The organism is Serratia sp. HMSC15F11 (assembly GCF_001808215.1).
In the GTDB taxonomy this organism is placed as follows: Bacteria; Pseudomonadota; Gammaproteobacteria; order Enterobacterales; family Enterobacteriaceae; genus Serratia; species Serratia nevei.
Genome location: NZ_KV792444.1, coordinates 387 through 48,137 on the forward strand (window position 1 = coordinate 387; position 47,751 = coordinate 48,137).

The following is a 47,751-nucleotide window of genomic DNA, read 5'->3' on the forward strand; positions in this document are numbered from 1 at the left end:
TTTGAATGAGTAACTGGCAATGGCTCCCAGCAAGGTCATGCCGAACGCAATCAGCATTGAGAGAATGTTGGGTTCGTTCTTCCAGGGCATTTTCATAACCTCCCCCTTCCGGGGCTCTTTCCCGGCTTCGGGTTATGGGTAGGGTTCTGCCACCAGCCGTAAACGATTTGGCGATACGGAGTGTGCCAGGTGTGTGTCGGATGTTGGCTGGGGCTGAAATGCAAAAAGCCCCAGCGGTTTACTGGGGCTTACAGTCGTGGCCTTACTTAAACATGCATCTAAAAAACATTAATTAAATTAATGTCTCAATTGCCCTTGTCAGTACACGCCTACGCGTGAAATTCGGTTCATTGATGCGCTCCTCTGCTAGCTTAGCTAGTATGCCATTCAAGCAAACAACGTAGCCTTTACTGGAAAGACTGCGAACCGCTCGTCCGATTTCGGAATTAATGCTGTCTATATTTTCAATCCTACCCATAGTCACCTCCATTTTACTAACAGGAAGAAACAAATTAGATCGATTAAACAATAAGCGATATAGCAAAAATCTCAAACAATAGGTCATCGGATGAGACTGCAAGGGTTCCGATGCTGCCGACTCGACCGGACTGCCATCTTGTTCTTCATCACAACGGAAAGAACACTCCGCTCAACCGCAACGTTACCGCCCGTCTCGCCGCAAATGCTCTTACCTGTTGTGATCAAAAAGGCCACCCGAAGGCAGCCTTTGAAATTTTTGAATCCACCTTAACAATCAGACGGATTTCTAGTGTTAGAGTGAGAATATTGTTCCGGATAAATAAAGCGCCGCCCTCACGCTTTCGCGTCATCCGGCGCAAAAACGGTTTTCATGTAGCTCAGGGTGGCCAGCAGGCACAGGCCGTAGCCCAGCAGTTCACAGCCCTCTTCCACCATGTTTTTCACTACCCGGTTATAACCGTCCAACATCAGCGTTTGCCACAGCACGCTCATGCCGAACAGGCGTGAAAACACCAGAATGCACAGCAGGCCCGCGCACATCATGCCGTAGCCGGGATGCGTTACGAAATCGGCCAGGCCGCGCAGCGTCGCCGCGATGTGCCTGGCGGCATACCACAGGCAAACCAAGGCGACCGCCAGCGCGAACCACACCCACGCACCGTGCCACAGCGCATCGAAGGCGAAGTCCATCTCGCGGATCAACATGCAGAGAAAGAAGCCGCCGACCAGCATCCAGGCGGAGCGGCGTTCAGCCTGTCGCCAGGCCGCGGCGAAAAAACCACCGGCGATGGCGAGCAGCAACAGTTCCTGCGCCACTTCGGTCAGCGAGGTTTCATGCACGAAGTTGTGCAGCCAGTGTACGTCGATAAACACCAGGCCGACCAAGGCCGCCAAAAAAGCGCCGGAAAGCGCGAATGCGCCGATTTTCCCCAGTAAAAGTTTCAACTCGTCTTGCATAATCAGTCTCATTATCGTTTTAAAGCGCGCCTATGGTAGGCAGCTGAGCCTGCAGGGTGTAGCAATTGATGCGAAACGCCGGCCTTTACCGGCCAACTGCGGCGAAAAAGGCCATAAAAAAACAAAAATTGCGCACCTTTTCCGAACGCAGCGCATTTTGTCATCGCCGCTCGGCGATATATCTGCTCCACGTGGCGGTCTTCGCCGCCAGCCACTATCCTGAAACCAGTCAGCTCCCACCGAGGCCCATGCAAATATGAACCGGTTACTCGCAGTCCTCGTCGTGCTATGCGCGGTATTAGCGACGCTGTATGGGCTGGTGCATTTCGGCGCGCGTTCAATGCCGCGAGCGATTGCGGTCAATGAAGCGCCGCTGGGCTGTGAGGATGAACCGGAGCTCGCCGGCGAGTGCAATGGCGAAGAGGAAACGCCGGCCGACGGTTAATTAACCTTCCGAGCTATCCCCATTGCCGCCAGGCACGCGGCAGGCTAGGCTGTTCAGCTCATGAGCCGCCTGGCGGCTTGAACGTTGCACAGGGAGTTTTTTATGACGGGTATTTTGCAGTTATTCCAGGCCATCGGACTGGGTTTGGTACTGCTGTTGCCGCTGGCCAACCCGCTGACCACGGTGGCGTTGCTGCTCGGGTTGTCCGGCAATATGACGCGCGAAGAGCGTAATCAGCAGTCGCTGATGGCCTCGGTTTATGTGTTCTGCATCATGACGGTGGCGTTTTACGCCGGGCAGGTGGTGATGAACACCTTCGGCATTTCGATCCCCGGCCTGCGCATCGCCGGCGGGCTGATCGTCGCCTTCATCGGTTTTCGCATGTTGTTCCCCCAGCAGAGCCCTGAAGAGGCGCCGGAGGTGGAGAGCAAGTCACACGAGCTGCGCCATAAGACGTCGGCCAACATCGCCTTCGTGCCATTGGCCATGCCGAGCACCGCCGGGCCGGGTACCATCGCGATGATCATCAGCTCGGCGTCGAGCGTCAAAGCGAACACGCTGGGTTTTGAACCCTGGGTGCTGGCCGTGGCACCGGTCGCCATCTTTCTGACGGTCGCGGTGATCCTGTGGGGCTGCCTGCTCAGTTCCGGCGCCATCATGCGCTTGGTGGGGAAAAGCGGCATCGAGGCGATCTCGCGCCTGATGGGCTTCCTGCTGGTGTGCATGGGCGTGCAGTTCATCATCAACGGCGTACTGGAGATTATCTCCACCTATACGCCGGCCGCCTGACGATAAAAAACGGGCGCGATCGTCGCGCCCGTTGCCGTTATTTCCCCGCCGGCGCCTGCGCGCCCAAAATGCCCTTGCCTTCCGGCACTTCGGTAAAGCGGCTGAGGATCTCGCTGTAGGTCTTGGCCGGATCCAGATCCGGGAACTGCGCCGGATAGATAAACTTCGCCAGATACTCCAGCCCGACGATGTTGTACGGGTGGTTGTAGAAGTTATGGTAGATGCCGTAGAACCGCCCTTCCTTCACCGCCGACACCTGAGCGAACCCCGGGCGCTGCTTCATGCGGTTGAAAGCCTCATCCACCTGCTGCTGCGTCACGCCATAGCCAAACGGCACCGCAGCGTTGGTCTTGCTGGCCCACTGCGAACCGGAAACGATGTAGGCGTCCGGCTTCATGCTGATCACTTTCTCCAGCGCCACGTCGCCGGTGGCGCCCGGCAGCAGCGCAGAGCCGATATTGCGCGCGCCGACCGCCTCTACCAGCGCGCCCCAACCGACGTGAGCATGGGTGAAGCAGCAGGATTCCAGCCCATTGAGGCCTGCCTTGGCCTCAAAGAATACCAGCGGCTTGGGTTCCACCGTCTGCGTCTTGGCCAGAATGGCCTGATAATGCTGCTGATAATAATCGGTATATTGCTTGGCTTCGCTTTCGCGGTTGAGGGTTTCCCCCAGCAGCGTCACGCTTTTCGGCGTGTTTTCCACCGGCTTGAGCATGGTGTCGATAAACAGCACCGGCACGTTCAACGCCTTCAGCTTATCCAGCACGCCGGTTTGGTTCAGGGAAGGTTTGGAGCGCAGCTGGGCGATCATCAAATCGGGGCGTTTGGCGATCACGCTTTCCAGATTGACTTCGCCCTTGTCGCTGAACCCCATATCGATGATGTTTTTCGCTGCCGGCCATTTGCTTTGCAAGATGTCCCAGGTCGCCGCATCGCTTTTCTTCAGCAGGTTATTCCAGGCCACCAGCCGATCGAACGGGTTGGCGCGGTCGAGCAGCGCCAGCGTGAGAATATCGCGCCCGTCCTGCACCACGATGCGTTTTGGCTCTTGCTGGAGGGTGAGTGTCTGGCCGGAAGTGTCGGTCAGGGTCAGCGGATAGGTAGTGGCCATCGCCGGGGCGGAAAGCGCGGCGGCGCAAACCAGCGCCGACAGAGTGATTCGACGGTGCACGAAAAGCTCCTTGGTAAACAATTCAACCAGGGAATAGTAATGAGAATGGCTAGCATTATCAAAGGTCGCGCCGCGTTGCCGGGCGATTAATTGCAAAGGGATGTGTAACGCGGGATGAAGAGGCGCGCCGGAAAGCGGCGCGCCCTGAGGATCACACCAGGCCGTAGATCAGCGCCGACAGCGCAATCAGGCCCATCACCAGCACGAAGACGTTGCTCGCCGCGCGGTATTTACGCATTGCCGGCACCGCACGCACCGCGTACATCGGCAGAATGAACAGGATGGCGGCAATCAGCGGGCCACTGATGGTTTCAATGATGTGCAGCGCGCTGGGGTTCCACACCGTCGCCGCCCAGGTGAGCAGGAACAGCGACACCGCCGAGATGCGGTGCGTCATACGCGAACTGAGCGGTTTGCCGACCGCGCGCGTGACGCCGTCGATCAGGCTGGTCGCCCCTTCCGTCACCCCCAGCGAGGTACCGAGATAGGATTTGGCCATTGCCAGCATCGCCATCACCGGGCCGAGATAGGCGATCAGCGGGTTGGAGAACTTGTTGGCCAGCGTGGTCAGCACCGTGATGTTCTGGTCTTTCGCCTGCTGCATGTCTTCATGGGACAGGCTCAGCACGCAGCTGAACACGAAGAACAGCACGGTGACGCAGATCAGCACATAGCTGTAGCGCATGATGCGCGCGCAGCGGCGTTCCGCCTTGTCGCCGTACAGGCTCTTCTGCGTCGAGGCGAAGGAAGAGATGATCGGCGCATGGCTGAAGGAGAACACCATCACCGGCACCGCCAGCCACAGCGAATGCCACAGTCCCGGCGTGTCGAAGCGGGTGGCGGCCAGGCCGTGAACGAAGTTGGCGGTATTCCAGCTCGGCATCAGGTACAGCGAAATGCCCATCAGGAACACCAGCAGCGGAAACACCAGCATGCCCATTGCCGCCACGATGCTGTCTTTGCCGCGCAGCAGCACCAGATTGAGCACCACCACCACCGCCAGGCTCAGCCAGATGCGCGGTAGCGGCGCCACGTGGAACTGATGGATCAGGAAGCTGTCCAGCGCGTTGGTGATCGAAATGCTGTACACCAGCACGATCGGGAAGAACGCCATCAGATACAGCATCATGATGATTTTGCCGGCCAGCACGCCGAAGTGTTCCACCACCACATCGTGAATATTGCCGTCGCGGCTGGAGCCGGACAGCACGAAGCGGCTGAGCGCGCGGTGCGGCAAATAGGTCAGCGGGAAAGCGAACAGCGCCATCAACAGCAGCACCAGCGGGCCGTTCAAACCGGCGTTGATCGGCAAGAACAGCGTGCCGGCACCCACCGCGGTGGCATAAAGACCGAACATCCAGACGGTGTCGGTTTTGTTCCATTTGGCTGGCTGAGCGGCCGTCAGCGTGCCTGAATCGGGAGAAATCGTACTCATGAGACAGTCTACCTTAATCTGCGGCGCCAACGATTGCGCCTAACGGGATATCCTTCTCCGCGAACTTTTTAATAGTAATCAGTGAATTAAAGCGATATTTCATACTTACGCCTGATGAAAGGACGGCAAAGGATAATGAAAAATCCGCTGCGGGTCTATGTTTTATCGGCCGAACGGACGATTTGCGAACAGGAAATGCTGAAAAAACCGGCATGCACAGAAAAAACTAAGGGCCCCTTGCGGAGCCCTTAAGCGGTTTACTTCTTCGCGTCAGGATGGTCCGGCACCTCGGCGCTGCCCATCGCCTTCTCGTCGCGGATCATCGAGCGGTCTTTACGCACGTCGGCCACGTCGGAGGCGCTCACCGGTTTGGCGCTGTTGCCCCAGCTGGTGCGGATGAAGTTCACCACGTCCGCCACCTGCTGATCGTTCAGACGCCAGCCGAACGGCGGCATGGTGATGTTGGACACCGCCCCCTGCACCGCCGGCGTAGTGTTGCCGGTCAGCACGATGTGGATCAGCGAGGTCGCGTCCTCGGTCTGCACCACCGGGTTGCCCTTCAGCGACGGGAAAGCGCGCTTGTAGCCCACGCCGTCGGTGCGGTGGCAGGCCGCGCAGTTATCGACATACAGCGCCGCGCCGGGCTTGCTGTCGTCACCGCGCCACAGATCCTTGGCCACGCTGTCTTCGACCGGAGCCGCCTGCTGCTTGCCGTCTTTCGGCGGCAGCGATTTCAGGTAGCGTGCGATGGCGGTCAGATCGTCGTCGCTCAGGTATTGCAGACTATGCTCCACCACGTCGCTCATGCCGCCAAACACGAGCGCCTTGTCGTTACGGCCGGTTTTCAGGAACTCGGTCAGCTCGGCTTCGCTCCAGCTGCCCAGGCCATCCTTACGGTCGCTGCGCAGGCTGGAAGCCACCCAGCCGTCGATCGGCGCGTTGCTGCCGGACAGATAGTCGTCGCTTTCGCTGTTGCTCAGCGCTTTTTCCTGCATGGTGATGCTGCGCGGGGTATGGCAAGCGCCGCAGTGGCCCAGGCCTTCCACCAGATAACGGCCGCGCTCAATCACTGGATCGGCCTTGGCATCAGCCACGAAGTCCGCCGGCGACGGCGCAAACATGCCGCGCCAGATGCTCAGCGGCCAGCGCATCGACAGCGGCCACGGGATGTCGGAATCCTTGTTGGCCTGCTCCACCGGCTGCACGCCGTGCATGAAATAGGCATACATGGCGCGCATGTCTTCCTCTTTCACCAGCGCGAACGACGGGTACGGCATTGCCGGGTACAGGGTGCTGCCGTTTTTGGCTACGCCCTTACGCACCGCGTTGTCGAAATCTTCGAAGCTGTAATCACCGATGCCGGTTTTCTTGTCCGGCGTGATGTTGGTGGAATAGATGGTGCCGATCGGCGTTTCCATCGCCAGACCGCCGGCGAAGGTTTTGCCGCTCTTGCCGTCGGTGTGGCAGGCCACGCAGTCGCCGGCGCGCGCCAGGTATTCACCGCGCTTGATAAGCTCGCTGCTGACGGTGGCGTCCTGCGCCCAAACGGAAAAACTCACTGCACTGAGAACCAGTGCCGGTACAAATGCTTTCATCGTTCGCCGTCCTTATGCCTGCACCAATGGGCCTGGGTTTTTCAGATACTGCTCGCGAATAGCGCGGGCAGACCAGTAAGCCAGCGCCGCCACGGTGCCGGTCGGGTTGTAGCCCAGCCCCTGCGGGAAGGCCGAGGCGCCGATCGAGAACACGTTGTGCACGTCCCAGCTCTGCAGATAGCGGTTGACCGCGCTGGTCTTCGGATCTTCCCCCATTACCGCGCCGCCGTTCATGTGGGTGGTCTGGTAGCTGGTGGTGTCGAAGTGGCTGTTGGCGTTTTTCGGGCTGCCGGCGATCAGTTTCGGGTTCATCGCCTTGGCGATCGGCGCCATCTTGTCGTACATGAACTGCGCCATCTTGATGTCGTTTTCCTGCCAGTCGAACGTCATGCGCAGCAGCGGCTGGCCAAAGACGTTCTTGTAGTTGGGATCGAGATCCAGATAGTTGTTGCGGTACGACTGGTGCGCGCCGTGGGCGTCCATCGAAACGTGGTGGGTGTAGGCATCCGCCACCGCCGCTTTCCACTTGCTGCCCCAGGCCGGGGTGCCCGGAGGGGTCGGCAGGCCGGAGATCGGCTTGGTGCCCGCCTGATTGACCCAGAATGGCGAACCGCCGACGAAGCCTTCTTTGGCGTGGTCGAAGTTATCGGCGTTGAAGTCGTCCACGCCCACGCCGTTGCCGCCGGCGCCGATGAACGGGTTGGTAAACACGTCTTTATCAAAGAACGCCTTGATGGTGGTCATGTTCTGGTAGGCGAAGTTGCGCCCGACCACGCCTTCGCCGGTCACCGGATCGTAAGGCTTGCCGATGCCGGACAGCAGCATCAGGTGCACGTTGTGGAACTGGAACGCGCCCAGGATCACCAGATCGGCCGGCTGTTCAATCTCGCGGCCCTGCGCATCGACGTAGTTCACGCCGGTGGCGCGGGACTTGTCGTCGGTCAGGTTGACCTTCAGCACGTTGGCGTTGGTGCGTAGCTCGAAGCGTTTTTCCATGCGCAGCGCCGGCAGAATGTTGACGTTCGGCGAAGCTTTGGAATACATGTAGCAGGCGTAGCCGCTGCAGAAACCGCAGAAGTTGCACGGGCCCATCTGCGCGCCGTACGGGTTGGTGTAAGAGTCCGAGGTATTGGCGGACGGCAGGTTGTATGGGTGATAACCCACCTCCAGCGCCGCTTTTTCGAACAGCTGGGCGGAGTAGGTATTTTTCTGCGCCGGCAGCGGGAAGTCGCTGGAGCGATCCGCCGCAAAGCGGTTGCCGCCCTTCTGCGCCACTTTCTGCCCTTTGATGGTCCAGGCGGTGCCGGAGGTGCCGAACACTTTCTCCGCTTTGTCGAAGAACGGTTCCAGCTCGTCGTAGGTCACGCCGAAGTCCTGTATGGTCATATCCTTCGGAATGAAGTTTTTGCCGTAGCGCTCTTCATAGTGGCTGCGCATGCGCAGTTCGATCGGATCGACGCGGAAATGCACGCCCGACCAATGCAGGCCGGCGCCGCCGACGCCGGTGCCCGGCAGGAACGCCGCCAGCTGGCGGTAAGGCACCGCGGTCTGGCTGCTGTTGTGGCGAATGGTGACGGTGCTTTTCGACAGATCCTGGAACAGCTTGCGTCGAATGTTATAGGTCAGCTCGTCGATCACCTGCGGGTAAGACCCGTCCGGATAGGTATCGCGCATCGGGCCGCGCTCCAGCGCCACCACGTTGAGGCCGGCCTCGGTCAGCTCTTTGGCCATGATCGCGCCCACCCAGCCGAAGCCGACGATCACCGCGTCTACTTTTTTCATTACCGTTGCCATGATTAGCCCCTCTCCCCACGAATCGAGACCGGCGGGAAGGGATAACGCTCCCCTCGCTCAACCCAGTCCATAAAATCGGCGCGCGCGCCCGGAAAATTAATCAGCTTCCAGCCCACCATGTCTTTGTTGCCGCCATGGATAGGATCGCTGAAGAAACCTTCGCGGGTGTTTTGCAGCAGATAGGAGAAGAACAGTTTCGACGGCAGCTGCTGGAACTCCGCCTCGCCGGACTCAAACTTTTGCAGCATGGCGTCTTGCTGCGCGCCATCCAGTTCGGCGAAGGGTTTGCCGGCGGTTTTCTTGCTGTAGGCGTCGGCGTCACTGATGCCGAGGTTGTAGATTTGCTTGGGCACCAGCGGCAGCTGATAGCCCATCTCCTTCGGCACATCGGGGTTGAACGGCCCCTGCATGTACCAGATGGAGCCGGTGGCGTACGGGGTATTCATCTGGCGATCGATAAACTCCGGCACGCCGGCTTCCAGTGCGCCGGGGCCGCGTTCATCGGCCGGGATCAGGCGCGCGACGGCGGCCTTGATGAAGGCCCACTCTTCCGGGGTGAAGAAGGTCGGTTGGTAATCGTTCTGCGTTGTGGTGTTCGAGGCCGCGACCGCCGGTGTCGGTGCCGTCAGCGCGCCAACGCCGCTGCCACCAATTACCGCCGCAGGAATTAAGGTCATCGATTTCAACAAGAAATCGCGCCGCGAATTGTTGGTTTTATGGTTCGACATGTCACATTCCATCCAAAGATAGTCACAACTATTTAACCGCAACCTTGCGATCGATACGGGTTTTTAAAATAATTTGTTACTTATTTGTATATTTATTGAAGGTCACAATGCGCGCAAAAGCAAAAATGTTACCGGTAACTTATTGAATGAACGTAAAGATTTATCTACTACCGTAAATTTAACTTTTTGTGCGGTTTTTCTGATAAGCAGTGAGGAAATAACGAAAAATGAGAAGTAAGTCGCGCACTGGAACGGCGCCGGAAACAAAATCGGCCGCGTTCAGCGGCCGATTCGACAGGATGGAGGGTTACTGCGACATCGCCTGGTAGGCGGTGGTCACCTTCCACAAATAGCGCGGCGCCTGCGGTGCCGGGTGCTTTTTCTGGATGTGCTGATAAAACTCATCCGGGCTCATCTGATTGATGCGATTGACCGCCACGCGCTTGTCCGAGGAGAAGGTGCGCAACATGGCGCCCGCCCCGTTCACGTACGAAACGATGGTGGCATAACGCAAAGTCTGTGGGTTGTTGATCCCGGCTAGCTGCTGGCTTTGAAGAATATTGATATAGGCCGTTCCCAGATCAATATTGACCGCCGGATCCTTCAGCTCTCGCGAGCTGGGTTGCCCGCTTCGTCCTTTCATGCGATAGGCGTCGCGGCCGGCGGTAGAAGCCTTAAGCTGCATCAATCCCACTGCGTTCGAGGTGCTGACCACGTTCGGGTTAAACCCGGACTCCACCTGAATAATCGCTTTAATCAGCGTTTCGTCGACGCCATAGTTGCTGGCGGCCTGACGAATGTAATCGTTATAGACAACCGGCGTGCCTGTGCGGTTTACCGGTGCCTGCGGAGGGGGTTTTAACCAACCGCCGCGCGTTGTGCCACTGCCTGAAATATTGCTTGCCGTTTGCGGGTCTTTGGCGCACCCCGACAAAAGTAAAATTGCCGTAAGGCAACCTATTTTTGTTTTCACAGAATCCCTCACTCCTTTCAATGAGTTGCGTAGCATATACAACTTGTAAGGACACCTGCAGTAATTTTTTGGACTAATCTCAAGCTATCCATATACCAAGAGGTGATTTATGAGTCAATCTGCAACAAGCTGCTTTGTGGTGACTTTTCGCTATCAGGAAGAAGGATTGACCGACCTGGCGAAGCTGACCGGGCAATTGACGCGGGAGGGTTTTGTCACGTCGGTGACAGACGAGAATGGCGTTCACCACGAACTCGGCAGCAACAGTTTTGCGTTTATAACCGTGCTGGATCAAGAGGATGTACAGCGGCTGGCGCAGGGGTTTGGGCAGTTGGCCTTGGGAAAACAGCCGGAGGTGGCGATATGCAGCTGTAAGGACTACCTTCAGCGGTTACATACTGATACATAAAATGCTATAACTCCCCGGACGGTATTATTTTTTCAGTTGGAGAAATACCCCGCCGGCGGTGGGCAAGTGACGCTTGACTTCGCTTCAATTGATATTGATAATCATTTTCATTTGAACCAGGAGACGTCATCATGCCATTGATAAGTTGCACTTTTCGCCGCAGTCGCCTTCCCCGCGCTGCCGCACTGTTACGCCCTTTCACGCTCGCCTGCCTGCTGCTCGGCGCCGCCGTGGCCAGCCCACACGCGCTGGCGGAAAAGAAGCTGCGCGTGGTGACCACCTTTACCATCATTCAGGACATCGCCCAGAACGTGGCGGGTGACGCCGCCGTGGTAGAATCCATCACCAAACCGGGCGCCGAGATCCACGACTATCAACCTACCCCGCGCGACATCGTCAAGGCGCAGCACGCCGATCTGATCCTGTGGAACGGCATGAACCTGGAACGCTGGTTCCAGCGCTTCTTCGAGAATATCAAGCAGGTGCCGGCGGCGGTCGTGACCGAAGGCATCACCCCACTGCCGATCCGCGAAGGGCCGTATAACGGCAACCCGAACCCGCATGCCTGGATGTCGCCGAGCAACGCGCTGGTGTACATCGAGAACATCCGTAAGGCGCTGGTAGAGCACGATCCGGCCCATGCGGAAACCTACAACCGCAACGCCAAGGCCTACGCAGAGAAGATCGGCGCGCTGGACGCCCCGCTGCGCGAACGCCTGGCACGCATTCCTGCCGCACAGCGTTGGCTGGTGACCAGCGAAGGCGCCTTCAGCTATCTGGCGCAGGACTACCAGCTGAAAGAAGTTTATCTTTGGCCGATCAACGCCGATGAGCAAGGCTCGCCGCAGCAGGTGCGTCGGGTGATCGACGCGGTGCGCGCCCACCATATTCCGGTGGTGTTCAGCGAGAGCACCATTTCCGACAAGCCGGCCAAGCAGGTGGCGAAAGAGACCGGCGCCAAATACGGCGGCGTGCTGTACGTGGATTCGCTGTCCACCCGCGATGGCCCGGTGCCGACCTATATCGACCTGCTCAACACCACCGTGCAAACCATCGCCAAAGGATTCGATCAATGACCCATGAACCGTTTGTCCGCCCAGAATTGAACGTGGACGACGTCACCGTAACCTACAACAACGGGCACACCGCCATTCATAACGCCAGCTTTACCCTGAGCGGCGGTTCGATCTGCGCGCTGGTCGGCGTCAACGGCAGCGGCAAATCGACGTTGTTCAAAAGCATCATGGGCCTGGTCAGGCCCACTACCGGCCAGGTGTCGCTGAGCGACAAACCGGTGGCGGACGCGCTGAAAAAGAACCTGATCGCCTACGTGCCGCAGACAGAAGACGTCGACTGGAACTTTCCGGTGCTGGTGGAAGACGTGGTGATGATGGGCCGTTACGGCAAGATGAACTTCCTGCGCATCCCGTCGCGCGAAGACCGGCTGCGGGTCGACAAGGCGCTGGAGCGCGTCGGCCTGAGCGAGCTGCGCAGCCGACAGATCGGCGAGCTGTCCGGCGGCCAGAAAAAACGCGTGTTTCTGGCGCGCGCGCTGGCGCAACAGGGCACGGTACTGCTGCTGGACGAGCCGTTCACCGGCGTGGATGTAAAAACCGAGAACGCCATTATCGAGCTGCTGCGCGCGCTGCGCGACGAGGGGCACCTGATCCTGGTCTCCACCCATAACCTCGGCAGCGTGCCGGAGTTTTGCGATCGGGTGATCCTCATCAACCGCACGGTGCTGGCCGCCGGCCCGACCGAGACCACTTTCACCCAGAGCAACCTGGAACAGGCGTTCGGCGGCGTGCTGCGCCATATCAACCTCTCCGGCCCGGATCTGCACGACGACAACGATCCGCGCACCGTTACGGTGTTGACCGACGATGAGCGCCCCGCGGTGTTCTACGGCCACACCAAGAGCGATCCGCCGGCCAACAGCCAGGCCAGGGAGAAACAATCCTGATGCTGGACCTTCTGCTGCAGCCTTTCAGTTATAACTACATGGTGAAAGCCATCTGGGTCAGCGCCATCGTCGGTGCCGCCTGCGCGTTCCTCTCCGCCTATCTGATGTTGAAAGGCTGGTCGCTGATGGGCGACGCGCTGTCGCACTCAGTGGTGCCCGGCGTAGCCGGCGCCTACGCCCTCGGCCTGCCCTACGCCGCCGGCGCCTTCTTCACCGGCATGCTGGCGGCGCTGGCGATGACGCTGGTGCGCCACATCACCCGGCTGCGCGAAGACGCCATCATCGGCTTTATCTTCTCCACCTTCTTCGCCGTCGGCCTGCTGATCGTGTCGCTCAACCCCACCGCGGTCAACGTACAGTCGATCATCTTCGGCAATATCCTCGGCATCGCCGATGAAGACGTGCTGCAGGTGGAAATCATCATCGGCGTTTCGCTGCTGATCCTGTGCCTGGTGTGGAAAGACCTGCTGGCGGTGTTCTTCGACGAAAGCCACGCGGTGTCGATCGGCCTGTCGCCGCTAAAGCTGAAGATCCTGTTCTTCACCCTGCTTAGCGCCTGCACCGTCGCCGCGCTGCAAACCGTCGGCGCCATTTTGGTGATCGCCATGGTGATCACGCCGGGCGCCACCGCCTACTTGCTGACCGATCGCTTCAGCCGGCTGGTGATCATCGCCATCATCATCGGTTCGCTGACCAGCGGCGTCGGCGCCTACCTGAGTTTCTTCCTCGACGGTGCCACCGGGGGCGTGATTGTCACCCTGCAAACGCTGGTGTTCCTGGCGGCGTTCTTCTTCGCGCCGAAGCACGGCCTGCTGGCGTCCCGGCGCCGCGTGGCGCATTCGCAAACCGGAGGCCGCTGATGGACACCCTGTATCAACTGCTCAGCGAACCCTTCGCCTACCCGTTCATGCAGCGGGCGATCGTCGCCGCCATCGTCACCGGCGTAGTGTGCGCCGTGCTCTCCTGCTATCTGGTGCTCAAAGGCTGGTCGCTGATGGGCGACGCCATCTCGCACGCGGTGCTGCCCGGCATCGTGGTGGCGTTCGTGGTCGGCATCCCGCTGGCGATCGGCGCGTTCCTCTCCGGCATCTTTTGCGCGGTAGCCACCGGCTACCTGAAAGAGAACAGCCGGGTGAAAGAAGACACGGTGATGGGCATCGTCTTTTCCGGCATGTTCGCCTTCGGCCTGGTGCTGTTCTCGCGCATCGATACCGACCAGCACCTGAGCCACATTCTATTCGGCAACATGCTGGGCATTACCGACGGCGAGCTGAAGCAAACCCTGCTGATCGCCGGCATCACCCTGGCGGTGGTGCTGCTCAAGCGTAAAGACTTCATGCTGTACTGCTTCGATCCGCATCATGCGCGGGTGATTGGCCTGCCGGTCAAGCTGCTGCACTACGGGCTGCTGTGCCTGCTGGCGATGACCATCGTCGCCTCGCTGCAGGCCGTGGGGGTGATCCTGGTGATCGCCATGCTGATCGCCCCCGGCATCATCGCCTTTATGCTGTGCCGCCGCTTCGACCGCATGCTGATGGTGGCGACGATAGTATCGGTGTTCTCCTGTGTGCTCGGCACCCTGATCAGCTTCCACATCGACGGCGCCACCGGACCCTGCATCGTCATCGTACAGGCCGTGCTGTTCGTTATCGCCTTGTTGTACAGCAAGCTGCGTCCGTTACAGCGTAACCAAAGCGCTCTCACCGGCGGTTAACTCACCGATGCGGCGATGCCCTCTGCTCGCCGCATCGCCTCCCCCCGCTCATCGCGTCGTTGTCATCAAGTTGCAACCGGTATTGCGCTTAAATTAATCAATAGGGTATATACTTTGAGCTGGCGAGGCGCTGAAAAAATCGCCGCCTTTGACGCCGGCTGTGCGCCGCGTCGTGTTTTCACCACGGGAAAGACGCTAACCTAATGAATTATCAGGCAGCACAGAGGGGGAAATACCATGTGGCAAGCCGTTAGCCGTCTGTTAAGTGAACATCTTGGCAGCGCAGAGATACGCGAAAGGATTGAACTGCCCGGGGGCGACATTCACCCGGCGTGGCGCGTGAGTTACGGTGACAACGAGGTGTTCGTGAAATGCGACGCCCGTGAACAACTGCCGATATTCACCGCCGAGGCCGATCAGCTGGCGTTGCTGGCGCGCAGCAAAAGCGTGCGGGTGCCGGAAGTGTACGGCGTCGGCAGCGATCGCGACTACAGCTTCCTGCTGCTGGAGTATCAGCAGCTGAAACCCCTCGACGCCCACGGCGCCTACTGTCTGGGCCAGCAGCTGGCGCACCTGCACCAGTGGAGCGAGCAACCGCAGTTCGGCCTCGACTTCGACAGCGATCTGACCACCACCCCGCAACCCAACGCCTGGCAGCGCCGCTGGTCGGAATTCTTCGCCGAACAGCGCATCGGCTGGCAGCTGCAGCTGGCGGCCGAGAAAGGCATGACCTTTGGTGACATCGACGACATCGTCGATCGGGTGTATCTGCGCTTGCAGCACCACCAGCCGCAGCCTTCGCTGCTGCACGGCAACCTGTGGCCGGGCAACTGCGCGATGACCGCCCACGGGCCGATTCTGTTCGATCCGGCCAGCTACTGGGGCGACCGGGAGTGCGATTTGGCGATGCTGCCGCTGTACCCCGAGCTGCCGCCGCAGATCTACGACGGCTATCAGAGCGTATGGCCGCTGGGGGCCGGATTTATCGAGCGCCAGCCGCTGTATCAGCTGTACTACCTGCTCAACCGCAGCAACCTGTTCGGTGGCCAGCATCTGGTGGCGGCGCAACGCGCGGTGGAGGCGCTGTTGCAGCCCGAGGCGTCATAACGTTCCGGGGCGCCGCTCGGCGCCCCGTTCATGGTTCAGGCCGCGCCGGCCAGCTGCCCCAACAGGCGGATCACGAACCAGGCGATCACCGCAATCACGATCGGCAGGATATACAGCGGGAAGTACTGCAGGAAGATGGTGTGGTGCGGCAGCGTGATGCGCGCCTCCAGCTGCTGGCGCGTGTGCCCTTCGCTGCCCTTGGCCTGCTCCAGGATCATCTGGTCTTCCAACCCTTCTCGGATGAACTTGACCTGGCGCGACATGCGTGCGCCGGAAGCCTGCAGCGCCAGCCCGACGAAGATCAGTATGTAGATGATGATGAACATCAGATTAGCGCCGCTGAACAGGCTTTTATCCACGTCAGGCACCGGCGAGTTGTACCAGAAAAGGTTCAGGAACGGCGTATTGAAACGCACCATGTCCACCATCACGTGAACAAAATCCAGCATCACCGCGTTGATGCCCTTGGTTTTTTCACTGTGCTGATAGATGAAGCCCAGCACGGAAATCAGCGTCGACAGCAACGCCGGGATAAAAACCACCCATCCGAGAATGCGTTTCAAAATGGCGATACGCCCGGCCTGTTGATACGTCATGTGTTCCCCTTGTTAGCGACGTAACCGAATCGGCTAAGTCTACCTGCAGTTGGCGAAACTCGCCCACCGTTTTCTTCATTCCCGCTGTGCTACAAGCTTAGCCGAATTCGCCGAAATCAACTGCTTAACGACGTTCGCGCACTATCATTGAAGAGATAAGGTTACCCGTTTAACCAGAGGGCGTCATGATTCGACTGATTATCTTATTGCTGGGCGCGCAGGCGCTGCACGGCCAGCGCCGCCTGCTGGTGCTGTTCGGTTGGCTATGGGTAGCCGCAGGGGCGCTGATGCTGTTCGACATCCTGCAGGATGGTCGGTCCGTGCTGGCGCTGGATGCGCTGGCGGTCATCCTGGCGCTGGAGGGGCTGGTGGCGATATCCGCCGCGCTGGTGATCGGCTCTTCGGCCAGCCGGCCGGTGCTGCTTAAGGGGCTGGGCTTCGTGTTTATGGCCTTTTTAATGTTGGACGTGCCCGCAGACGATAACATCGTCGCCACCGTGGTGTTTGGCAGCGCGCTGCTGCTTGACGGCGCCGTGCGCATCGCCTCCTCCACGGTGATTCAACACAGCCGATGGAAAGCCGTGGCGCTGGCGGGCGGCGGCGAAATCCTGCTTTCGTTGATGATTTTTGTCGGCTGGCCGGCGCCGCATCGGATGACGGTGCCCTTTTGCCTCGGCGTGATGATGGTGCTTTCCGGCTGGGCTTTATTGCGCATCGCCCGCAGACTGACAAGCTTTTCTCTGAATCAGCACCCAACCCGGCAGCCACCGCACCCGGCGGATGAGACTGCGCCGCTCACGGTGTATGTCTGGACACCGATTGGTGCGGCTAAAGATCCGCGCCGGCGTTACATCGTCGACCGATACATCGCGGCGGTCGACAACGGCGGCAATATCTCCACCGGTCATGCCGCCCTGGCGCTCGCGCCGGATGTGTATATCAGTCACTACCCGCTCAACGACATCAGCCATTCCGTTCAGGATTTCCGCCAGTTGTTGCATGCCGGCGAACAGAACAACGTCGACGGACGTTTCCTGTCCGACCTGTCGGGCGAGATCGCCGCCTGGTGCCCCCCGGACAAGAAAATTCAGTTCTATCGCTATAACCCGGCGGCGCTGCGCGCATTCTGGTTACGCTACCGACAGGATGCGACTTACAACCTGACCCGGCGTAACTGCTCCACCACGGTCATCGGCGCGCTCGACAGTGCGCTGGAGGGCGTGCTGGGCGATAAACATCTGTGGCGCCGTTTTCTGTTATTGGTGCTGGATCCCAATCTGTGGATGCTGGCGGTACTACGCAGCCGTGGCGAAAGCATGACCTGGACGCCGGGATTGGTGCTGGACTATGCGCGCATGTTGCAACAGGTTACCGAGCGCCAACACCAACGCTGGTGGCTAAAGTTGCGCGAGATGTGGAATATCCTTCGCTTTGGCAAAAGCCAAACGCGCAGGCAAAGATTTTAGTCTCGCCGTCGGCGATGATAGAGTGTCGGGCACATTCACCCGCGCCGGCAGGAGTTAACCGTTAATGGCTTATTCGCAACGCATTGAAACCGCAATTTTTGATATGGACGGCTTGTTGATCGACTCGGAACCGCTGTGGCTGCAGGCCGAGCTGGATGTCTTCGGCGCACTGGGTCTGGATCTGTCCGATCGCCACAAACTGCCGGACACCCTGGGGCTGCGCATCGATCTGGTGGTGAAAATGTGGTACCAGGCGATGCCGTGGCAAGGGGTTTCGCTCGATGAGGTGTCGGCACGGATTATCGAACGCGCCATCGAGCTGGTGCACGAGACGCGCCCGCTGCTGCCGGGCGTCCGGCAGGCGTTGGAACTGTGCCGCGAGCAGGGGCTGAACATCGGTCTCGCCTCCGCCTCGCCGCTGCATATGCAACAGCAGGTGCTGAAGATGTTCGATCTTGAGGCCTACTTCGATCAGCTGGTTTCCGCCGAATACCTGCCGTACAGCAAACCACACCCGGAGGTCTACCTGATCGCCGCCGAACGGCTGGGCAGCGATCCACTGCGCTGCATCACGCTGGAAGACTCCTTTAACGGCATGATCGCCACCAAGGCCGCGCGCATGCGCTCCATCGTGATCCCGGCCGCCGAATATCGCCACGATCCGCGCTGGGCCCTGGCGGACCACCAGCTGGAGACCCTGGAACAGCTCACCCCCGCCCATTTTGCCTGACCTGCGGCGCCGGCCACCGGCGCCCCGGCTTTCCGCTCAGCGCCATAAAAGGGATCCGTGCAGCAAAACAAACGAAACAGCGTTTCATTATTATTGAATCGGCATGCTGTTGTTATTATGCTGGGCGACAGGGAAAGCGACGGTCCGCGGAACGTTGTCACTGCCACGCAGCGCTCTTCGCGGCCGCCGCTTCCTCCCGACGCTGCGTACTGAAAACCGCCCTTGTTTCTCTCCGTTCCGCACCGCCCATTGCCCGCTTTTTGTTCACGCCCGTCAAAAGCGATGATTTGTTACGCATTGCCGTAACAAGCCGTTGTAAAACCGGGAAAAATAAACAATTGGTTACAGGGTAACTGCTTCCACTACTGGGAATTTTCCCATATACTGGATAAATTAACAGTTTACCAGCCGGAATCGCAACAGCATGACCGCGGAAGGACACCTTATATTCTCTGTCGCTTGCGCGATCTTCGCCAAGAAGGCGGAAGTGACGCCAGAGCTGGCTACCGGCGACTGGTGGCACATCATTCCCGCCGCGCTGCTGACCTCGCTGCTGCCGGACATCGATCACCCCAAGTCGGTACTGGGCCAGCGTCTGCGCTGGATTGCCCTGCCCATCGCCCGCGCCTTCGGCCACCGCGGCTTCACCCACAGCCTGCTGGCGATCGCCGGCGGCATGGCGCTGTTCCAGCTGGACGTGCCGCGCAGCTGGCCGATCCCGGCCGACGCGCTGCACGCCATGATCATCGGTTACTTCAGCCATCTGCTGGCCGATATGCTCACTCCCGCCGGCGTTCCGCTGCTGTGGCCATGCCGCTGGCGTTTTCGCCTGCCGCTGCTCAACTCGCAAAAAGGCAACCAGCTCGAGCGCGTGCTGTGTCTGTGCCTGGTGGCGTTTGCCATCTGTTGGCAAGGTGATTTCACCCTGCCGGTGCAATCCTATGTCGAACAAATCAGAAATATCAGACTCTGATCACAAAAATCCGCTCAATTCATCACCTTCATGTATATAAAACGAACAAAAACACACAAAAAGCTATATCAAATTCCATTTGGATATAAGTAGGCCACTCGGCAAACTGTTACGATATTTACATCGCGACATACGTGATGCGTAGTCGTTTTTATAAGAAAGATTATTGGAGACATTGGGGATGAATCTTCCGCTCGTGATTAACGTGCTGGTGTTTGTCGCGCTCCTGTTGCTGTTGGCGCAAACCCGCCACAAGCAATGGAGCCTGGCGAAAAAAGTGCTGGTCGGCCTGGTGGTCGGCGTGGTGTTCGGCCTGGGCCTGCAGCTGGTGTACGGCTCCGACAACCCGGTGCTGAAAGAATCCATCAGCTGGTTCAACATCGTCGGCAACGGCTATGTGCAGCTGCTGCAAATGATCGTCATGCCGCTGGTGTTCGCCTCGATCCTGAGCGCGGTGGCCAAGCTGCACAACGCCTCTTCTCTGGGCAAAATCAGCGTCCTGACTATCGGCACACTGCTGTTCACCACGCTGATCTCGGCGCTGGTGGGCGTGCTGGTCACCAACCTGTTCGGCCTGACCGCCGAAGGCCTGGTGCAGGGCGCGCAGGAAAGCGCGCGCCTGACGGCGATCCAGACCAACTACGTGGGTAAACTGGCCGACCTGACCGTGCCGCAGATGGTGCTGTCGTTCATCCCGAAAAACCCGTTCGCCGATCTGACCGGGGCCAGCCCGACGTCGATCATTAGCGTGGTGATTTTCGCCACCTTCCTCGGCGTGGCATCGCTGCAGCTGCTGAAAGACGACAAGCCGAAAGGCGAGCGCGTACTGGTGGCTATCGACACCCTGCAGGCCTGGGTGATGAAGCTGGTGCGTCTGGTCATGAAGCTGACGCCGTACGGCGTGCTGGCGCTGATGACCAAAGTGGTCGCCGGTTCCAACATTCACGACATCGTCAAGCTCGGCAGCTTTGTGGTGGCCTCGTACATCGGCCTGGCCATCATGTTCGTGGTGCACGCTGTGCTGCTGGCCTTCACCGGCGTTAACCCGATGAAGTTCTTCCGCAAGGTGTGGCCGGTGATCACTTTCGCCTTCACCAGCCGCTCGAGCGCCGCCAGCATTCCATTGAACGTGGAAGCGCAGACCCGCCGCCTGGGCGTGCCGGAATCCATCGCCAGCTTCTCAGCGTCGTTCGGTGCCACCATCGGCCAGAACGGCTGTGCGGGCCTCTACCCGGCAATGCTGGCGGTAATGGTCGCGCCGACCGTCGGCATCAACCCGCTGGATCCGGTGTGGATCGCCACCCTGGTCGGCATCGTCACCATCAGCTCCGCCGGCGTAGCGGGCGTGGGCGGTGGCGCCACCTTCGCCGCGCTGATCGTGCTGCCGGCGATGGGCCTGCCGGTGACGCTGGTCGCGCTGCTGATCTCGGTCGAACCGCTGATCGACATGGGCCGTACCGCGCTGAACGTCAACGGCTCCATGGCGGCAGGCACCATCACCAGCCAGCTGATGAAGCAAACCGACAAAGCCGTGATGGACAGCGAAGACGAAGTCGAATTGGCTCACCGTTAACGCCGTCTCAAAACGAAAAAAACCGGGGATTATCCCCGGTTTTTTTATGCCCCGCGCTCGGTCGTTACGGCCGCTCGCCGTTCGCCAGCCGCCGGTTGATGTCGGCAATCACGCCCGGCAAGTGCGCCAGCGTGTCTATCACATAGTGCGCGCCCGCCGCGTACAGCTTATCGGCGGCCGCCGTACGGCGCTGCTCTATCTCACCTTCCGCCATTTGGCGGTACTCCTGCCAGGTCGCGCCAAACTCATTGCCGGACAGCGCCAATCCGACGCTCCACATCCCGGCGTTCACCCCTTCAGCAATGCCCGGCACCGCGTCGTCCACCTTCACGCAGTGCGCCACCGCATCGATGCCCAGCGCGATCGCGTTCTGCAACGCCATCCACGGCCCTGGCCGCCCGCCGGCCGCGAGATCGTCAGTGGCGATCCAGTAATCTGGCGCGTAGCCGCGCTGCGCGGCGGCAGGCACCAGCACCTCCATCACCGCACGCGGATAACCGGAGCAGGAGCCGATTTTAATGCCCTGTTCGCGCAGCCCGGCAATCACCTGCGGCACACCCTCGATGGGATCGGCGAAGTCGATCACTTTGGCGATTTGCAGCGGCATAAACGCCTGATACAGCGCGTCGATGTCCTGATGGGTCATCGAACGGCCCAGCTTCTGCCGCCAGCGCGCGTCGACCGCCGGCAGCTTGCCCAGCGCCTCGATGTGCTGCCATTTACCCAGCCCCATCGGAATGCGCGCCTCCGCCAGGCTGATGTCGATATCGAAGGTTTGTTTGAATGCCTCGACAAAAATCTGCGTTGGCGCAAAGGAGCCGAAGTCCACCGTGGTGCCGGCCCAGTCGAGGATCACTGCGTTGATCTGTTTCATGGTCAATCCTTATTGATTCCAGTACATCGCCTGCCCGACGGCCGCCAGCAAACGTTCGATATCTTGCGGATAAATTTCCCCGATGTTGCCGATGCGAAAGCAGTCGCTCTGCGACACTTTGCCGGGATAGATCACAAATCCTTGCTGCTTCAGGCGCTGATAAAATTCGGCGAAGCGGTAAGTGTCGGCCTTTGGCGAATAGAACGCGGTGATGATCGGCGAATGCAACGCATCATCAAGCAGAGTCTCAAAGCCCAGCTCGCGCATACCCGCCACCAGCCGCCGCTGATTGGTCTGATAGCGGCGGTGTCGCGCGGCAATGCCGCCCTCTTGTTCCAGTTCTTTCAGCGCCTGCGCAAAGGCCAACACGGTGTGGGTCGGCGACGTAAAGCGCCATTTGCCGGCCTGGTCTTCCATACAGCGCCACTGGGCATACAGATCCAGCGACAGCGAGCGCGAACGGCCGGCACATTTCTCCAGCTCGCTGCGGCGGGCGATGACGAAAGCGAACCCCGGCACCCCCTGAATGCATTTGTTGGCGGAGCTGATCAGAAAATCGATGCCCAGCGCGTCCACATCCAGCGGAATGCCACCGAAGCTGCTCATGGCGTCGACGATAAAGGTCTTGCCGTTGCGCGCCGCCAGGCCGGCGACCTTCTGCAGCGGGTTGAGCATGCCGGTGGTGGTTTCACAGTGCACCATGGCGATATGGCTGATGCGCGCATCGTTTTTCAGCACCGCCTCCATCGCCGCCACGTCCGGCTCATTGACCTCGCCGCAGTCGAAAGCGTGGTGGTCGATATCCATCAGCCGCGCCATTTCGATCATTCGCGCCCCGTAGGCGCCGTTGTTGACGATCAGCAGCTTGTCCTGCGGGCCGATGGCCGTGCCCAGCACGCCTTCCACCGCAAAACTGCCGCTGCCCTGCAGCAACACCGAGGTGTAACCGGCAGATGGCGTCGCCAGCACCACCAACTGCTGGCGGATGCTTTGCACCACGCCCAGGTTGTAATCTTCATCCCAGGTGCAGCTGTCGAACAGCATCGCCTCTTTTACCGTTTTCGACGTGGTCAACGGGCCGGGGGTCAACAGCAGGTAGTTACGATCGGACATGTTATTCGCCTATTTGGTCTATACCAGATTACAGGCATTGTGGCGGCAAATTCCTTCCCCGGTCAAACGACAAAGCGCGGTGAAACAAAAAATTCATCTGGCTATGTATAATAAGCGCGTGCCGGAATGTCGGGCCGATGCCATAGCGAGATGAAATGAAAGAACATCAGGGCGATATGCCCCACTACCTGCAGATCAAGGATCAGCTTCAGGCGCGCATCACCCGCGGCGCGCTGCAGGCGGGCGACAAGCTGCCTTCGGAGCGCGAACTGTGCGCCATCTTCTCCACCACCCGCGTTACCATTCGCGAGAGCCTGGCGCAGCTGGAGGCCACCGGTGCCATCTACCGCGCCGATCGCCGCGGCTGGTTCGTCACGCCGGAACGGCTGTGGCTGGATCCGACGCAGAACACCAACTTCCACCGCCTCTGCCAGGAGCAGGGGCGAACGCCGCGCACCGCGCTGCTGTCCGGCGAGAAAACCACGGTGCCGCTCGACGTGATGCAGCCGCTGGCGCTCGAGCCGTTCGATCAGGTGTATCTGCTGCGCCGCGTGCGTTACGCCGACGGCCGCGCCATCTGCTATTGCGAAAACCACTGCCTGCCGCAGCGGGTGCCGGCACTGCTCAGCCACGATCTCAACGGCAGCCTGACCGAGGTCTATCAACAGCATTACGCGTTGATTTACAGCAACATGCATCTGTCGTTCTATCCGACGGCCCTGCCTTACCGCGCCGCCAACGCGCTCGGCGCCATGGTCGGCCTGCCCGCCTTGTTGCTGCGCCGGTTGAATTACGATCAGCACGGCCGCATTCTCGATTTCGATATCGAATACTGGCGCCACGACAGCCTGCGCATCGAAGTCGATACGCTTTAACCCCCAGCATGACGGGGCTGCGCCTGCCGCCCCCTTTTCTCTCCCCCGCCCAATCTCCGTTGCCGGCAACTCTATTTTGCCGCTTTCATTTGTTTGTCATATTCGCCGATTAGCTTGGCCGCACATCTGGTGTATACCAGTTTCGCATTAACCCGCAACAGTGAGGCTGAAGCTATGAAACTTTCTCGTCTGGTCGTGATGACCGCCATCGCACTCGGCGCCGCGCCGGCCTGGGCCACCGACGCGGTGGTGACCGTCTACTCCGCCGATGGGCTGCACGACGGCGATCACAGCTGGTATCAAACCCAGTTCGACGCCTTCACTCAGGCAACCGGCATCAAGGTGCAGTACGTCGAAGGCGGTTCCGGCGCCATCGTCGAGCGGCTGTCGAAAGAGCGCAGCAACCCGCAGGCCGACGTGCTGGTGACGCTGCCGCCGTTCATCCAGCGCGCCGCCGCGGAAAAACTGCTGCAGGATTTCACCCCGCAGGATGCGGCGCAGATCGCCGACGCCCAGCCGCAGTTCGTGCCGCTGGTGAACAACTACCTGAGCTTCATCTATAACGCCAAGCTGTTGCCGCAGGCGCCCGCCAGCTATCAACAGCTGCTGGACGCGCAGTTCCGCAACAAGCTGCAGTACTCCACGCCGGGCCAGGCGGGTGACGGCACCGCGGTGATGCTGCAGGCGTTTCACAGCTTCGGCAGCAAAGACGCCGGTTTCGACTACCTCGGCAAGCTGCAAAGCAACAACGTCGGCCCTTCCGCTTCCACCGGCAAGCTGACCGCGCTGGTCAATAAAGGCGAACTGCTGGTGACCAACGGCGATCTGCAGATGAACCTGGCGCAGATGCGCAGCAACCCGAACGTGAAGGTGTTCTGGCCGGCCGGGCCGGACGGCAAGCGCAGCACGCTGGTGCTGCCTTACTATGTCGGCCTGGTGCAAGGCGCGCCGCAAAGCGCCAACGGCAAAAAGCTGATCGACTTCCTGTTGAGCAAAGAAGCCCAGAGCAGCGTCAGCGCCATTTCCTACGGCATGCCGGTGCGTAAGGACGTCACCCCGACCGATGATAACTTCAGGCAGTCGCAGGCGGCGCTGAAAGGCGTGGACATCTGGGCGCCGGACTGGAATCAGGTGGTGAGCAGCCTGTCCGCCGATATCTCCCGCTGGCACAAGGTGACCGAATGACGCTGACGATGCCTTCTACCCTCTCTTCCCGCGCCGAGGCGCGGGATAACAGCCGGGACATCGCCGGGCCGTCGGGCATTCAGCTCGACCGCGTCAGCGTGTCGTATCGCGGCACCGAGGTGCTGAAACCCCTGACGCTCACCATCGCCCCCGGCGAAGTGCTGGCGCTGATCGGCCCCTCCGGTTCGGGCAAAACTACCGTGCTGCGGGCGATCGCCGGCTTCGTGCAGCCCTCCGCCGGGCGTATTGCCATCGGTGACGTCGATGTCACCGACGTGCCACCTTATGAGCGCGGCCTGGGCATGGTGGTACAGAACTACGCGCTGTTTCCGCATATGCGCGTCGAAGACAATGTGGCGTTCGGTCTGCGCGCCCAGGGCAAGCCGCGCGGCCTCACCGCCGAGCGCGTCGAAGAGGCGTTGGCCATCGTCGGCATGTCCGCCTACGCCAAGCGCTATCCCAGCCAGCTCTCCGGTGGCCAACAGCAGCGCGTGGCGATCGCCCGCGCCATCGCGGTGCGCCCCAAAGTCTTGCTGCTGGATGAACCGCTGTCGGCGCTGGACGCGCAAATTCGCCACAGCATGGTGGAAGAGATCGCCCGCCTGCACCGCGAACTGCCTGACCTGACCATCCTGTACGTCACCCACGATCAGGGCGAAGCGCTGACGCTGGCGGACAAGATTGGCATCATGCGCGACGGCCACCTGATCGCCCACGGCGGGACCCGCGCGCTTTACCACCATCCCACGAACCGCTTCGCCGCCGAGTTCCTCGGCCGCGCCAACCTGCTGCCGGCCACCGCGCTGGAGACCACTACCGGGCAAGGCATGACCACCGTCAGCTGCGCCGGCAAAGTGATCGGCTGCTTTACCTATGGCGCACAACGCGGTTTCGACAAACTGCTGTGTATTCGGCCGCAGCATATTGCGCTCGATGCCGACGCCCAGCGCAGCAACTGCCTCATCGGTACGCTGCGCGATATTCACTGGCAGGGGGAATTGACGCACCTGCAGTTCGACGCGCAAGGCCATCCGCTGCGCGTGGTCACCACCCATCGCAGCCGGATGCCCCAGATCGGCGAGCGCGTGCCGCTCTATTTCGCCCCCGACGACGCGGTACTGATCGAGGACTGACATGACCGACTCTACGCTTATTCACCCGGCTCTGCGGCTGCGCTTGCCGCGCCGCCTGTGGATCCTGCTGCCGCTGCTGGTGCTGGCGACGCTGTTTTTCTATCCGCTGGCGCTGATCGTCAAACAGGCGTTTACCGACGATCAGGGGCTGTTCAGCGCCGCCACGCTGCAACAGGTGTTCGAATCCCGACGCTTTGTCGGCGCCCTGCTCAACACGCTGCAGATTGCGCTGCTGGCGACGCTGGGCTGCCTGGTGCTCGGCACCCTGCTGTCGCTGCTGCTGGTGTTTACGCCGTTCCCCGGCAGCCGGCTGATCGCCCGGGTGATCGATACCTTTATCGCCATGCCGACCTTCCTGATCACGCTGGCCTTCACCTTTATCTACGGATCCGCCGGCCTGCTGAACGGCACGCTGATGGCGGCCTTCGGTTTTACCCTGCCGCCGGTGGACTTTCTTTACTCCATTTGGGGCGTGATCCTGGCGGAAATCACCGTGTTTACGCCGCTGGTGATGCGCCCGCTGATGGCGGCGCTGTCGCAGATCGATCGCAGCCAGCTCGAGGCCGCCAGCATCCTCGGCGCCCGGCCGGGGCGCGTGGTGCGCCAGGTGATTTTGCCCGCCGCGCTGCCGGCCTTGCTGGCCGGCGGCAGCCTGTGTTTGCTGTTGACCACCAATGAGTTCGGCATCGTGCTGTTTATCGGTGCCAAGGGCGTCACCACGCTGCCGATGATGGTCTACTCCAAAGCAATTCTGGAGTCGGATTACGCCGTCGCTTGCACGATCGCCGTCGTGAATATCGCGCTGTCGCTCGGGCTGTTCTCCCTTTACCGCTACGCCGCGGCGCGCGCCGGGCTGAGGAACTGACGATGTTGATTTGGTCCCGCACCGGCCGCACCCTGACCTGCACGCTGGCGGTCACGCTGTTTGCCCTGTTCTTCTGCCTGCCGCTGGCGGTGATCCTGATGTCCAGCCTGAGCGAACAGTGGAACGGCGTGCTGCCGAGCGGCTTCACCCTCAGCCATTTCCACCAGGCCTTCAGTGGCGCCTCTTGGGACGCGCTGGTCTCCAGCCTGGCTATCGGTTTCAGCGCCAGCCTGTTCGCGCTGCTGTGTGGCACCTGGGCGGCGTTGGCGCTGCGCCACTATCAGGGGCGCGGCCAGCGCCTGCTGAGTACGCTGTTCTTCATACCCAGCGCGGTGCCTTCGGTGTCGATCGGGTTAGGGATGCTGGTGGCATTCAGCCAGGGGCCGCTGCAGATGAACGGTACCTTCCTGATCGTGCCCGTCGCCCACTTCGTGCTGATTTCCGCCTTCACCTTCGGCAACGTGATGGCCGGGCTGACCCGGCTTTCGAGCGACTACGAAAACGTCGCCGCCAGCCTGGGCGCTTCGCCGTTGTTTCGCCTGCGTCACGTCACCCTGCCGATGATCGCTCCCTATATGATCTCCGCCTTCGCCCTCAGCCTGTCGCTGTCAATGGGTGAGCTGGGCGCGACCATGATGATCTACCCACCGAGCTGGACGACGCTGCCGGTCACTATCTTCAGCCTGACCGATCGCGGCAGCATCGCCAACGGCGCGACGCTGACCATGATCCTGGTGGCGGCCACGTTGCTGCTGATGTTAGTGCTGGAGCGGATTGCGCAGCGGTTGACGCCGGGCGCAAAATAGCAACAAGGCGCTGCCATGGCAGCGCCTTGTTCATCGAAGCGAAGGGTTAGAACGGGTAGTCGTGATAGCCCTGCTGTTCACTGATGCGCCGGGCGGCGACGTGCAGCAGCGCCACATACTCCTCCCGCGCCGCTTCGGAAAAACGCAGCGTCGGGAAAGAGAGGCTCAGCCCGGCGATCGCCACCCCGAACCGATCGAATACCGGCACCGCGATGCAGCGGATCCCCGCCTCCTGCTCCTCGGCATCTTCGCCGTATCCCTGCTCGCGCACCCGCTCCAGCACCGGCAACAGTTCGGCGGCGCTGGTCAGGGTATGCTCGGTGCTGCGGGTAAATTCAATCTGCGACAGGATCTGCGCCACCTCATCCCGATCGCGCCAGGCCAACAGCACTTTACCGATGGCGGTGCTGTGCAGCGGGTTGCGGCGGCCGATGCGCGAATACATGCGCAGGTTGTACATTGCGTCTATCTTGTGGATATAGACGATACCGTCCTCGTCCAGTGCGCCGAGGTGGATGGTTTCGCGGGTGCGGTTCGACAGCTCGCGCATCTGTACGTCGGCGCTGCGGATCAGATCGACATTCTGCAACGATTTGGCGCCCAGCTCGAACAGCTTGAGCGTCAGCGCATACTTTTCCGTCTCGCCTTCCTGCGAGACGTAGCCCAGCGCTTTCATGGTTTGCAGAAAACGGTAGACGGTGCTTTTGGACATCATCACCCGCTGGGACAGTTCGGTAATGCCAATCTCGCGCTCATCGCCAAGCGCCTGCAAAATGCCGAACACTTTCATCACGGATGAGACGGCATCCGGTTGCTTGTCTGAATCTGCGTTAGCCATGGTGAATACCCTACTTAACGGTTTTGTTTCAGGAAATTTAAACAAGGGTTTCAGTATAATCGGAACAGATCGCGGCGCGCAACGCGGCTGAACGCTAAGCGATTGAAGCCTAATGGATAACCCCGGTCCGCTCACCGCCGTTTACAATAAAGCGGACAAGGGGCATGCAATCACGGACGAATATGATTAGCATGATAATACTCCCCTGAATAAATACCGCTGAGACCAACATGCGTCCTTGTTCCGACGGCCTCCCCGTCCCGCAACGCTATGGGGCGATCTTCGCCATCGCCCTCGGCATTACCGTATCCGTGCTCGACGGCGCGATAGCCAACGTGGCGCTGCCCACCATCGCACGCGATCTCAACGCCAGCCCGGCCAGCTCCATTTGGGTGGTTAACGCCTATCAGCTGGCGATCACCGTGTCTCTGCTGTCGCTGGCGTCGCTCGGCGATCTGATCGGCTATCGCCGCATCTATCAGGCCGGGTTGCTGGTGTTCAGCATTACCTCGCTGTTCTGCGCCCTGTCAGACTCGCTGCTTACGCTGACCATCGCCCGCGTGCTGCAAGGCTTTGGCGCCGCCGCCATCATGAGCGTCAACACCGCGCTGATCCGCATCATCTATCCGCAGCGTTTTCTCGGCCGCGGCATGGGCATCAACTCGCTGATCGTCGCCTGCTCCTCGGCGGCCGGGCCAACGGTGGCGGCGGCGATCCTGTCGGTCGCTTCCTGGCAATGGCTGTTCGCCATCAACCTGCCGATCGGCCTCGTCGCGCTGCTGCTGGGCATGAAGTTCCTACCGGCCAACGGCCAAAAAAGCGATAACCGCCGTTTCGATCCCACCAGCGCCGTGCTGAACGCGTTGACTTTCGGCCTGCTGATCACCGCCATCAGCGGCTTCGCCCAGGGCCAAAGCCTGACGCTGATCTTCAGCGAGATCGCCGCGCTGCTGACGATTGGCGCGGTGTTCGTGCGCCGCCAGCTGCGCCAGGAATTTCCGCTGCTGCCGGTCGATTTACTGCGCATCCCGATCTTCGCCCTGTCGATGGGCACCTCAATCTGCTCGTTTGCTGCGCAAATGCTGGCGATGGTGTCGTTGCCGTTCTTCCTGCAAAGCGCATTGGGCCGCGACGAAGTGGCGACCGGGCTGCTGCTGACGCCGTGGCCGCTGGCGATCGTAGTCATGGCGCCGATCGCCGGCCGGCTGGTGGAGCGCGTGCACGCCGGCCTGCTGGGCTGCATTGGGCTGGCGGTGTTCGCGCTTGGGCTGTTCTCGCTGGCGCTGCTGCCCGCGGATCCGTCGAATGGGGACATCATCTGGCGCATGGTGCTGTGCGGCGCCGGCTTCGGCCTGTTCCAGTCGCCCAACAATCACACCATCATCTCCGCCGCGCCGCGTAACCGCAGCGGCGGCGCCAGCGGCATGCTGGGCACCGCTCGCCTGCTGGGGCAAACCTCGGGGGCCGCGCTGGTGGCGCTGATGTTCAACCTGTTCCCCACCTCCGGCACCCACGCATCGCTGATCCTGGCCGGTGTGTTCGCCACTCTGGCGGCGGCGGTCAGCAGCCTGCGCATCACCCAATCGACGGCGCCAACGGCGCAGCCAAGCCGCGAGGTGAAATAGCGGACATAAAAAAACCCCGGCGAGCCGGGGTTTTTCCTTTCATTCAGCCGATTACTTCAGGTACTGGCCGGAACGCAGCGCTTCGATACGCTTGTCGAGCGGCGGGTGCGACATGAACAGCTCGCTGAACGACTTGGATTTACCGTTGATGCAGAACGCCATCATGCTGCCCGCTTCCTGCGGTTCGTAGCTGGTTTTCAGACGCTGCAAGGCGGCGATCATCTTCTCGCGGCCCACCAGCTTGGCGGAGCCGGCGTCGGCGTAGAACTCGCGGTGACGCGAGAACCACATGGTGATGATGCTTGCCAGGATGCCGAACACCAGTTCCAGCACCATCGACACCGCGAAGTAAATCATCGGGTTGCCGTTGCCTTCCCCTTCGCCATCACGGTTGCCCAGGAAGCCGGCGGCGACCTGCGCGATCAGGCGCGAAATAAAGATGACGAAGGTGTTCACGATGCCCTGAATCAGGGTCATGGTCACCATATCGCCGTTGGCGACGTGGCTGATTTCGTGCGCGATGACCGCTTCCGCTTCGTCGCGGCTCATGCTCTGCAGCAGGCCGGTGCTGACGGCGACCAGCGAGGCGTCGCGGCGTGCGCCGGTGGCGAAGGCGTTGATGTCCGGCGCGTGGTAGATAGCGACCTGCGGCATGGCGATGCCCGCCTGCTGCGACTGACGGCGCACCGTTTCCAGCAGCCAGTTTTCGGTTTCGTTACGCGGTTGTTCAATCACTTCCCCGCCGACGGAGCGCAGCGCCATCCACTTGGACATCAGCAACGACACGAAAGCGCCGCCGAAGCCGAACAGACCGGCCATGATCATCAGGCCCTGAACGCTACTGGATTGGATTCCTGTCAGGCTGAGCACCAGCCCGAAAACCAACATCACCGCCAGGTTGGTGAGCAGGAACAGAGCTATACGCATCATAAAATGTTTACTTCCTCATAAATGTTAACAAAACGCTGTCTAAGATACCCTAGATCGTATGGGCATTCGTCACAGTTTCAAGAGTCGCGCGTCATTAACCTACTAAAAATACGAAACTTTACAAAAACGACGCGCGACCGGGATTTGGCAAATTGTAAACGATTGTTGCGCAAGGCGGAGAGATTTCTCAGAAAAAATTCCTGGCCACGCAAAATGACGTCGAGAAAAATTGCCCGCACACTTTTTATGGCCGCCAGGCTCTCACCGCCTTCGCTCACGCAGCGCTCGCCTCGCCTGACAGGAAAGTTTGAATCTCGCGATTAATTGTTACATTATAACATCACAATTGATCGTAAAGGGATGTCAATCATGTTACCTCGCCTCGTCTGTATACTGACTGCGTGGCTGCTCTTTTGCCACGTCGCGCAAGCTGAAATCCACCTCACCGACGCAGAAGGACGCCAGGTCACCCTGGCCGCCCCCGCACAACGCGCCTATATCGGCTTTTACTACGAAGATTTTCTGGCGGTAAACGGCCCGGACAGTTTTCAACAGGTGGCCGCCTTCTCTAAAAGCGACTGGGCCTTGCGCACCAGCCAATGGCCGCGTTATCAGGCGGCGCTACCACGGCTCGCTCAGCTGGTCGATGTCGGTTCGCTCTACAATCAGAGCTTTGACTTCGAACGCCTGCTGACCACGCGGCCAGACCTGCTGATCCTGGCGAAATGGCAGCTCGACGGCTTCGCCAACTACCTGCCGGTGCTGCAACAGCTCAACATTCCTTACATCGTCGTCGACTTCAACCAGGGTGCGGAAGTCAAACTCGCCAGCATTCGGGCCATGGGTCAGGCGATGGGCCACCCCGAGCGTGCAGAACGGCTGGCCAGCGAGTATCGGCAGAGCCTTGAAGATACTCAGCGGCGTATTCGCGAGGCGCAGCTGCCGCCACCGACCGCTTATATCGAACTCGGCGACAAGGGGCCCGGCGAATACAGCAGCAGCTATGGCGCCTCCGTCTGGGGGCCGCTGTTACAGCTGGCCGGCGCCCGCAATATCGCCGCCGGCGTCGTCGCTAGCCCCGCGCCTTTACGCGCCGACTATGTACTGACCCAAAAGCCGGACGTCATTTTCCTCGCCGGCGGCGACTGGGAAAACATGCCAAACGCTGTACCGATGGGCTACGGCGCACAGGCTGCCCCCCTTCAGGCACGCCTTGCTCAGTACGCCCGGCGTGCCGGTTGGCCGCAGCTGCCGGCGATAAAAAACCAGCGCCTCTATGCGCTCTACCATGGCGGCGCGCGCACGATTTACGATTTTATTTTTGTTCAGTATCTGGCGAAAGCCCTCTATCCGGCCGCGTTTGCCGACGTTGATCCCCCACGCAACCTGGCGCAGTTCTACCGCCAATACTTACCGATAGAGGCTGACGGCGTCTTCCTGCAACGCTGGCAAGGAGAGTAGCCGTGGCCCACACAGGACGTGCGTTTTTACAACGGCGCAGGCTGCGCCGCGGGCTATTGACGCTGGCGCTGCTCGGCGCGCTGCTGGCGGCCGCCGTCGTCGATCTGACCGTCGGCGCCGCGCACCTTAGCCTCTCGGATATCCTGCCCATGCTCTGGCCCGGCTCCGCGCCAGGCAACGAGCTGTATCAGGTGGTTTTCTGGTCGATTCGCTTGCCGATGACGCTCACCGCGTTGGTCGTCGGCGCCAGCCTGGCGCTGGCCGGTCTGTTGATGCAGACCGTGCTGGCCAACCCCCTCGCCAGCCCGTATACGCTGGGGATCTCGGCCGCGGCGGGATTTGGCGCGGCGCTGTCGATCATCACCGGATTCAGCCTGGGTGGCGCGCTGGCACTGGGCACGCCGCTGCTGGCTTCGCTAATGGCGCTGTTGGCCTGCGTACCTATCTATCTGCTGGGACAGCGCCGCGGTATGACGCCGCAAATTTTGGTGCTGAGCGGCATCGTGGTGCTGTTCTTCTTTCAGTCGCTGCAATCCCTGCTGCTGTTTCTGGCCTCGCCGGAAGCCATGCAGCAAATCGTCTTCTGGCTGTTCGGCAGCCTGCTCAAAGCCAATATGCACGGCGTGGCGATCACCGGCGGCGTCCTGTTCTGCGCGCTGGTCGTCAGCCTGCGGCTGGCCTGGCGCCTGACCGCACTGTCCGCCGGCGAAGAACAGGCCCAGGGGCTGGGCATCAACGTCAGCGCGCTGCGCAAGCTGGCCTTTCTGCTGGCGACCTTACTGACGGCCGCCTCGGTCTCGTTTGTCGGCACCATCGGGTTCGTCGGGCTGATCGCCCCGCATTTCGCCCGTTTTCTGGTGGGCGAGGATCAACGCTATCTGATCTGCATTTCCGCCCTTTGCGGCAGCCTGCTGCTGCTGTGCGCGTCGATCGTCGCCAAACTGGTGCTGCCGAACGGCGTAGTGCCCATCGGCATCGTTATCGCCTTAATCGGCGTGCCGGTGCTGTTCTACTTCGTCACCCGACAGGTTAAACGCCCATGACTCAACTGACCCTCACCGGCGTCGGCGTCACGCTGCATCGACGTCAGCTGTTAGCCGATGTTTCATTGGCCTGGCCGGAGGCAAAGCTCGGCGGCATCATCGGGCCCAACGGCGCCGGCAAATCGACGCTGCTCAAAGCGATCAATCGCATGCTGCCGCACAGCGGCGCTATCGCCTATCGCGAGCGCACGCTCGATCCGAAAACCAGCCGCATCGCCTATGTGCCGCAGCTCAATCGCGGCGAGTCGGCGTTGACCGCGTTTGACATGGTGCTGCTGGGCAAGGTACGCCAGTTGGGGTGGCGCGTCAGCGCCGCACAGGCCGACGCGGTCGAACAGGCGCTGGCGGAATGCGGCATTTCCGCGCTTGCCGATCGCCCTTTCAACCGCCTCAGCGGCGGGCAGCGGCAGTTGGTGATGTTGGCGCAGGCCTTCGTCTCTCAGCCGCAGCTCATTTTACTCGACGAGCCCACCAGCGCGCTGGACATCCACCATCAGCTGCGCGTGCTCAACCAGATCGCCGACTACAGCCGGCGTCATCGCTGCATCACGCTGCTGGTGATCCACGATCTGGGGCTGGCGCTGCGCTACTGCCATTCTCTCACCTTGCTCGAGCACGGACGCGTCATTTGCCACGGCGACACCCATCAGATGATGGGGCACCCGATGATGTCCCGCGTATTTGGCGTCGGTATCGAAAGCGGCATCAGCCCCCAAGGCTACCCCTTTCTGCTGCCGACACAGCTGTTACACGCACACGGAGAAACCCCATGTACACTCTGACCAAGGCGGACATGCTGGCGCAACTCGCCGGCTTGCAACAGGAAATCCACCAGCTTCACCGTTCCGCCCGGCAAGATCGGCGCCATTTTTCCCTGCTGGAACGGCGCTTCAGCCGCCTGCAGGCCTTTAACGATCTGCCGCAGCTGCAGGCCTATCGCCGCAAGCTGGAAAACGATCGCTCGATAACGGCGCAAATCACCCAGCTGCGAGCGGTGGCCAATGCCGCCTTATGCGATTACGAGAAGCATCGCGTCGCCACGCTCTGCCGGGAGCCGGCACAGACCAACGCCTACCTGAACAATTTCGATAGCGCCCTGCAGCTGGAGATCGCCGCCGCCGACATCAAACCCGGTGAACGGGTGTTGCTGGTGGGCAGCGGCGCCTTGCCCACCACCGCGCTGGCGCTGGTCGCCAGGCTCTCCGCCACCGTCATTTGCTACGATTGCGACCCGGCGGCCCAGCGTTTTGCCCGCCGCCTCACGCGCCATCTGGGGCTGTCACGGCAAATCCTCTGCATCGATAAATTGAACGGCCTGACCGACCGCGACATCGATCACATCATCATCGCCTCTCTGGTGGCGGACAAGCAGACCTTGCTGATGCAGCTGCGGCCTTTACTGCCTCAGCGCGGCAAACTGCTGCTGCGCTACGGTAACGGCCTTAAGTCGATCTTCAACTGCCCTTATCACCATCTGGCTGCCCGTTCACCCTGGCGCGTCAGCGGTAAACCGGTTGCCACCCCGCTGTACGATCTCTTGATTTTGGAGTCTCATCGCCATGAATAACGCGTTTCCTACCCTGATCCTCGGCGCCGGTCCGGCGGCGATCCAATTGGCTGCGGATATCCAAGCCGCGGCCGACACGCGCATCGGCCTGTACAATCGCCCAAGCGAGAAAGGACAACGCCTGAAGGCGCATCTCGCGCACACGCCCAGCCTGCATCTGGAAGGCGTCGGCAAGGCGCGGCAGACCCAGCACGATGCGCAGGTGGCAGTAGACAGTTATTGCGACGATCTGTCGCTGATCGGCGGCGACTGGCAGCGGCTGATCCTCGCCGTGCCCGCCGATCGCTATTACGAGGTGCTGCGGCAGGTGCCGTGGGCCACCTTACCCCACCTGCGTTCGTTGATCCTGCTTTCCCCGTCCATCGGCTCCGGCCTGATGGTGCAAAACCTGCTGCAGGCGGCTGGCCAATCCCACGTCGGGATCATCAGTCTGTCCAGTTATTACGCCGACACCAAATATCAGGATGCGGCGCAGCCCTACCGCGCCTATACCAAGGCCTTCAAACAGCGGATCTATCTCGCAGCCCAAAGCCCGGCGACAGACGGCGCCGAACTCGACTGGATCGGCTCGGTGCTGGCGCGTCACGCTATCGACGCCCGGCGCTGCGACAGCCTGCTGGCCGCCGAGCGCTTCAGCATCACCAACTATGTTCATCCGCCGCTGGCGCTGGCCGACACCACGCTGAAGGCGATATTCCAGCCGCAGACGCCGGTGCAATACCTGTATAAAACCTATCCCGAAGGGCCCCTCTGTCCCGAGGTTATCGCCGATATGCTCGAACTGTCGGAGGATTACAAAAGGCTGCTCAACCATCTCGGCGTCGAAGAGATCAACCTGCTGCGCTTTTTGAACGACGACAGCTACCCGGTTCCCTCCCGCATGGTCAGCCGCCGCTGGATTGACCATTTCCCGCAGCTCGCGCCGGCGGAACAACGCTATGCGCTGTTTACGCGCTATACCGCGCTGCTGGTCGATCCCTATTCCGAACCGGACGCGCAGGGTCGCTACTATGATTTTTCCGCCGTCAGGGTCGCCCGAGTCTTTCAGGATGCTCAAGGTCTGTGGTGCCTGCCGCGCGTGCCGCTGGAAGACGTGCGAAAACTCCGCGCGCTGGTCTTGCTGGCGGAGCGGCTTGGCGTCGAGATGCCCACCGCCCGGCACCTGTTGGCGCGCTTTCAGCTGGCGCTGCAGAGCTTCGTCACCCGGATCGGCGCCGAGCATTGCCATCATTCGCTGCTGGACGATACCTGCGACGAACAGGCGGCCATCACCTACCGTCAGTGGCGGGGGCAAGCATGAATCAGGGTGCGCTGCTGGCCATTTTCGCCTCGCTGATTTTCAGCGTCATGAATGCGTTGGTCAAAACCATCGCCGACGACATCCCCACCGGGGAAATCGTGTTCTTTCGCAGCAGCATCGGCTGCCTGCTGGTTCTGCTGCTGATGTATCGCCACGGCGTCGCCTTCAGCCGCGAGGACCGGCCGCTGCTGGTACTGCGAGGCACTATGGGTGGGCTGTATCTCATCTGTTATTTTTACAGCATCGCCCACCTCACGCTGGCCGACGCCAGCATGCTGGCCTACCTGTCGCCGTTTTTCTCCATTCTGCTTTCCTTGCTGGTGCTGCGTGAACGGATCAGTGCCAATACCGCATTTTGGCTGGCGCTGGTCATCATCGGCGCCGTGCTGCTGGTGCGGCCGTGGCATTTCTCAACGTATACCCTGGCGTCGCTGGTTGGCGTGATGAGCGCGGTGTTTGCCGCCATCGCCTATCTGTCGGTCAACAAGCTCAGCAAACGCCACCACAACTACGAGATCGTGTTCTATTTCCTGTTTATCGCGACGCTGATCTCGCTGCCGCTGATGTGGAACGCCTTCGTCTGGCCCAACGTCTACCAGTTTGCCATCCTGCTCGCCATCGCCCTGGTATCGCTGTTGGGACAGGTTGTCTTAACCCAGGCCTTTTCCTCCGATAACCTGATCGTGGTCTCGGTGGTGCGCTATATCGGCATCGTTTTCAATATTGCCTGGGGCTGGCTGTTCTGGCACGAAGTCCCGCTGTTGCTGTCGCTGATCGGCTGCCTGCTGGTGGTGGTTTCCTGCATCCGGCTCGGGCTGCGCCACCGCAAGAAAGCCGTCTGAGCAGCACGTAACGCGGCCATAAAAAAACGCACCCGAGGGTGCGTTTTTCATCCTGCCTGACGCGGCCTTATTTGGCCGGCGTTGGCTGCTGAGCGGGCTGTTCTTTTTCCAGATGAGCCAGGTCCAGCGCGATATGCACGGTTTCATCCAGGTACGGATCCGGTTCCTGGTAATCCTTCGGCAGATCGTCGAGCGATTTCAGCGGCTTCTTGCCCGCACGTTCCAGGCGCTCGTTGATGCGTTTCAGACGGGTCGCATCGTCATCGTGGTTCTCTTTCTCGCGCACGGCCAGATTGAGGGACACGATGTTGCGTTTATCCTTCAGCGCCTTGTAATGCGCGATATCCTGCGCGATGTACTGGAACTCCGGATTCTGCGCGATGCGCTGCTGGTGATCTTTCAGCAGCTCCGGCTCGAACGGCACCATATCGCCGGTCTTGCTGTAGGTCGCCGCATTGATGCTGTCCCACGGCATGGCGTTGTCTTCAAACGCTTCGCCGGTTTCCGCCGGATCGACGCCGGTCGGCATCAGAATGTCCGGGGTTACCCCTTTGCGCTGGGTGCTGCCGCCGTTGACGCGGTAGAACTTCTGAATGGTGTACTGCACCGACCCCAGCGCCGGCCACTCAGGGCGCAGCATCTGATCGTAGATGCGGTTCAGCGAACGGTACTGCTGCACGGTGCCTTTACCGAAGGTCGGTTCGCCGACGATCAGCGCGCGGCCGTAATCCTGCATCGCCGCCGCAAAGATCTCGGAGGCGGAGGCGCTGAAGCGATCGACCAGCACCACCAGCGGGCCTTTGTAGTAGGTCACGCCGTCGGTGTCGGCGTCTTCACGCACTTTGCCGTTGTTGTCGCGCACCTGCACCACCGGGCCGCTCGGAATGAACAGGCCGGACAGCGCCACCGCTTCGGTCAGCGCGCCGCCGCCGTTGGTGCGCAGATCGATGATCACGCTCTTGACGTTCTGCTTGGCCATCTTCTGCAGCTGCACTTTCACGTCATCGGTCAGACCGACGTAGAAGCCTGGGATGTCGAACACCGCCACCTTCTCTTTGCCGACGGTCTTGATGGTCATTTTCACCGCGCGGTCTTCCAGGCGGATGCGCTCGCGGGTCAAGGTGACCACGCGGGTTTTGGTGCCCTTGCCGGCCGGCAGGATCTCCAGCCGCACTTTGCTGCCTTTCGGCCCTTTGATCAACGACACCACGTCGTCCAGGCGCCAGCCGATCACGTCCACCATCGGTTTGCCGGCCTGGCCGACGCCGACGATGCGATCGCCCACGGTGATCGCCTTGCTCTTCGCCGCCGGGCCGCCCGGCACCATTGAGTTGATCAGGGTGTAGTCGTCATCCATCTGCAGGACCGCACCGATGCCTTCCAGCGACAGGCTCATCTCGGTGTTGAACTGCTCGGTGTTGCGCGGAGACAGATAGTTGGTATGCGGGTCGATTTCATGCGCAAAGGCATTCATCGCCAGCTGGAAGACGTCTTCGCTGTTGCTTTGCGTCAGGCGCTTGATGGCGAACTGATAACGCTTGGTCAGCGTGTCGCGGATTTCTTTGTCGGTCTTGCCGGTCAGCTTGAGGTTCAGCTCGTCATAGGTGACTTTCGCATCCCACAGGCTATCCAGCTCGGCCTTGTCTTTCGGCCACGGCGCTTTGCTGCGGTCGAGATCGATAGTGCCGTTGCCGGTGAAGTTCATCGGCTTTTCCAGCAGCGACAACGCATAGGTGTATCGCTCGAAACGGCGTTTCTGCGCCAGATTGAACAGCGCGTAGAAGGTGTCCAGCTTGCCGGTTTTCAGCTCTTCGCCAACCTGGTTGCGTTTGCCGGCGAACTGCGCCACGTCGGAGGCCAGCAACACGTTATGGTTGTAGTCCAGCATGTTCAGGTAGCGATCGAAGATCTTGCCTGAAAACTCCGCGTCGAGGGCGAACTGGCGGTAATGAGAGCGAGTGAAGCGCGAGGTCACGCGCTCACTCACCGTAGCGTGCTGGGGTTCCTGTTGCAGTTGGGGCAGTTGGCCGATGCGGATGTTGGCTGTTTCCGCGCCGTAACTGACACCCGCCCACAGCAGCCCTGCAATCGCTGTTAATCTGACGAATTTGTTCATGCCTTGGTTGGCCTCCGTATCAGAACTGCAAGTGTTCTGCGCGCACAATCATCGCCAGACCGGAAGAGAGCTGCACACGTACGCCATCTTTAGCGATTTCGAGTACGGTAGCATCCATCGCGCTCTTGCCTGCTCTGACTTTGATTTCCTGGCCAATTTGCAGTTTAGAGATATCCGTGACTGGCGCATAACGCGGCTGGCTTTCCTCTTTTGCTGCACGAGGTTGACGAGCTGGCTGTGGGCGAGTTTGTGGGCGCGGCTTGCGGTTTTCCGGCGCGGCTCCGCCTTCGCGACGTGCAGCAGGCTTTTTACCGGCTGGGCGCGGACGGCGTGGCGCGGCATCGGCGGATTCACCGGCGGCTTCACGTTTTTTGGCGTTTTGTTCGGCACGCTGTGCCTGAACGCGCGCTTTGGCTTCTTCAAGCTGCTGGCGAGCATGATCGACATGCTGCTGTTCCAGTTCACCGCACGGATTGCCGTCCAGGTCGACGCGCTGCGCGCCAACTTTGACGCCGTACAGGTAACGCCAGCTTGAGGTGTACAGGCGCAGGGCAGAACGCAATTGCGTTTTGCTGAGATTCTCTTCCCCCTGCACGCGCTCTACCAAATCCTGAAAAATACCGATTTTCAGCGGACGAGCTTCGCCTTCGGCGCTAAAGCAGAGCGGAAAACGCTCGGCAAGAAAAGCAATGACTTCTTTACTAGAGTTCAACTTAGGTTGATTTTCCATGAAATTTCCTGATTACAACGGTATTGCCAACAAGCCACAGGCATGAACAGGCGTCATTATAATGACGCCATCGGTAATTGCCACGTTAACCGTCGATCAACTTGCCGCTACAGTCACATATTTCGCACTGTCACACTGTTCCAGTTGCTCACAAAGCCCCGCCACCACTGCTTTCAGGCCCGCTTCATCCTGTTCGTCGAAGCGTTGATAAACCGTGCTGTCGATATCCAAAACGCCGATCACCCGGCCGCCAACCGCCAACGGCAGCACGATTTCCGCATTGCTGGCCGCATCGCAGGCGATATGGCCCGGGAACGCATGCACGTCGCCGACGCGCTGCACGCGATTTTCCGCCACCGCCGTGCCGCACACGCCCTTGCCCACCGGGATGCGCACGCAGGCGATCTTGCCCTGGAACGGCCCCAGCACCAGCTGGTCGCCATCCATCAGATAGAAACCGGCCCAGTTCACGTCATCCAGACGCTCGTTGATCAACGCGCTGGCGTTGGACAGCGCCGCGATAAAGTTGGTCTCCCCACCGAGCAACGCGCTCAGGTCACGTTTTAATTCCGCGTAGAATTGTTCTTTTGTCATGTGATAACCATTGAAACAGTGAAGATGGCCAGAAGCCCAAAGCTTAGGCCCTATAAAATAAGCATTAAATGCGTATAGCCACAAGGTTAATCATCTGTTGCTTCACAAAACCCTGCCGCTCGGGGTATGTTTGCCGCTCAGAATCCCGGTTTACCTCGTTTTACCGTCCGGCGCCCGATCGCCGGTGACGCGGCCGGTTTATTTTTCAGCTACGCTGACAGTTCCGGCGGGCTCAAGGGCAGCTACTTGTCAAAGATGAAAATACACGCGATCACCGCCCCCCTTTCCAAAGCGCGCCACCAGCGCTGCTGCGAGTGCGACCTGCTGTTCGTGCTGCCGCCGCTCAGCGGCAATCAGGCCGCCTATTGCCCGCGCTGCAACGCCAAGGTGGTGAGCGGCCGCGACTGGTCGATGACGCGCCTGACCGCCATGGCGATCGCCATGCTGCTGCTGATGCCGTTCGCCTTCACCGAACCGCTGATCAGCATCCGCCTGCTCGGCACGCGCATCGACGCCAGCCTGCTGGAGGGCATCTGGCAGATGAGCCGTCAGGGCGATCCGCTGACCGCCAGCATGGTGGCGTTCTGTACCCTCGGCGCCCCGCTGACGCTGGCGCTGTCGCTGCTCTACCTGCGCTTCGGCCACGCGCTCGGCATGAACCTGCGCCCGGTGCTGCTGATGTTGGAGCGGCTGAAAGAGTGGGTGATGCTGGACATCTATCTGATCGGCATGGCGGTGGCGGCGATCAAAGTGCAGGATTACGCCGACATCCAACCCGGTAGCGCGCTGATCGCCTACCTGTCGCTCACCCTGCTCAGCATCCTGACGCTGATCCACGTCAACCTGGAGCAGCTGTGGGAGCGCTACTATCCGCAGGAACAGCCGGAAGGCTCACCGGCGGCGCTGCACATTTGCCTGTCCTGCCACTATACCGGCTACCCTGACGCGCGCGGCCGCTGCCCGCGCTGCCATGTGCCGATGTGCCACCGCCAGCCCTACAGCCTGCAGAAAACCTGGGCGGCGCTGATCGCGGCGATGATCCTGCTGATACCGGCTAACCTGCTGCCGATTTCCATCATTTACGCCAACGGCGTGCGGATGGAAGACACCATCTTCTCCGGCGTGGTCTCACTGGCCACCTCCGGCAACGTGCCGATCGCCGCCATCGTGTTCATCGCCAGCGTGCTGGTGCCTTTTACCAAGGTGATCGTGCTGATCACGCTGTTGCTGAGCATCCACTTCAAAACCTCGCACAGCCTGAAGACGCGCATTCGCCTGCTGCGCCTGGTCACCTGGATCGGCCGCTGGTCGATGCTCGATCTGTTCGTTATCGCCTTGATGATGTCGCTGGTAAACCGCGACCAGCTGTTATCTTTTACTATGGGACCGGCCGCGTTTTACTTTGGCTCGGCGGTCATTTTGACTATTCTTGCCGTTGAATGGCTCGATAGCCGATTGATTTGGGATGCACATGCAACAGGAAACGCCGACTACACCGACTGAAGCGCGGGTCAAGAACAAGCGCCGCATTTCACCGTTCTGGTTACTGCCGTTCATCGCCCTGCTGATCGCCGGGTGGCTGGTCTATAACAATTTCCAGGAGCGCGGCACCACCGTCACCATCGATTTCCAATCGGCGGCGGGCATCGTCGCCGGCCGCACGCCGGTGCGCTATCAGGGCGTTGAGGTCGGCACGGTGCAAAAAATCAGCCTGAGCAAAGATCTGCGCAGCATCGTGGTGGAGGCCAGCATCAAAAGCGATCTGGGAGACTCGCTGCGCGAAGGCACCCAGTTCTGGCTGGTGACGCCGAAGGCCTCGCTGGCCGGGGTCTCCGGCCTCGATGCGCTGGTCGGCGGCAACTATATCGGCATGATGCCCGGCAGCGGCAAGGAGCAAACCCACTTCACCGCGCTCGATACCCAGCCGAAGTACCGCCTGAACACCGGCGAGCTGATGATCCACCTGCACGCCGACGATCTGGGCTCGCTCAACAGCGGCTCGCTGGTCTACTACCGTAAAATCCCGGTCGGCAAGGTGTACGACTACACCATCAGCGAAGGCAATAAGGGCGTGACCATCGACGTGCTGATCGATCGCCGCTTCGCCCATCTGGTGAAAAACAACAGCCGCTTCTGGAACGTCTCCGGCTTCAAGGGCGATTTCAGCCTGTCCGGCGCGACGGTACAGATGGAGAGCCTGGCGGCGCTGGTCAACGGCGCCATCGCCTTCGATTCTCCGGCCGATGGCCAGCAGGCCAAGGGCGACCAGAGCTATGCCCTGTATCCCGATCTGGCCCACAGCCAGCGCGGCGTCAATATCCTGCTGGATCTGCCGAGCGGCAACAACCTGAGTGAAAACCGCACGCCGCTGATGTACCAGGGGCTGCAGGTCGGCACCCTGACCAAGCTGACGTTGCAGCAGGACAGCAAAGTGGTCGGTGAACTGACCATCGATCCTTCGGTGGTCGATCTGATGCGCAGCGGCACCCGCATCGTGATGCGCAGCCCGCGCATCAGCCTCAACGACGCCAAGCTCAGCCAACTGCTGACCGGCACCACGCTGGAGCTGGTACCGGGTGAAGGCGAGCCGCAGCAGCGCTTCAACGTGCTGGACAGCAGCGAGACGCTGTTGCAACAGCCTGGCGTGCTGACCGTCACGCTGAATGCGCCGCAAAGCTACGGCATCGACGTGGGGCAGCCGTTGGTAGTGCACGGCGTGAAAGTCGGCCAGATCCTGAGCCGCACCCTGACCGCCGGCGGCGTGGTGTTCACCGCCGCCATCGACGCCCAATATCGCGGCCTGCTGCACAAAGACAGCAAATTCGTGGTCAACAGCCGCCTCGACGTCAAGCTGGGCATCGACGGCATGGAAGTGCTCGGCGCCAGCGCCCAGGAGTGGGTAGACGGCGGCGTGCGCATTATTCCCGGCAGCAAGGGGGAACCGGGCGGCCAATACCCGCTGTACGCCAACAGCGAGAAAGCCGAGGAAGGCATCGTCGGCAACGCCCCGGCCACCACCCTGACCCTCAGCGCCACCAGCCTGCCGGACGTGCAGGCCGGCTCGGTGGTGCTGTATCGCAAATTCCAGGTGGGCGAAATCGTCAACGTGCGGCCAAAGGCCAACGAGTTTGAGGTGGACGTCTACATCAGCCCGGAATACCGCAAGCTGCTGACCCGCGAAAGCATCTTCTGGGCCGAAGGCGGCGCCAAGGTGCAGCTCAACGGCAGCGGGCTGACGGTGCAGGCTTCGCCGCTTAACCGTGCGCTGAAAGGCGCCATCAGCTTCGACAACCTGCAGGGCGTGACGCTCAACAAGGGCGCCAACCGCGTGCTGTACGCCAGCGAAACCGCCGCTCGCGCGGTGGGCAGCCAAATCACGTTGAAAACCTACGACGCCAGCAAGCTGTCGGCGGGCATGCCGCTGCGCTACCTCGGCATCGACGTCGGTCAAGTGGAGTCGCTGCAGCTGGCGCCGGAGCGCAACGAAGTGTTGGCCAAAGCGGTGCTGTATCCGGAATACGTGCAGACCTTCGCGCGCTTGGGCAGCCGCTTCTCGATCGTCTCGCCGGAGATCTCCGCCGCCGGCGTCAGCAACCTCGATACCCTGCTCCAGCCTTATATCAACGTGGAGCCGGGGCGCGGCCGCGAGCTGCGCACCTTCGAGCTGCAGCAGGCCAGCATCACCGACTCGCGCTATCTCGACGGCCTGAGCGTGGTGCTCGACGCCGCCGAAACCGGCTCGCTGCAGATCGGCACGCCGGTGCTGTTCCGTGGCGTGGAGGTCGGCACCATCACCGGCTTCTACCTTGGCGCCATGTCAGACCGGGTGCACGTCGCGCTGCGCATCAGCAAGAAGTATCAGCATCTGGTGCGCAACAACAGCGTGTTCTGGCTGGCTTCGGGGTACAACCTGCAGTTCGGCCTGACCGGCGGCGTGATCAAGAGCGGGACCTTCCAGCAGTTCATCCGCGGCGGTATCGCCTTCGCCACGCCGCCGACCATTCCGCTGGCGCCGAAAGCGACGCCGAACAAACACTTCCTGCTGAATCCGGAAGAGCCGAAGGACTGGAAAACCTGGGGCACCGCCATTCCGCGCGATTAAATTTCGCATTTTCCTCAGGGCCCGGCATTGCCGGGCCCTGTTTTTTTCCGCTTTGTGATAAACTCTCGCCCTTGTCTTTATTGCACCCTGAGAGTTCGCCCCGTGGCCAAATCCACCGCCGTTTTTCTGCCCCCCGCTTTCCTTGACGCCACCCGCGCCATCATGCCCGCCGAGCTGGCGATGGAAGATTTTATCGCCGCCTGCCAGCGCCCGCTGCGCCGCAGCCTGCGCGTCAACACGCTGAAAATCAGCGTCGCCGACTTCCTGGCGCTGGTGCAGGATTACGACTGGCGACTGGAGCCCATCCCCTGGTGCGCGGAAGGGTTCTGGATCGAGCGCGACGATGAAGAACTGCGTCTGGGCAGCGCCGCCGAACACCTGAGCGGCCTGTTCTACATTCAGGAGGCCAGTTCAATGCTGCCGGTCAGCGCGCTGTTCTCGGGCGGCGCAGCGCCTAATCGGGTGCTGGACGTGGCGGCGGCACCAGGCTCCAAAACCACCCAAATCGCCGCGTTGATGGGCAATCAGGGCGGCATCGTCGCCAACGAATACTGCGCCAGCCGGGTAAAAGTGCTGCACGCCAATATCAGCCGCTGCGGCGTGAAGAACGCCGCGCTGACCCACTTCGACGGCCGGGTGTTCGGCGCCGCGCTGCCGGAGAGCTTCGACGCCATTCTGCTCGATGCCCCCTGCTCCGGCGAAGGCGTGGTGCGCAAGGATCCGGACGCCATGAGCAACTGGTCGCCACAGAGCGTGGCCGAGATCGCCGCCACCCAACGCGAACTGATCGACAGCGCGTTTCATGCGCTGGCGCCGGGCGGCGTGATGGTTTACTCCACCTGCACGCTCAATGCGCAGGAAAACCAGCAGGTGGTGCGCTGGCTGCTGGACACCTACGGCGACGCGGTCAGCGTCGAGCCGCTGGGTGCACTGTTCCCCGGCGCCGACAAGGCGCTGACCGCCGAAGGCTTCCTGCACGTCTTCCCGCAGATTTACGACAGCGAAGGCTTTTTCGTCGCCCGCCTGCGCAAACAGCGCGCCGTGGTGCCGTTGGCGAAGCCGACCTACAAGGTGGGTAAATTCCCGTTCAGCCCGCTGTCCGGCAAAGAGGCGGCGCTGGTCGCCCAAGCCGCCGCCGCATCCGGCTTAACCTGGGGCGATGACAGCCGGCTGTGGGAGCGCGACAAGGAGCTCTGGCTGTTCCCGGCCGAGCTGGAACCGCTGTTCGGTAAAGTGCGCTTCTCACGTATCGGCCTCAAGCTGGCGGAACGATTCCCGAAAGGTTTCCGCTGGCAGCACGAGGCGGCGATCGCGCTGGCCGGCACCGGCGACAAACCGCATTTCGAACTGGACGCCGCGCTGGCGCAGGAGTGGTATCACGGCCGCGATCTCTACCCGGAGCAGCCGCCGGCCGGCGATGAATGCATCGTCACCTACCAGGGCCAGCCGCTGGGCATCGCCAAGCGCATCGGCAGCCGCATCAAGAACAACCTGCCGCGCGAGCTGGTGCGCGACGGCGCGCTGGATTTTCACCTGTAATCGATCCGGTGCCGGGGAACCGCATCCCCCGGCGCCAAAATAACGCTAATAATATTCCTATCGTCATTCGTTATTATTCTAATCATTTCCAAGTTGCACTATTCCGCCTCCCCGTCCGTATATCCCCGCCGGAAAAGAAAAAAGTTTTTAGCCTTTGATCAAGACAATTTCGCGTTCTTATCCTATTAATTTAAATGTAAGTAAATTAATGCGTTCAACTCAGCTCTGGGTGGCGTTTTTGCGGGCTTTCTCTGACACGGCAAGGAATCATGATGAATAAAACTCTGATGGTTTTGACCTCGGTAGCACCTCTGCTGTGCATCAGTGGCACAGCCAACGCAGCGGGCACCATTCAGGGCACGCTGGGCGTAACGATCACCATCGGCGCCGGCTGTGTGGTCACCGGCGGCAACAGTTCCGGCACCACCAACGACTTTGGTTCGATCAGCTTCGGGACTTACTCCTCGCTGGCCAACGTCATCACCGCCAGCGCCACCGGCAGCGGCGGTACCGGCACGCTGGGGCTGAACTGCACCACCGGCACCAACTATACCGTAGCGCTGGACAACGGCCTCAACGCCTCCGGCAGCCAGCGGCGCATGGCCAGCAGCGTGCCGGCCTACATCAGCTACAACCTTTATCAGGACAGCGCCCACGCCCTGCCGTGGAACAGCACCACCGGCACGCTGACCGGCACCGGTACCGGATCGGCGATACCGCTGATCGTTTACGGCCTGGTGCCTGCCGCGGGAACGACCCCGGCGGCGGGCGTCTACAGCGATACCGTCACCATGACCGTCACCTGGTGAGTTTCATCGTCAACGGAGCGCCGTCAGTGCGCTCCGTTATTCATTAAGTAATAATATTCCCACCCGCATTATCATTACCCCCTTAGTGTTCATGCCTGTGACACGGCCGCCGCAGCGAACCTGCGATCGCGGTTAAAAATAAATAAAGTTTTTAATCTTTTAGCGCGACATTCTCACGTTCTTATTCTATTAATTAATCTGTAAATAGATTAATGCATTTGACTCATTTTTCGGGCTTTTTGGCAGGCTTCTCTACTACGGCAAGGAACCACGATGAAAAAGACTCTGGCGGCATTAACCTCGGCAGCACTTCTGCTGTGCGCCTCTGGCACCTCCTACGCGGCGGGCACCATTCAGGGCACGCTGGGCGTCACCCTGACCATCGGCGCCGGCTGCGTGGTCACCGGCGGCACCAGCTCCGGCACCACCAACAGCTTCGGCTCCATCAGCTTCGGCACCTACTCCTCACTGGCTAACGTCATCACCGCCAGCGCCACCGGCAGCGG

43 protein-coding genes and 1 pseudogene are annotated in these 47,751 nt (G+C 60.7%); 28 read left to right on the forward strand and 16 right to left on the reverse strand.

The window, feature by feature from the left end:
- Positions 1-813 precede the first annotated feature (813 nt).
- Positions 814-1,437, reverse strand: coding sequence for a hypothetical protein (locus HMPREF3138_RS09350; RefSeq protein WP_038877589.1), 624 nt, complete (start codon positions 1,435-1,437; stop codon positions 814-816).
- A 547-nt stretch (positions 1,438-1,984) separates the two neighbouring features.
- Here HMPREF3138_RS09350 and HMPREF3138_RS09360 point away from each other — a divergent pair.
- The gene (locus HMPREF3138_RS09360; protein WP_038877591.1) at positions 1,985-2,671 is read left to right on the forward strand and encodes a MarC family NAAT transporter; all 687 of its coding nucleotides are present in this window, start codon (positions 1,985-1,987) and stop codon (positions 2,669-2,671) included.
- A 37-nt stretch (positions 2,672-2,708) separates the two neighbouring features.
- Here the strand turns inward: HMPREF3138_RS09360 and HMPREF3138_RS09365 are convergent, their stop codons facing one another.
- The 6 genes from HMPREF3138_RS09365 to HMPREF3138_RS09390 all read right to left on the reverse strand — a co-directional run bounded on the left by HMPREF3138_RS09365 (position 2,709) and on the right by HMPREF3138_RS09390 (position 10,367).
- A complete protein-coding gene (locus HMPREF3138_RS09365) occupies positions 2,709-3,842 on the reverse strand; it encodes an ABC transporter substrate-binding protein (protein WP_038877593.1) in 1,134 nt (377 codons plus the stop codon).
- 151 nt (positions 3,843-3,993) lie between these two features.
- On the reverse strand, positions 3,994-5,277 hold the full coding sequence (locus HMPREF3138_RS09370) for an SLC5/6 family protein (protein ID WP_033638320.1): 1,284 nt from the start codon (positions 5,275-5,277) through the stop codon (positions 3,994-3,996).
- 257 nt (positions 5,278-5,534) lie between these two features.
- Positions 5,535-6,872, reverse strand: a complete 1,338-nt coding sequence (locus tag HMPREF3138_RS09375; protein ID WP_038877594.1) for a c-type cytochrome — start codon at positions 6,870-6,872, stop codon at positions 5,535-5,537.
- A 12-nt stretch (positions 6,873-6,884) separates the two neighbouring features.
- Positions 6,885-8,666, reverse strand: coding sequence for a GMC family oxidoreductase (locus HMPREF3138_RS09380; protein ID WP_025302609.1), 1,782 nt, complete (start codon positions 8,664-8,666; stop codon positions 6,885-6,887).
- A gap of 2 nt (positions 8,667-8,668) precedes the next feature.
- Entirely contained in the window at positions 8,669-9,394 is a 726-nt protein-coding gene (locus tag HMPREF3138_RS09385; protein WP_038877597.1) for a gluconate 2-dehydrogenase subunit 3 family protein, read from the reverse strand.
- A 307-nt stretch (positions 9,395-9,701) separates the two neighbouring features.
- Positions 9,702-10,367 carry a transglycosylase SLT domain-containing protein gene (locus HMPREF3138_RS09390; RefSeq protein ID WP_025159924.1) on the reverse strand — a complete coding sequence of 222 codons (666 nt, stop codon included), beginning with the start codon at positions 10,365-10,367 and terminating at the stop codon, positions 9,702-9,704.
- Positions 10,368-10,476: 109 nt separating this feature from the next.
- On the opposite strand from HMPREF3138_RS09390, the gene ghoS reads away from it, so the two are divergent.
- The 6 genes from ghoS (at position 10,477) to HMPREF3138_RS09420 (ending at position 15,560) form a co-directional block, all read left to right on the forward strand.
- A complete protein-coding gene (ghoS, locus tag HMPREF3138_RS09395; protein WP_038877599.1) occupies positions 10,477-10,776 on the forward strand; it encodes a type V toxin-antitoxin system endoribonuclease antitoxin GhoS in 300 nt (99 codons plus the stop codon).
- A gap of 131 nt (positions 10,777-10,907) precedes the next feature.
- A complete protein-coding gene (locus HMPREF3138_RS09400; RefSeq protein ID WP_038877601.1) occupies positions 10,908-11,852 on the forward strand; it encodes a metal ABC transporter substrate-binding protein in 945 nt (314 codons plus the stop codon).
- On the forward strand, positions 11,849-12,739 hold the full coding sequence (locus HMPREF3138_RS09405; protein WP_038877603.1) for a manganese/iron ABC transporter ATP-binding protein: 891 nt from the start codon (positions 11,849-11,851) through the stop codon (positions 12,737-12,739). The genes HMPREF3138_RS09400 and HMPREF3138_RS09405 overlap by 4 nt, the downstream gene beginning before the upstream one ends.
- Positions 12,739-13,599, forward strand: a complete 861-nt coding sequence (gene yfeC / locus HMPREF3138_RS09410; RefSeq protein WP_038877606.1) for an iron/manganese ABC transporter permease subunit YfeC — start codon at positions 12,739-12,741, stop codon at positions 13,597-13,599. Before HMPREF3138_RS09405 ends, yfeC begins: the two co-directional genes overlap by 1 nt.
- Positions 13,599-14,453: a metal ABC transporter permease gene (locus HMPREF3138_RS09415; protein WP_038877608.1), complete on the forward strand. Its 855-nt coding sequence runs from the start codon at positions 13,599-13,601 to the stop codon at positions 14,451-14,453. The genes yfeC and HMPREF3138_RS09415 overlap by 1 nt, the downstream gene beginning before the upstream one ends.
- Positions 14,454-14,690: 237 nt before the next feature.
- The gene (locus tag HMPREF3138_RS09420) at positions 14,691-15,560 is read left to right on the forward strand and encodes a fructosamine kinase family protein (protein WP_004931452.1); all 870 of its coding nucleotides are present in this window, start codon (positions 14,691-14,693) and stop codon (positions 15,558-15,560) included.
- Between the two features lie 35 nt (positions 15,561-15,595).
- On the opposite strand, the gene HMPREF3138_RS09425 is transcribed toward HMPREF3138_RS09420, so the two are convergent.
- Entirely contained in the window at positions 15,596-16,156 is a 561-nt protein-coding gene (locus tag HMPREF3138_RS09425) for a YniB family protein (protein WP_038877612.1), read from the reverse strand.
- A gap of 185 nt (positions 16,157-16,341) precedes the next feature.
- Here HMPREF3138_RS09425 and HMPREF3138_RS09430 point away from each other — a divergent pair, with 185 nt between their 5' ends.
- The 4 genes from HMPREF3138_RS09430 to HMPREF3138_RS09445 all read left to right on the forward strand — a co-directional run bounded on the left by HMPREF3138_RS09430 (position 16,342) and on the right by HMPREF3138_RS09445 (position 20,898).
- Positions 16,342-17,622, forward strand: coding sequence for an HdeD family acid-resistance protein (locus HMPREF3138_RS09430; protein WP_038877614.1), 1,281 nt, complete (start codon positions 16,342-16,344; stop codon positions 17,620-17,622).
- Between the two features lie 64 nt (positions 17,623-17,686).
- Positions 17,687-18,352, forward strand: coding sequence for a hexitol phosphatase HxpB (hxpB, locus tag HMPREF3138_RS09435; protein ID WP_038877616.1), 666 nt, complete (start codon positions 17,687-17,689; stop codon positions 18,350-18,352).
- A 424-nt stretch (positions 18,353-18,776) separates the two neighbouring features.
- Complete coding sequence (locus HMPREF3138_RS09440) at positions 18,777-19,325, forward strand: metal-dependent hydrolase (RefSeq protein ID WP_004931456.1); 549 nt, start codon at positions 18,777-18,779, stop codon at positions 19,323-19,325.
- Positions 19,326-19,506: 181 nt separating this feature from the next.
- Positions 19,507-20,898, forward strand: coding sequence for an L-cystine transporter (locus HMPREF3138_RS09445; RefSeq protein WP_038877619.1), 1,392 nt, complete (start codon positions 19,507-19,509; stop codon positions 20,896-20,898).
- A 64-nt stretch (positions 20,899-20,962) separates the two neighbouring features.
- Here the strand turns inward: HMPREF3138_RS09445 and phnX are convergent, their stop codons facing one another.
- Both phnX and phnW read right to left on the reverse strand, forming a co-directional pair.
- Positions 20,963-21,772, reverse strand: a complete 810-nt coding sequence (gene phnX, locus HMPREF3138_RS09450; protein ID WP_038877622.1) for a phosphonoacetaldehyde hydrolase — start codon at positions 21,770-21,772, stop codon at positions 20,963-20,965.
- Positions 21,773-21,781: 9 nt separating this feature from the next.
- Positions 21,782-22,885 carry a 2-aminoethylphosphonate--pyruvate transaminase gene (gene phnW / locus HMPREF3138_RS09455; RefSeq protein ID WP_038877625.1) on the reverse strand — a complete coding sequence of 368 codons (1,104 nt, stop codon included), beginning with the start codon at positions 22,883-22,885 and terminating at the stop codon, positions 21,782-21,784.
- Between the two features lie 155 nt (positions 22,886-23,040).
- Between phnW and phnR the strand changes: the two genes are divergently transcribed.
- The 5 genes from phnR (at position 23,041) to HMPREF3138_RS09480 (ending at position 27,749) form a co-directional block, all read left to right on the forward strand.
- Positions 23,041-23,760, forward strand: coding sequence for a phosphonate utilization transcriptional regulator PhnR (phnR, locus tag HMPREF3138_RS09460; protein ID WP_038877627.1), 720 nt, complete (start codon positions 23,041-23,043; stop codon positions 23,758-23,760).
- A 174-nt stretch (positions 23,761-23,934) separates the two neighbouring features.
- On the forward strand, positions 23,935-24,945 hold the full coding sequence (locus tag HMPREF3138_RS09465; protein WP_038877629.1) for a 2-aminoethylphosphonate ABC transporter substrate-binding protein: 1,011 nt from the start codon (positions 23,935-23,937) through the stop codon (positions 24,943-24,945).
- 2 nt (positions 24,946-24,947) lie between these two features.
- Positions 24,948-26,078: a 2-aminoethylphosphonate ABC transport system ATP-binding subunit PhnT gene (gene phnT, locus HMPREF3138_RS09470; RefSeq protein ID WP_038877824.1), complete on the forward strand. Its 1,131-nt coding sequence runs from the start codon at positions 24,948-24,950 to the stop codon at positions 26,076-26,078.
- A 1-nt stretch (position 26,079) separates the two neighbouring features.
- On the forward strand, positions 26,080-26,943 hold the full coding sequence (gene phnU / locus HMPREF3138_RS09475) for a 2-aminoethylphosphonate ABC transporter permease subunit (RefSeq protein WP_038877632.1): 864 nt from the start codon (positions 26,080-26,082) through the stop codon (positions 26,941-26,943).
- A 2-nt stretch (positions 26,944-26,945) separates the two neighbouring features.
- Entirely contained in the window at positions 26,946-27,749 is an 804-nt protein-coding gene (locus HMPREF3138_RS09480) for an ABC transporter permease (RefSeq protein ID WP_038877634.1), read from the forward strand.
- A gap of 46 nt (positions 27,750-27,795) precedes the next feature.
- Here the strand turns inward: HMPREF3138_RS09480 and kdgR are convergent, their stop codons facing one another.
- Positions 27,796-28,587: a DNA-binding transcriptional regulator KdgR gene (gene kdgR, locus HMPREF3138_RS09485; protein WP_038877637.1), complete on the reverse strand. Its 792-nt coding sequence runs from the start codon at positions 28,585-28,587 to the stop codon at positions 27,796-27,798.
- 230 nt (positions 28,588-28,817) lie between these two features.
- Here kdgR and HMPREF3138_RS09490 point away from each other — a divergent pair, with 230 nt between their 5' ends.
- Positions 28,818-30,212: an MFS transporter gene (locus HMPREF3138_RS09490; RefSeq protein ID WP_038877639.1), complete on the forward strand. Its 1,395-nt coding sequence runs from the start codon at positions 28,818-28,820 to the stop codon at positions 30,210-30,212.
- 51 nt (positions 30,213-30,263) lie between these two features.
- Here the strand turns inward: HMPREF3138_RS09490 and htpX are convergent, their stop codons facing one another.
- On the reverse strand, positions 30,264-31,142 hold the full coding sequence (htpX, locus tag HMPREF3138_RS09495; protein ID WP_033638291.1) for a protease HtpX: 879 nt from the start codon (positions 31,140-31,142) through the stop codon (positions 30,264-30,266).
- Between the two features lie 77 nt (positions 31,143-31,219).
- Positions 31,220-31,420 carry a hypothetical protein gene (locus HMPREF3138_RS26255; protein ID WP_102779890.1) on the reverse strand — a complete coding sequence of 67 codons (201 nt, stop codon included), beginning with the start codon at positions 31,418-31,420 and terminating at the stop codon, positions 31,220-31,222.
- Between the two features lie 91 nt (positions 31,421-31,511).
- On the opposite strand from HMPREF3138_RS26255, the gene HMPREF3138_RS09500 reads away from it, so the two are divergent.
- From HMPREF3138_RS09500 to HMPREF3138_RS09525, 6 genes are read left to right on the forward strand one after another with little or no spacing between them, the layout of a single operon-like run.
- Positions 31,512-32,603, forward strand: a complete 1,092-nt coding sequence (locus tag HMPREF3138_RS09500) for an ABC transporter substrate-binding protein (RefSeq protein WP_038877643.1) — start codon at positions 31,512-31,514, stop codon at positions 32,601-32,603.
- Positions 32,604-32,605: 2 nt separating this feature from the next.
- The gene (locus tag HMPREF3138_RS09505) at positions 32,606-33,646 is read left to right on the forward strand and encodes a FecCD family ABC transporter permease (RefSeq protein WP_038877645.1); all 1,041 of its coding nucleotides are present in this window, start codon (positions 32,606-32,608) and stop codon (positions 33,644-33,646) included.
- Positions 33,643-34,428: an ABC transporter ATP-binding protein gene (locus tag HMPREF3138_RS09510; RefSeq protein WP_038877648.1), complete on the forward strand. Its 786-nt coding sequence runs from the start codon at positions 33,643-33,645 to the stop codon at positions 34,426-34,428. The genes HMPREF3138_RS09505 and HMPREF3138_RS09510 overlap by 4 nt, the downstream gene beginning before the upstream one ends.
- On the forward strand, positions 34,416-35,213 hold the full coding sequence (locus HMPREF3138_RS09515; protein WP_038877650.1) for an SAM-dependent methyltransferase: 798 nt from the start codon (positions 34,416-34,418) through the stop codon (positions 35,211-35,213). Before HMPREF3138_RS09510 ends, HMPREF3138_RS09515 begins: the two co-directional genes overlap by 13 nt.
- A complete protein-coding gene (locus HMPREF3138_RS09520) occupies positions 35,206-36,513 on the forward strand; it encodes an opine metallophore biosynthesis dehydrogenase (RefSeq protein WP_038877653.1) in 1,308 nt (435 codons plus the stop codon). Before HMPREF3138_RS09515 ends, HMPREF3138_RS09520 begins: the two co-directional genes overlap by 8 nt.
- The gene (locus HMPREF3138_RS09525) at positions 36,510-37,355 is read left to right on the forward strand and encodes a DMT family transporter (RefSeq protein ID WP_038877656.1); all 846 of its coding nucleotides are present in this window, start codon (positions 36,510-36,512) and stop codon (positions 37,353-37,355) included. Before HMPREF3138_RS09520 ends, HMPREF3138_RS09525 begins: the two co-directional genes overlap by 4 nt.
- 67 nt (positions 37,356-37,422) lie before the next feature.
- Here HMPREF3138_RS09525 and prc read toward each other — a convergent pair whose 3' ends face one another.
- The 3 genes from prc to HMPREF3138_RS09540 form a co-directional block, all read right to left on the reverse strand.
- On the reverse strand, positions 37,423-39,471 hold the full coding sequence (gene prc, locus HMPREF3138_RS09530) for a carboxy terminal-processing peptidase (protein WP_038877658.1): 2,049 nt from the start codon (positions 39,469-39,471) through the stop codon (positions 37,423-37,425).
- 19 nt (positions 39,472-39,490) lie between these two features.
- Entirely contained in the window at positions 39,491-40,201 is a 711-nt protein-coding gene (gene proQ / locus HMPREF3138_RS09535; RefSeq protein ID WP_004931497.1) for an RNA chaperone ProQ, read from the reverse strand.
- Between the two features lie 96 nt (positions 40,202-40,297).
- Positions 40,298-40,795 carry a GAF domain-containing protein gene (locus HMPREF3138_RS09540; protein WP_038877659.1) on the reverse strand — a complete coding sequence of 166 codons (498 nt, stop codon included), beginning with the start codon at positions 40,793-40,795 and terminating at the stop codon, positions 40,298-40,300.
- A gap of 255 nt (positions 40,796-41,050) precedes the next feature.
- On the opposite strand from HMPREF3138_RS09540, the gene yebS reads away from it, so the two are divergent.
- The 5 genes and pseudogenes from yebS to HMPREF3138_RS27020 all read left to right on the forward strand — a co-directional run.
- Positions 41,051-42,298, forward strand: a complete 1,248-nt coding sequence (gene yebS / locus HMPREF3138_RS09545; protein ID WP_038877825.1) for a membrane integrity lipid transport subunit YebS — start codon at positions 41,051-41,053, stop codon at positions 42,296-42,298.
- On the forward strand, positions 42,267-44,897 hold the full coding sequence (locus tag HMPREF3138_RS09550; protein ID WP_038877827.1) for a PqiB family protein: 2,631 nt from the start codon (positions 42,267-42,269) through the stop codon (positions 44,895-44,897). The genes yebS and HMPREF3138_RS09550 overlap by 32 nt, the downstream gene beginning before the upstream one ends.
- A gap of 102 nt (positions 44,898-44,999) precedes the next feature.
- Complete coding sequence (gene rsmF, locus HMPREF3138_RS09555; RefSeq protein WP_070558945.1) at positions 45,000-46,436, forward strand: 16S rRNA (cytosine(1407)-C(5))-methyltransferase RsmF; 1,437 nt, start codon at positions 45,000-45,002, stop codon at positions 46,434-46,436.
- A 272-nt stretch (positions 46,437-46,708) separates the two neighbouring features.
- Positions 46,709-47,245: a Csu type fimbrial protein gene (locus tag HMPREF3138_RS09560; protein ID WP_038877665.1), complete on the forward strand. Its 537-nt coding sequence runs from the start codon at positions 46,709-46,711 to the stop codon at positions 47,243-47,245.
- A gap of 273 nt (positions 47,246-47,518) precedes the next feature.
- Positions 47,519-47,751, forward strand: a pseudogene (locus HMPREF3138_RS27020) (spore coat protein); the annotation flags it as partial.

Bases quoted from the DNA above. Each gene is read 5' to 3' on its own strand.
- HMPREF3138_RS09350 (WP_038877589.1), bottom strand. From the start codon at position 1,437: ATGCAAGACGAGTTGAAACTTTTACTGGGGAAAATCGGCGCATTCGCG.
- HMPREF3138_RS09360 (WP_038877591.1), top strand. From the start codon at position 1,985: ATGACGGGTATTTTGCAGTTATTCCAGGCCATCGGACTGGGTTTGGTA.
- HMPREF3138_RS09370 (WP_033638320.1), bottom strand. From the start codon at position 5,277: ATGAGTACGATTTCTCCCGATTCAGGCACGCTGACGGCCGCTCAGCCA.
- HMPREF3138_RS09375 (WP_038877594.1), bottom strand. From the start codon at position 6,872: ATGAAAGCATTTGTACCGGCACTGGTTCTCAGTGCAGTGAGTTTTTCC.
- HMPREF3138_RS09380 (WP_025302609.1), bottom strand. From the start codon at position 8,666: ATGGCAACGGTAATGAAAAAAGTAGACGCGGTGATCGTCGGCTTCGGC.
- HMPREF3138_RS09385 (WP_038877597.1), bottom strand. From the start codon at position 9,394: ATGTCGAACCATAAAACCAACAATTCGCGGCGCGATTTCTTGTTGAAA.
- ghoS (WP_038877599.1), top strand. From the start codon at position 10,477: ATGAGTCAATCTGCAACAAGCTGCTTTGTGGTGACTTTTCGCTATCAG.
- HMPREF3138_RS09400 (WP_038877601.1), top strand. From the start codon at position 10,908: ATGCCATTGATAAGTTGCACTTTTCGCCGCAGTCGCCTTCCCCGCGCT.
- HMPREF3138_RS09405 (WP_038877603.1), top strand. From the start codon at position 11,849: ATGACCCATGAACCGTTTGTCCGCCCAGAATTGAACGTGGACGACGTC.
- yfeC (WP_038877606.1), top strand. From the start codon at position 12,739: ATGCTGGACCTTCTGCTGCAGCCTTTCAGTTATAACTACATGGTGAAA.
- HMPREF3138_RS09415 (WP_038877608.1), top strand. From the start codon at position 13,599: ATGGACACCCTGTATCAACTGCTCAGCGAACCCTTCGCCTACCCGTTC.
- HMPREF3138_RS09420 (WP_004931452.1), top strand. From the start codon at position 14,691: ATGTGGCAAGCCGTTAGCCGTCTGTTAAGTGAACATCTTGGCAGCGCA.
- HMPREF3138_RS09425 (WP_038877612.1), bottom strand. From the start codon at position 16,156: ATGACGTATCAACAGGCCGGGCGTATCGCCATTTTGAAACGCATTCTC.
- HMPREF3138_RS09430 (WP_038877614.1), top strand. From the start codon at position 16,342: ATGATTCGACTGATTATCTTATTGCTGGGCGCGCAGGCGCTGCACGGC.
- hxpB (WP_038877616.1), top strand. From the start codon at position 17,687: ATGGCTTATTCGCAACGCATTGAAACCGCAATTTTTGATATGGACGGC.
- HMPREF3138_RS09440 (WP_004931456.1), top strand. From the start codon at position 18,777: ATGACCGCGGAAGGACACCTTATATTCTCTGTCGCTTGCGCGATCTTC.
- HMPREF3138_RS09445 (WP_038877619.1), top strand. From the start codon at position 19,507: ATGAATCTTCCGCTCGTGATTAACGTGCTGGTGTTTGTCGCGCTCCTG.
- phnX (WP_038877622.1), bottom strand. From the start codon at position 21,772: ATGAAACAGATCAACGCAGTGATCCTCGACTGGGCCGGCACCACGGTG.
- phnW (WP_038877625.1), bottom strand. From the start codon at position 22,885: ATGTCCGATCGTAACTACCTGCTGTTGACCCCCGGCCCGTTGACCACG.
- phnR (WP_038877627.1), top strand. From the start codon at position 23,041: ATGAAAGAACATCAGGGCGATATGCCCCACTACCTGCAGATCAAGGAT.
- HMPREF3138_RS09465 (WP_038877629.1), top strand. From the start codon at position 23,935: ATGAAACTTTCTCGTCTGGTCGTGATGACCGCCATCGCACTCGGCGCC.
- phnU (WP_038877632.1), top strand. From the start codon at position 26,080: ATGACCGACTCTACGCTTATTCACCCGGCTCTGCGGCTGCGCTTGCCG.
- HMPREF3138_RS09480 (WP_038877634.1), top strand. From the start codon at position 26,946: ATGTTGATTTGGTCCCGCACCGGCCGCACCCTGACCTGCACGCTGGCG.
- kdgR (WP_038877637.1), bottom strand. From the start codon at position 28,587: ATGGCTAACGCAGATTCAGACAAGCAACCGGATGCCGTCTCATCCGTG.
- HMPREF3138_RS09490 (WP_038877639.1), top strand. From the start codon at position 28,818: ATGCGTCCTTGTTCCGACGGCCTCCCCGTCCCGCAACGCTATGGGGCG.
- htpX (WP_033638291.1), bottom strand. From the start codon at position 31,142: ATGATGCGTATAGCTCTGTTCCTGCTCACCAACCTGGCGGTGATGTTG.
- HMPREF3138_RS09500 (WP_038877643.1), top strand. From the start codon at position 31,512: ATGTTACCTCGCCTCGTCTGTATACTGACTGCGTGGCTGCTCTTTTGC.
- HMPREF3138_RS09510 (WP_038877648.1), top strand. From the start codon at position 33,643: ATGACTCAACTGACCCTCACCGGCGTCGGCGTCACGCTGCATCGACGT.
- HMPREF3138_RS09515 (WP_038877650.1), top strand. From the start codon at position 34,416: ATGTACACTCTGACCAAGGCGGACATGCTGGCGCAACTCGCCGGCTTG.
- HMPREF3138_RS09520 (WP_038877653.1), top strand. From the start codon at position 35,206: ATGAATAACGCGTTTCCTACCCTGATCCTCGGCGCCGGTCCGGCGGCG.
- HMPREF3138_RS09525 (WP_038877656.1), top strand. From the start codon at position 36,510: ATGAATCAGGGTGCGCTGCTGGCCATTTTCGCCTCGCTGATTTTCAGC.
- prc (WP_038877658.1), bottom strand. From the start codon at position 39,471: ATGAACAAATTCGTCAGATTAACAGCGATTGCAGGGCTGCTGTGGGCG.
- proQ (WP_004931497.1), bottom strand. From the start codon at position 40,201: ATGGAAAATCAACCTAAGTTGAACTCTAGTAAAGAAGTCATTGCTTTT.
- HMPREF3138_RS09540 (WP_038877659.1), bottom strand. From the start codon at position 40,795: ATGACAAAAGAACAATTCTACGCGGAATTAAAACGTGACCTGAGCGCG.
- yebS (WP_038877825.1), top strand. From the start codon at position 41,051: ATGAAAATACACGCGATCACCGCCCCCCTTTCCAAAGCGCGCCACCAG.
- HMPREF3138_RS09550 (WP_038877827.1), top strand. From the start codon at position 42,267: ATGCAACAGGAAACGCCGACTACACCGACTGAAGCGCGGGTCAAGAAC.
- HMPREF3138_RS09560 (WP_038877665.1), top strand. From the start codon at position 46,709: ATGAATAAAACTCTGATGGTTTTGACCTCGGTAGCACCTCTGCTGTGC.